At 70.5% G+C, this 56266-nt stretch carries 48 protein-coding genes (1 of these 48 running past the window's edge); 28 read left to right on the top strand and 20 right to left on the bottom strand.

The annotated features are described in order from the left end of the window. The first annotated feature begins 493 nt into the window (after positions 1-493). Positions 494-3211: an ATP-binding protein gene (locus tag CAP_RS44355; RefSeq protein WP_052374925.1), complete on the top strand. Its 2718-nt coding sequence runs from the start codon at positions 494-496 to the stop codon at positions 3209-3211. Between the two features lie 65 nt (positions 3212-3276). On the opposite strand, the gene CAP_RS12335 is transcribed toward CAP_RS44355, so the two are convergent. Further along, positions 3277-3522 carry a hypothetical protein gene (locus CAP_RS12335; protein WP_044240117.1) on the bottom strand — a complete coding sequence of 82 codons (246 nt, stop codon included), beginning with the start codon at positions 3520-3522 and terminating at the stop codon, positions 3277-3279. 153 nt (positions 3523-3675) lie between these two features. Between CAP_RS12335 and CAP_RS12330 the strand changes: the two genes are divergently transcribed. From CAP_RS12330 to CAP_RS12315, 4 genes are all read left to right on the top strand, one after another. After that, entirely contained in the window at positions 3676-5694 is a 2019-nt protein-coding gene (locus CAP_RS12330) for a SpoIVB peptidase S55 domain-containing protein (protein WP_231511366.1), read from the top strand. Positions 5695-5905: 211 nt separating this feature from the next. Continuing rightward, complete coding sequence (locus CAP_RS12325; RefSeq protein WP_044240114.1) at positions 5906-7990, top strand: hypothetical protein; 2085 nt, start codon at positions 5906-5908, stop codon at positions 7988-7990. A gap of 306 nt (positions 7991-8296) precedes the next feature. Then, complete coding sequence (locus tag CAP_RS12320; RefSeq protein WP_052374922.1) at positions 8297-9172, top strand: hypothetical protein; 876 nt, start codon at positions 8297-8299, stop codon at positions 9170-9172. A gap of 86 nt (positions 9173-9258) precedes the next feature. Further along, positions 9259-10446 (top strand): metallophosphoesterase, encoded by a 1188-nt coding sequence (locus CAP_RS12315; protein ID WP_044240112.1) that lies wholly within the window; start codon positions 9259-9261, stop codon positions 10444-10446. Between the two features lie 118 nt (positions 10447-10564). On the opposite strand, the gene CAP_RS12310 is transcribed toward CAP_RS12315, so the two are convergent. Further along, a complete protein-coding gene (locus CAP_RS12310) occupies positions 10565-11140 on the bottom strand; it encodes a hypothetical protein (protein ID WP_231511364.1) in 576 nt (191 codons plus the stop codon). A 263-nt stretch (positions 11141-11403) separates the two neighbouring features. On the opposite strand from CAP_RS12310, the gene CAP_RS12305 reads away from it, so the two are divergent. Further along, a complete protein-coding gene (locus CAP_RS12305) occupies positions 11404-12798 on the top strand; it encodes an OmpP1/FadL family transporter (RefSeq protein ID WP_081864810.1) in 1395 nt (464 codons plus the stop codon). Positions 12799-12976: 178 nt separating this feature from the next. On the opposite strand, the gene CAP_RS44350 is transcribed toward CAP_RS12305, so the two are convergent. Next, on the bottom strand, positions 12977-13774 hold the full coding sequence (locus CAP_RS44350; RefSeq protein ID WP_052374920.1) for a response regulator transcription factor: 798 nt from the start codon (positions 13772-13774) through the stop codon (positions 12977-12979). Positions 13775-13833: 59 nt separating this feature from the next. Between CAP_RS44350 and CAP_RS12295 the strand changes: the two genes are divergently transcribed. Genes CAP_RS12295 through CAP_RS12285 form a run of 3 tightly spaced genes read left to right on the top strand, consistent with a single transcriptional unit; the run spans position 13834 to position 16183 of the window. Beyond that, positions 13834-14883, top strand: coding sequence for a DsbA family protein (locus tag CAP_RS12295; protein WP_044240104.1), 1050 nt, complete (start codon positions 13834-13836; stop codon positions 14881-14883). Next, positions 14880-15629: a 3'-5' exonuclease gene (locus tag CAP_RS12290; protein WP_052374917.1), complete on the top strand. Its 750-nt coding sequence runs from the start codon at positions 14880-14882 to the stop codon at positions 15627-15629. The genes CAP_RS12295 and CAP_RS12290 overlap by 4 nt, the downstream gene beginning before the upstream one ends. Positions 15630-15634: 5 nt before the next feature. Beyond that, a complete protein-coding gene (locus tag CAP_RS12285; protein WP_044240102.1) occupies positions 15635-16183 on the top strand; it encodes a hypothetical protein in 549 nt (182 codons plus the stop codon). A 112-nt stretch (positions 16184-16295) separates the two neighbouring features. Here the strand turns inward: CAP_RS12285 and folK are convergent, their stop codons facing one another. After that, positions 16296-16787, bottom strand: a complete 492-nt coding sequence (gene folK / locus CAP_RS12280; RefSeq protein WP_044240098.1) for a 2-amino-4-hydroxy-6-hydroxymethyldihydropteridine diphosphokinase — start codon at positions 16785-16787, stop codon at positions 16296-16298. Positions 16788-16825: 38 nt separating this feature from the next. Between folK and CAP_RS12275 the strand changes: the two genes are divergently transcribed. Further along, positions 16826-17359 (top strand): alpha/beta fold hydrolase, encoded by a 534-nt coding sequence (locus CAP_RS12275; RefSeq protein ID WP_370865974.1) that lies wholly within the window; start codon positions 16826-16828, stop codon positions 17357-17359. A gap of 44 nt (positions 17360-17403) precedes the next feature. On the opposite strand, the gene CAP_RS12270 is transcribed toward CAP_RS12275, so the two are convergent. Together CAP_RS12270 and gshB are read right to left on the bottom strand one after the other, a co-directional pair. Continuing rightward, positions 17404-17727, bottom strand: a complete 324-nt coding sequence (locus tag CAP_RS12270) for a hypothetical protein (protein ID WP_044240096.1) — start codon at positions 17725-17727, stop codon at positions 17404-17406. A gap of 90 nt (positions 17728-17817) precedes the next feature. Continuing rightward, positions 17818-18783, bottom strand: a complete 966-nt coding sequence (gshB, locus tag CAP_RS12265) for a glutathione synthase (RefSeq protein WP_044240095.1) — start codon at positions 18781-18783, stop codon at positions 17818-17820. Positions 18784-18862: 79 nt separating this feature from the next. Between gshB and ggt the strand changes: the two genes are divergently transcribed. Further along, positions 18863-20626: a gamma-glutamyltransferase gene (gene ggt / locus CAP_RS12260; RefSeq protein ID WP_044240092.1), complete on the top strand. Its 1764-nt coding sequence runs from the start codon at positions 18863-18865 to the stop codon at positions 20624-20626. 28 nt (positions 20627-20654) lie between these two features. Here ggt and CAP_RS12255 read toward each other — a convergent pair whose 3' ends face one another. From CAP_RS12255 to CAP_RS12245, 3 genes are read right to left on the bottom strand one after another with little or no spacing between them, the layout of a single operon-like run. After that, on the bottom strand, positions 20655-21530 hold the full coding sequence (locus tag CAP_RS12255) for an anti-sigma factor family protein (RefSeq protein WP_044240088.1): 876 nt from the start codon (positions 21528-21530) through the stop codon (positions 20655-20657). Next, a complete protein-coding gene (locus CAP_RS12250) occupies positions 21527-22222 on the bottom strand; it encodes a sigma-70 family RNA polymerase sigma factor (RefSeq protein WP_081864808.1) in 696 nt (231 codons plus the stop codon). The genes CAP_RS12255 and CAP_RS12250 overlap by 4 nt, the downstream gene beginning before the upstream one ends. A gap of 33 nt (positions 22223-22255) precedes the next feature. Next, the gene (locus tag CAP_RS12245; RefSeq protein WP_044240087.1) at positions 22256-22927 is read right to left on the bottom strand and encodes a polyhydroxyalkanoate synthesis regulator DNA-binding domain-containing protein; all 672 of its coding nucleotides are present in this window, start codon (positions 22925-22927) and stop codon (positions 22256-22258) included. 77 nt (positions 22928-23004) lie between these two features. Between CAP_RS12245 and CAP_RS12240 the strand changes: the two genes are divergently transcribed. The 4 genes from CAP_RS12240 (at position 23005) to CAP_RS12225 (ending at position 29162) form a co-directional block, all read left to right on the top strand. After that, on the top strand, positions 23005-23868 hold the full coding sequence (locus CAP_RS12240) for an ABC transporter ATP-binding protein (RefSeq protein WP_269324207.1): 864 nt from the start codon (positions 23005-23007) through the stop codon (positions 23866-23868). A gap of 163 nt (positions 23869-24031) precedes the next feature. Then, a complete protein-coding gene (locus CAP_RS12235; protein ID WP_063748677.1) occupies positions 24032-26107 on the top strand; it encodes an NADH-quinone oxidoreductase subunit H in 2076 nt (691 codons plus the stop codon). Positions 26108-26157: 50 nt separating this feature from the next. After that, positions 26158-28002 carry a type III secretion system chaperone family protein gene (locus tag CAP_RS12230; protein ID WP_156040721.1) on the top strand — a complete coding sequence of 615 codons (1845 nt, stop codon included), beginning with the start codon at positions 26158-26160 and terminating at the stop codon, positions 28000-28002. Beyond that, positions 28002-29162 carry a serine protease gene (locus CAP_RS12225; RefSeq protein WP_044240078.1) on the top strand — a complete coding sequence of 387 codons (1161 nt, stop codon included), beginning with the start codon at positions 28002-28004 and terminating at the stop codon, positions 29160-29162. The genes CAP_RS12230 and CAP_RS12225 overlap by 1 nt, the downstream gene beginning before the upstream one ends. A gap of 133 nt (positions 29163-29295) precedes the next feature. On the opposite strand, the gene CAP_RS12220 is transcribed toward CAP_RS12225, so the two are convergent. Next, entirely contained in the window at positions 29296-30627 is a 1332-nt protein-coding gene (locus CAP_RS12220) for a PQQ-dependent sugar dehydrogenase (RefSeq protein WP_156040720.1), read from the bottom strand. A gap of 419 nt (positions 30628-31046) precedes the next feature. Between CAP_RS12220 and CAP_RS12215 the strand changes: the two genes are divergently transcribed. Together CAP_RS12215 and CAP_RS12210 are read left to right on the top strand one after the other, a co-directional pair. Then, entirely contained in the window at positions 31047-33497 is a 2451-nt protein-coding gene (locus tag CAP_RS12215) for a 3-hydroxyacyl-CoA dehydrogenase/enoyl-CoA hydratase family protein (protein ID WP_044240074.1), read from the top strand. Positions 33498-33506: 9 nt separating this feature from the next. Continuing rightward, the gene (locus CAP_RS12210) at positions 33507-34673 is read left to right on the top strand and encodes a thiolase family protein (protein ID WP_044240071.1); all 1167 of its coding nucleotides are present in this window, start codon (positions 33507-33509) and stop codon (positions 34671-34673) included. Between the two features lie 657 nt (positions 34674-35330). On the opposite strand, the gene CAP_RS12205 is transcribed toward CAP_RS12210, so the two are convergent. Continuing rightward, the gene (locus CAP_RS12205; protein ID WP_044240068.1) at positions 35331-35879 is read right to left on the bottom strand and encodes a glycine cleavage system transcriptional repressor; all 549 of its coding nucleotides are present in this window, start codon (positions 35877-35879) and stop codon (positions 35331-35333) included. A 130-nt stretch (positions 35880-36009) separates the two neighbouring features. Here CAP_RS12205 and CAP_RS12200 point away from each other — a divergent pair, with 130 nt between their 5' ends. After that, a complete protein-coding gene (locus CAP_RS12200) occupies positions 36010-36267 on the top strand; it encodes a BolA/IbaG family iron-sulfur metabolism protein (RefSeq protein WP_044240065.1) in 258 nt (85 codons plus the stop codon). A 44-nt stretch (positions 36268-36311) separates the two neighbouring features. Here CAP_RS12200 and CAP_RS12195 read toward each other — a convergent pair whose 3' ends face one another. Next, complete coding sequence (locus CAP_RS12195; RefSeq protein WP_044240063.1) at positions 36312-36974, bottom strand: hypothetical protein; 663 nt, start codon at positions 36972-36974, stop codon at positions 36312-36314. A gap of 727 nt (positions 36975-37701) precedes the next feature. On the opposite strand from CAP_RS12195, the gene CAP_RS12190 reads away from it, so the two are divergent. Beyond that, positions 37702-39327 carry a response regulator gene (locus CAP_RS12190; protein ID WP_052374910.1) on the top strand — a complete coding sequence of 542 codons (1626 nt, stop codon included), beginning with the start codon at positions 37702-37704 and terminating at the stop codon, positions 39325-39327. 265 nt (positions 39328-39592) lie between these two features. After that, on the top strand, positions 39593-40504 hold the full coding sequence (locus CAP_RS12185) for a PAS domain-containing protein (RefSeq protein ID WP_044240060.1): 912 nt from the start codon (positions 39593-39595) through the stop codon (positions 40502-40504). Between the two features lie 470 nt (positions 40505-40974). Here the strand turns inward: CAP_RS12185 and CAP_RS12180 are convergent, their stop codons facing one another. The 6 genes from CAP_RS12180 to CAP_RS12160 form a co-directional block, all read right to left on the bottom strand. Beyond that, positions 40975-41946 carry an RNA polymerase sigma factor gene (locus tag CAP_RS12180; protein ID WP_044240058.1) on the bottom strand — a complete coding sequence of 324 codons (972 nt, stop codon included), beginning with the start codon at positions 41944-41946 and terminating at the stop codon, positions 40975-40977. Positions 41947-42045: 99 nt separating this feature from the next. Beyond that, a complete protein-coding gene (locus CAP_RS12175) occupies positions 42046-43032 on the bottom strand; it encodes a formylglycine-generating enzyme family protein (RefSeq protein WP_156040719.1) in 987 nt (328 codons plus the stop codon). Positions 43033-43308: 276 nt separating this feature from the next. Further along, complete coding sequence (locus CAP_RS44345; protein WP_052374906.1) at positions 43309-44880, bottom strand: hypothetical protein; 1572 nt, start codon at positions 44878-44880, stop codon at positions 43309-43311. A 212-nt stretch (positions 44881-45092) separates the two neighbouring features. After that, positions 45093-45290, bottom strand: a complete 198-nt coding sequence (locus CAP_RS12165; protein WP_044240055.1) for a hypothetical protein — start codon at positions 45288-45290, stop codon at positions 45093-45095. Between the two features lie 291 nt (positions 45291-45581). Continuing rightward, on the bottom strand, positions 45582-45755 hold the full coding sequence (locus CAP_RS50275) for a PDDEXK family nuclease (RefSeq protein WP_156040718.1): 174 nt from the start codon (positions 45753-45755) through the stop codon (positions 45582-45584). Next, positions 45752-46573: a class I SAM-dependent methyltransferase gene (locus CAP_RS12160; protein WP_044240054.1), complete on the bottom strand. Its 822-nt coding sequence runs from the start codon at positions 46571-46573 to the stop codon at positions 45752-45754. Before CAP_RS12160 ends, CAP_RS50275 begins: the two co-directional genes overlap by 4 nt. 178 nt (positions 46574-46751) lie before the next feature. Between CAP_RS12160 and CAP_RS54945 the strand changes: the two genes are divergently transcribed. The 3 genes from CAP_RS54945 to CAP_RS12150 are packed head-to-tail and all read left to right on the top strand — an operon-like array spanning position 46752 to position 48244. Beyond that, positions 46752-46877: a hypothetical protein gene (locus CAP_RS54945; protein WP_269324199.1), complete on the top strand. Its 126-nt coding sequence runs from the start codon at positions 46752-46754 to the stop codon at positions 46875-46877. A gap of 3 nt (positions 46878-46880) precedes the next feature. Continuing rightward, entirely contained in the window at positions 46881-47621 is a 741-nt protein-coding gene (locus CAP_RS12155) for a phosphorylase family protein (protein WP_052374903.1), read from the top strand. Next, the gene (locus tag CAP_RS12150) at positions 47618-48244 is read left to right on the top strand and encodes a hypothetical protein (RefSeq protein ID WP_044240052.1); all 627 of its coding nucleotides are present in this window, start codon (positions 47618-47620) and stop codon (positions 48242-48244) included. The genes CAP_RS12155 and CAP_RS12150 overlap by 4 nt, the downstream gene beginning before the upstream one ends. Before the next feature lie 52 nt (positions 48245-48296). Here CAP_RS12150 and CAP_RS12145 read toward each other — a convergent pair whose 3' ends face one another. Next, positions 48297-49106: an SDR family NAD(P)-dependent oxidoreductase gene (locus CAP_RS12145; protein ID WP_231511362.1), complete on the bottom strand. Its 810-nt coding sequence runs from the start codon at positions 49104-49106 to the stop codon at positions 48297-48299. Between the two features lie 137 nt (positions 49107-49243). Here CAP_RS12145 and CAP_RS44340 point away from each other — a divergent pair, with 137 nt between their 5' ends. From CAP_RS44340 to CAP_RS12120, 5 genes are all read left to right on the top strand, one after another. Further along, on the top strand, positions 49244-51313 hold the full coding sequence (locus tag CAP_RS44340; protein ID WP_081864814.1) for an OmpA family protein: 2070 nt from the start codon (positions 49244-49246) through the stop codon (positions 51311-51313). A 139-nt stretch (positions 51314-51452) separates the two neighbouring features. Further along, positions 51453-51935, top strand: a complete 483-nt coding sequence (locus CAP_RS12135) for a hypothetical protein (RefSeq protein ID WP_044240050.1) — start codon at positions 51453-51455, stop codon at positions 51933-51935. 47 nt (positions 51936-51982) lie between these two features. Beyond that, entirely contained in the window at positions 51983-53011 is a 1029-nt protein-coding gene (locus tag CAP_RS12130) for a hypothetical protein (RefSeq protein ID WP_231511360.1), read from the top strand. A gap of 196 nt (positions 53012-53207) precedes the next feature. After that, the gene (locus tag CAP_RS12125) at positions 53208-53675 is read left to right on the top strand and encodes a VOC family protein (RefSeq protein WP_044240045.1); all 468 of its coding nucleotides are present in this window, start codon (positions 53208-53210) and stop codon (positions 53673-53675) included. Positions 53676-53715: 40 nt separating this feature from the next. Continuing rightward, entirely contained in the window at positions 53716-54549 is an 834-nt protein-coding gene (locus CAP_RS12120; RefSeq protein ID WP_052374900.1) for a class I SAM-dependent methyltransferase, read from the top strand. Positions 54550-54557: 8 nt separating this feature from the next. On the opposite strand, the gene CAP_RS12115 is transcribed toward CAP_RS12120, so the two are convergent. Further along, positions 54558-56266 carry the 3' portion of a prolyl oligopeptidase family serine peptidase gene (locus CAP_RS12115; protein ID WP_081864806.1) on the bottom strand. 580 nt of this gene lie beyond the right edge of the window, so the window shows 1709 of its 2289 coding nt (coding positions 581-2289); its start codon lies off the right edge, out of view; it ends in the stop codon at positions 54558-54560.

The following is a 56266-nucleotide window of genomic DNA, read 5'->3' as shown; positions in this document are numbered from 1 at the left end:
CTCGTGTCAGCAGTCATCCTTCTCGTGCACGTGGTCACCCCTTCTCGTGCACGTGGTCATCCCTTCTCGTGCACGTGGTCACCCCTTCTCGTGCACGTGGTCACCCCTTCTCGTGCACGTGGTCACCCCTTCGCTCCCACCCAGCGTTCCTCGCGCACCTGGGACACAACGTCTCTGTGAGGGCGACCGCATCCCGTACACCCTGGGGCGCCTGCCCTCGGGGGCTTTTCGCGGAGCACGGGACGGACATGCTCTGGCGCAGGGTCCGGGCAGCCGGCCATGCATCGAGACCGGACGGCAGCGGCGGTCGATTCGAGGCGGAACGGCCGGGAGCGGTCGGTAACGGGGACCGGTAGCGAAACTCACGTGTGCGCGGCGCGATGGCCAGTGTCGCTCTGTGCTATGCCGGAATACCGTCCAGGGTGGCCGCGAGAAGGCTCGCCGCGGGTCGGGGGGACGCTCACGCTGCTCTGGTGACGATGACGTGCGCACGATGACGGGGAGTCCGGAAGAGCAGCCGCCAGCCACGTCCCTGGGGTCGCCGTCGCGGCGGCTCGGGGCGCTCGGAGACAGCCCGGCGAGGCTACAGGTCACCTGGGCGGCGGCCCTCTTCGGGCTCACGGTCGGGGTGCTGATGACGTACGTGCCGTACGAGTTCGGCGCCCAGATCTTCCAGGCCATCTACCCGCATATCCGCCTCCTCGGCGCGATGTTCCTCGGCGGCGGGGTGCTGCTCGGCGTGGCGGCGCTCTACCCGGAATGGCCGCGCGTCGTGGACTGGTTCGGCAGGGCGGTCTTCCTGACAGCGCTCGTCACCTACTGGTGGTCGGCGAGCGTCAGCCGCGGAGTCGCCAGCGGGACGGTGCTCTACCCGCTGATGATGCTCGGGGTCGTCCTGGAGGGGAGCCAGGCGATGCGGCAGCGCGGGCTGTTCGCGCTGTTCGCGACGCTGGTGGCGCTGGCGTTCGGGTCGCTGATGGCGTTCGTGCCCGGGACCTTCGCAGGGCCGCTGTTCCTCCCGCTGCGGCCGGTGATGGTGCCGCTCGGGGTGATGTTCCTGGCCACCGCGGTGGGGCTGGCGGTGGTCCGCAGTGCCCCGGCGCGGCGAGGGTTGTTCACCCTGCTCGGAGGGGGCTTCGCGGTCGTGGGGCTCACCCTGGTCTACGGGCGCTCCTGGTCGGGGGTGGCGCTGTACGCGGTGCTGGCACCGGCGTGCTTCGCGGCTGGTTGGGTGCCGGAGATGCCGCGCCTCACGAGCGTGCGCTGGCGGCTGCTCCGGGGGATGGTGGTGGCCGGGGTGCTGCCGCTCTTGACGCTCGGCGCGTTCGCCTCCACCGCGGCCCACGACGCGCTGGAGCAGGAGGTGTGGAACCACGTGCAGATGGCCGCCGACGACGAGGCGGAGTGGCTGCGGCAGCGCCTGGGGGACGAGCGCGACGCGGACCTCCTCGCGGGGGAGCGCTACCAGCGGTCGCGCGGCGCGTCGGCGGCGTACCGGGTGCTGGTGGTGGACATGGAGCAGCACCGGCTGCTCCAGGACTCGCACGGGGACGACGAGGGAGGGCCTCCGCACCTCTCGCCCTCGATCGAGGCGGTGATGCGGGAGGTGTACGTGTCGGAGCGCCCCCAGGACGAGGGGGAGGTGCTGGAGTCGTTCGACAGCGAGAACCGGCGCATCCTGGCGGCCGTCACCCGGGTGCGCGGGTGGCCGTGGGTGGTGGTGGTGAGCGCCGACGTGGGATCGACGTACGCGCCGATCACCCGGCTGAGCGCGGCGGTGGTGATCTTCCTCGGCATGGTGGTGATGCTGGTGCTGCTCCTGTCGGGGTGGGTGGCGCGCTCGCTGACGCGGCCGCTCTCCACGCTGCGCGGGGCGGCTCTGGGGCTGGCCGGGGGAGACCTGGACCGGCGGGTGAGCGTGAGCGGGCCCGACGAGATCGCGGACCTGAGCCGCGCGTTCAACGACATGGCCGACCGGATCGCGCGGGCACAGCGCGACCTGTCGACGCTGAAAGACGCGCTCGCGCTGCGGCTGTCGGAGGTGCAGGAGGCGAGCCGGTTGAAGGACGAGTTCCTCGGGGTGGTGTCGCACGAGCTGCGCACGCCCCTCAACGCGATCCTGGGGTGGTCACGGATCCTGCGGTCGGGGTCGATGCCGAACACCTCGCGGGAGCGGGCGCTGGAGACCATCGAGCGGAACGCGACGCTGCAGGCGAAGCTCGTGGAGGACCTCTTGGACGCCTCGCGGATCGTGAGCGGGAAGCTCCAGCTCGACATGGGTCAGGTGGATCTCGAGCGGGTGATCCATGCCGCGGTGGACTCGGTGACGCTGGCGGCAGAGGCGAAGGGGGTGACGCTCACCGCGGAGGCCACGGGGCCGGCCCCGGTGCGGGGGGACGCGGCGCGGCTACAGCAGGTGGTGTGGAACCTCCTGTCGAACGCGATCAAGTTCACGCCGCGCGCAGGAGAGGTGACGCTGCGGCTGGAAGAGGGGATCGGGGAGACCTACCAGCTCGTGGTGACCGACACGGGGCAAGGGATCACGGCGGACTTCCTGCCCCACGTGTTCGAGCGGTTCCGGCAGGCCGACGCCACGGTGACGCGCAAGCACGGGGGGCTCGGGCTGGGGCTGGCGATCGTGCGGCAGCTCGTGGAGGCGCACGGGGGGACGGTGCGCGTGGAGAGCGAGGGCGAGGGGAAGGGGGCGCGGTTCACGGTGGAGCTGCCCCAGGCGGGGAGCTGGCTGGAGCGGGCGTCGCTGACGTCGATCCCCGGGTCACCGGAGGGGGCACCGGAGGGGGCATCGCTGCGGCCCTCGCTCACAGGCGCGCGGGTGCTGGTGGTGGACGACGAGGTGGACGCGGGGGACCTGGTGCAGTCGGTGCTGTCATCGGCGGGGGCCGAGGTGCGGGTCGCGCAGAGCGCGGAGAAGGCGCTGGAGGTGTTCTCGGGGTGGAAGCCGGACCTGGTGGTGTCCGACATCGGGATGCCCGACGTGGACGGCTACGCGCTGATGCGCCAGGTGCGGGCGATGCCCCGGAAAGCAGGCGGGGGCGTGCCGGCGCTGGCGCTGACGGCCTTCGCCCACGAGGAGGACCGGCTGAAGGCGCTGGCCGCGGGCTACCAGATGCACCTGGCGAAGCCGGTGGACCCAGGCGAGCTGGCCGCGGTGGCAGCAGGCTTGATCCGCACGGCGACCACGCGCGCGTGAAGGTGCCGAGCGAACAGCAGCGGGAACCGGTCCGAGCAGCGCGCGCCTCGACCGGGCGGTGAGGCTCAGAACAGGTAACTGGCGATGAGGGCGAGGCTGTAGAGGACGATGGCGACGAGCCAGAGGATGCTCGTGCGGCGGTAGCCCTCGCGGAAGCCGTAGATGGGCGCAAGGGGCGGGACGAAGAGGGCGAGGACGCCGCGCCAGCGGGGGTGGTTGTGAAGGGTGAGCCGGCCTGCCAGCGCGACGTGGGTGGTCACGAAGAGGGCGAAGGCGACCAGGAGAACTGCGAGGAGGAGGATGTCCCTCACGTGCTGCACCGTAGCGGCCGGCGTGGCCCGGCGGAATGGGGAGCGGCCTTATCCCACATCCGGATGGTCCGCGCCTCCTCCTGGCTTGGGTGGATGCGGCGGGGCAGCGGCGGGGCTCTGTCCAGAGGTGAAAAGCACGCTACTCTCCCGCTCGTGTCGGCGATCTTCAAGTCACTCCGTGCGCTGTCTGCCGTTCGTCGTTTCGGGCAGCGCCTGATGGATGGGGTGCCCGCCCATCGGGTGGTGCCTCTGAGCCTGCTGGCAGGAGCCGTGTGCAGCGTGGCGGTGGGGGCGAGGGTGGCAGAGGCGGTGCCAGATCCGTCGGACGTGATGCCGCTCTCGGAGGTGAAGCCCGGGATGAAGGGCTACGGGCTCTCGGTGTTCTCGGGGACGACGCCAGAGAAGTTCGACGTGGAGGTGATCTCGACGCTGCGGAACTTCCGGCCGCGGCAGGATCTGGTGCTGGTGAAGACGCCGAACCACCCGCGGCTCACGGCGGCGCGGACGGTGGCGGGGATGAGCGGGAGCCCGATCTACCTGAACGGGAAGATGATCGGCGCGTACGCGTACGGGTGGCTGTTCGGGGTGGAGCCGATCGTGGGGGTGACGCCGATCCGGGCGATGCTCGACGAGCTTGCGCGCCCCGTGCCCAAGGCGCTGATGCCGGGCGGGGGCGCGCCGCTGCCGGTGGGGAAGCGGACGGCAGACGCGGGGCGCGGGGTGGGTGAGGGGCGCGGGGTGGGTGAGGGGCGCGGGGGGAGCGAGGCCGACGAGGCGCGGCGGGAGCGGCTGGCGCGGCGGTTCGTGGGGCCCTCGGAGGCGTACGATCTCGGGGCGCACGCGGCGGCAGTGGCGGCGCGCGTGGGGTCGGCGATCGCGCCGCCGGAGAACATGGGGCTCGCGCGGGCGTCGACGCCGATCATGCTGGGTGGCTTCGGGGGGACGGCGCTGAAGATGGCGCACGATCTGCTCGGGCCGCTGGGGCTGGAGCCGCTGCAGGCGGGCGGGGGGTCGTCGACGACGCCCGAGCCCGACGCGCCGACGAAGTTCGTGGACGGCGGCGCGATCGGGGTGGAGATGGTGCGGGGGGACGTGTCGGCGATGGGGATCGGGACGGTGACGCGGGTGTCGGGCGACCGGCTGCTCGCGTTCGGTCACCCCATGCTGAACGGGGGGATCACCAGCCTGCCCACGGCAGTGGCGAAGGTGCACTGGATCCTGGCGAGCCAGAACCGGAGCTTCAAGATCGGGGAGGCGGCGCGGTCGCTGGGGACGCTGGTGAACGACCGGCAGGCGGCCATCGTGGTGGACACGACGCGCAAAGCGCCGGTCTTCCCGCTGGCACTCCAGATCGAGGGGATGGCCGGGGCGCCGCACCCGGCGTGGAACATGGAGATCGCCCACGATCAGTTCATGGCGCCGGCGTTCGTGGCGATGGCGATCGGCAACGCGCTGGAGGCGACGGCGGCGGAGCGGCAGGACCTGACCTGGCGGGCGGTGAGCCGGCTGAAGATCGGGCGGTACGGGACGATCAGCCTGGCGGACTTCGGGGCCGGCAACGGGACGCCGCTCAGCTCCGACGATTTCTCGCGGAGCCGGCTGGTGCGGGCAGTGGGCTCGCTCCTCAACAACCCCTGGGAAGAGGTGTCGGTGGAGCGGATCGACACGCAGGTGAAGATCACCTTCGGGCGCGAGGTGTCGCAGCTCCGGGGGGCAAAGGTGCTGCAGCCGGAGCTCGACGTGGGGCAGAAGGCGCAGATCCGGCTGGACTTGCAGCCCTACCAGGGGGCGGTGGAGTCGCGGGTGATCGAGGTGCCCATCCCGGCAGAGCTGGCAGGGCGCGACGTGGAGATCGAGCTGGAGCCCGGCTACGACGTGGAGCGGCCGCTGGCGACGCCGGCAAGCCTGGCGGAGCTGGTGGCGGTGCTGCCGAACCAGTACTACGACGCGGAGAGCGTGGTGGCGACGGTGCGGCTGCGCGAGAACGGTGCGGCATTCCGGGGGCAGGTGGCCTCGCGGCTGCCGCCCGGCGCGTTCGATACGCTGCGGCCCGCGTCGGAGTCGAACGCGCCAGAGACCTTCGGGGCAGAGGCGCACACGGTGATCCCCATGAAACGCTTCGTCGTCGGCAAGGATACGGTGACCGTGAAAGTGCGGCCCGTGCTGCGCTGAGTACTGCGTACCCTGGATCAGGGGCCTGTCGGCCCCTACGCTCCCGATGGTCGCTACCCCTGTTGCTTCGTGGATCCTCGAGCAAAGACCCCGAACCGAGCGCGGACCTCAAGATCCCTGATCGCTTTCCGAGACCGGCTCTCAAGATCCCTGATCGCTTTGCGAGACTGCTTTTTCCTTCTCCGAGCTGCCTGACCAACGACCACCATCCATGACCAAGATGCGCTCTTCTTTCCGCTCCTTCGTTCGCCGCAGCGCCGCGGCCGTGATCGTCGTCGCCGCGGGGCTCGCCGCGACGCACGCCGCCGCGGTCGGGACCCGGACCTTCACGCTGGACTCGCTGGAGGACCTGAAGGGAGGCGACCTGACCGGGGTCGCCGTGGACTCGAACGGGAACGTGTTCGCAGGGCTGAACCTGGGCAAGACGCCGATCGCGGACGCGACGAGCGTGTGGAGCGCGGTGGTGCTCCCCGACGGGGCGGCGCTGCTCGGGACGGGCTCGGAGGGCAAGATCTACCGGGTGGCGGGGGGGAAGGTGTCGGTCGCGGCGACGACCGATCAGATGGCGGTGAGCGCGATGGCGGTGGCCTGGAACGGCGACGTGATCGCGGGGACGTTCCCGGAGGGGAAGCTGTTCCGGCTGGCCGGGGGCACCGCGGGGAAAGGCGCCGGCGAGAAGGCGAAGGTGTTCGCGGAGCTGCCGGGGACCGAGGACGTGTGGGGCCTCGCCTACGACGAGAAGGCGAAGGTGCTCTACGCGGCGACGGGGCCGGAGGGGAAGCTCTACCGGGTGGACGCGCAGGGCAAGGCGCAGGTGTACTTCGACAGCGAGGAGCCGCACCTCGTGAGCGTGGCCGTGGGCGAGGACGGGGCGGTGTACACGGGGTCGAACGGCAAGGGGCTGCTGTACAAGCTGACCGGGCCGGGGCGGGCGACGGTGCTGCACGACTTCGACGCCGACGACGTGAAGGCGATCGTGGTGGCGCCGGCGGCGAAGGGGGGCGCGATCTACGCCATCGCCAACAAGTACAGCGAGCCGTTCGCGTCGCCGAAGCGGAACAAGTCGGGGCCGCCGTCGCCACAGCCGGCGCGGACGCCGAAGCCAGGCAAGGGGACGCTGACGCGCTTCAGCCGGGATGGCGTGGCGGAGAAGCTGCTCAGCGACGACGATACGCACTACGTGTCGCTCGGGCTCGGCGAGGACGGGGCGCCGTACGTGGGGACGGGGGCCGAGGGGCGGCTGTACACGGTGAGCGAGAACCGGGTGGAGCGGCTGGTGGCCGACACGGAAGAGCGGCAGGTGGGCGCGTTCGTGCTGGCAGGGAAGCAGCGGTTCGTGGCGACCACGGATCCGGCGGTGTTCCACGAGGTGCGGGGGGTGGGCGGCGCGGACGCGGTGTGGACGAGCAAGGTGCTCGACGCGGGGCTGCGGGCGAGCTTCGGGCGGCTGACGTGGCGGTCCGGCGGGGCGCTGCAGTTCGAGACGCGGAGCGGGAACACGGAGACGCCAGACACGAGCTGGAGCACCTGGTCGCCCGCGCTCGCAGCGCCCGGTGACGTGAAGAGCCCTCCGGGGCGGTTCGTGCAGGTGCGGGCGCGCTGGAACAAGGAGCCGCAGGCGGTGCTGCGGGAGGTGTCGCTGTCCTTCGTGACCGACAACGCGCGGACGGTGATCACCTCGGTGGGCGTGAAGAACCAGACGCGGGCGACGAAGCCGGGGGTGCAGGCGTCCGGGGGTGAGGCGCCGAAGCCTTCGAGTTCGGTGCAGATCACCTGGCAGGTGGACAATCCGGACCAGGACGAGATGCGCTACCGGCTCTGGTACCGGATGGAGGGGCAGACGCCCTGGCGGAGCCTGTTGAAGCCCGGGGAGAAGGTGAGCCGCACGGAGTACACGTGGGATACGACCGCGATGCCGGAGGGGGAGTACCGGATCCTGGTCGAGGCGACGGACGAGATGGCGAACCCGCCGGACAGGGCGCAGAAGCACACCCTGGAGTCGGGGGTGGTGCTGGTCGACAACACGCCGCCGGTGTTCCGGTCGCTGGCGCTGCAAGGGCGGCGGCTGCGGGGCGAGGTGGTGGACGGGCTGGGGCCCGTGGCGCGCATCGAGGTGTCGATCGCGGGTTCGGAGGAGTGGCGGCCGCTGTTCCCGAGCGACGGGATCTTCGACGAGGCGGCAGAGGCATTCGACGCCGACATCACGGCGGTCGTGCCGGCCGGGTCGCACCTGGTGGCAGTGAGGGCCTACGACAGCTCGGGAAACGTGGTCACCCGCGACGTGGACGCGCGCTGAAGGGCTGACGAGAAGGGCGCTACGCGGCGCGGCAGGACGCGGCAGGACGCGGCAGGACGCGGCAGGACGCGGCAGGACGCGGCAGGACGCGGCAGGACGCGGCAGGGGGCGAGGGGGGCGGACCTCACCCCGCACGGCAGCGTCTGTGCCCTGCGCGGCCACGCTGGCCATGACGTGAATGTCGTGGCGTCGCCCGGATTGCCCGCTGCAACGGCGGAGAACGCGAGGTTCGGGCGTGGCATGGGAAGTGGATGATCCCGGATCGAGATGCTAGATTCCGGGAGCTTCTCTTCTGTTCGCCAGACCATGAAACCGCTCCGCTCCATCCTTGTCGGGGTCTCCGTCGTCGTGGCGGCGGCCATGCCTGCCGCCTGCGGGGCGCTGGAGCTCGACTTCGGCCACGAGACGAGCGGGGATGCCGGGTTCGAGGGCGTGGGCGGCGCCGGTGGCTCCGGCGGCGAGGGCGGGAGCGTCAATCTGGGCACCGGGGAAACTTCGCCCGATCCGTATCAGCGCTTCGCCCACCTCTGCGGAGGGGAGTGCAAGCCCGGCGATCCGGAGGCGTGCGCGTCGTCCGATGACGGCGGCGAGGGCGGCAGCGGCGGTGCTGGCGGCAGCGATCCGGACACTGGCACGTCGGTCACGGCTTGCCAGCTCGTGCCAGGCGACGCCAGCAGGGCGGAAGGGGCGTGCGGGGCGACGGGCGCGTTCGCCGCAGGAGAGCCGTGCGAGTCGGCCGCGGACTGCGCTCCGGGGCTCGGCTGCGCCGCGACCGGGGGAATGGCCGGCACCTGCCGGGAGTACTGCTGCGGGAACGTGGAGGCGTGCGCGTCCGGCACCTTCTGCGCGGAGCAGACGATGCAAGAGGACACAGCGGTGCCCATCCCGGTCTGCGTGCCGGCGACGGGGTGCACGCTGCTCACCGAGAGCTGCGGGCCCGGGCAGACGTGCACCATCGTGCGCGCCGACGGGACGACGAGCTGCGTGCCGATCGGTGCGGGCGGGGTGGGAGACGAGTGTCCGTGCGGCGACGGCTTCGTGTGCTCGATGCTCACGAACCAGTGCAAGAAGCTGTGCCGGCTCGGGGAGAGCGCGGCGGACTGCGGCGCGAACGCGACGTGCCAGGGCGGCAGCATGGGCTTTCCGACCGGCTACGGGGTCTGCATCGGCGGGGACTACTGACGCGCGGTTTGTGAAGAAGCGTTGCGGGCGCCGCCAGGCGAGGAGCGGCGGGCGACGGCGCGCAGGCGACGTGGCATGGTAGGGCCGTGCAGCGCTCGCTCCTGTCGTTCGCGGTGTTCTTGCTGGTGTTCTCGCTGGTGGTGGGCGGGATCCATTACTACCTGTGGTTCCGCCTGGTGCGCTCGGCCGAGCTCGCGCAGCCGTGGCGAAGGGTGCTGGGCTGGGCGCTCGTGGGGTTCGCGCTGAGCGTGCCGGTGGGGCTCCTGGTGAGCGCGCGGGCGCCGCGGCCCGTGGGGCGGGTGGTGGCGGCAGTGGCCTACGGGTGGGTGGGGCTCGCGGTGCTGCTGTTCTTCGTGCTGGTGTCGATGGAGGTGGTGCGGCTCGGCGCGCGTGCGGTGACGGCGCTGCAGCACCGGCCGTTCGACGAGGCGCGGCGGGTGTTCCTGTCGCGGGTGCTGGCCGGCGCGGCCGGGGTGCTCGGGGTGGGGCTGGCAGGGGTCGGGCTCGCGAGCGCGCTGGGGATGGTGGCGGTGAAGCCGGTGCAGGTGCGGCTGCGCAAGCTGCCCGGGGCCATGTCGGGGTTCCGGATCGTGCAGCTCACGGACATCCACGTGGGGCCGACGATCGGCCGGGAGTGGCTGGAGGGGATCGTGGACCAGGTGAACGCGCTGTCGCCGGACCTGGTGGCGATCACGGGAGACCTGGTGGACGGGACGGTGATCGCGCTGCGGGAGCACGTGGCGCCCCTCGGGCGGCTCAAGGCGAAGCACGGGGTGTTCTTCGTGACCGGGAACCACGAGTACTACTCGGGGGCCGACGAGTGGATCGAGGAGCTGACGCGGCTCGGGGTGCGGGTGCTGCGCAACGAGCGGGTGTCGATCGGCGAGGGCGAGGCGAGCTTCGATCTGGCAGGCGTGGACGACTGGAAGGCAGGGTCGTTCCGGGGCCACGGGCCCGACCTGAAGCGGGCCCTGGAGGGGCGTGACCCGGCGCGGGAAGTGGTGCTGCTGGCCCACCAGCCGAAGCAGGTGGTGCAGGCAGCGGCGATGGGGGTGGGGCTGCAGCTCAGCGGGCACACCCACGGGGGGCAGATCTTCCCGTGGGGCTACTTCGTGCGGCTGGACCAGCCCCACGTGCAGGGGCTGGAGCAGCACGGGGAGACGCAGATCTACGTGAGCCGAGGGACGGGGTACTGGGGGCCGCCGATGCGGGTGGGCGCGCCGCCGGAGATCACGCTGGTGGAGCTGGTCGGGGGCGACGCCGCCAGGGCCTGAGCCATGCGGTCGGGGGCATTGTCCGCTTCCCGAGGCGACGGGCGTCAGGCCCGAAGCGCGGGCCGGGGGCGCTGACGCTCGGGCCATGGCGCCGCGAGGGTCACGCGCCAGCGCTCACTCACTCCTCGGCGAGGGGAGCGGTCTCGCCGGCGCAGTTGATGACGGCCTCGGGGTACGCGGCAGGGTCGTCGATCTTCTGCAGGGTGAAGTCCGAACCGTCGACGTTGACCACGGCGGTGCCGGTGACCTTGCCGCACGCGAGCGCGTCCGCGCAGAGGGTGCCGGTGAGGGTGACCTTGGCCTTGATCTGGGAGCCGGTGATGGCGTTGGCCTCGGCGGGGACGGTGAGCTCGGGCAGCTCCGCGACGAAGGCGCCGTCGGCGCCCACCTCGTAAGGTCCAACCGTGGTCACGTCGCCGACGAGGGTCGTGCGGTCGGCGGCGGCGAGGGCCTGGAGGGTCATCGAGAGGCCGAGGCCATCGCCCATGGCCGTGGTGGTGACACCGGCGATGAAGACCACGGGCTTCTTCGGGTTGAGGTTCACGGAGAGCGTGAGCAGGTGGTCGCCGTCGATGGCGCCCGCCTCGGGCGGGGCGCAGGTCCCAGGCTCGGTGCTGGTGGTGGTGGTGCCGTGGATGCTGGCGTAGCGCTCGGTGAATGCGTCAAAGTCCCCCTGCGGATCGGCACATCCCATCGCTGCGACACTGCAAGCGATGAGGCCAGACCACAGAAGCAGGGCAGAGCGACAGAAAACCATTTGACACCATCCGGGATGTGACAGTTCACTCGGCTTGGCCGGGGACGCCCCGCGGCCGGGGATGCCTCGACCTTACCACAGGCTCCCGCGCTGCTGTTCAGACGAGAAGCGATTCCTCCGCGCCTTTTGAGCGACCGACTGAGCGACCGACTGAGCGACTGAGCGACCCCTCGACGAGGACTGAGAGGACTGACCCCCCCATGGCTCTGCTCCGTACCCGATCCCCCCTCGCCCGCAGCACCGTGCGCGCGGTTCCCTTCGCCTTCGCCCTGCTCGGCGCCGCGCTCTGGGCGGAGCCCGCGCTCGCCTCGGGGTTCTCCACGGCCCGTTTCGGCGGCGAGCACGGCAATCCGGTCACGCCGAACGCAACGTCGATCTATTACAACCCGGCGAGCCTCGGGGAGACGGAGGGCATCCACATCTTCCTCGACGGGAGCCTGGCGCTGCGCAGCGTGGGCTGGGAGCACACGGCTGCCGCGTCGGACGACGTGTCGGTGCCGGGGGCGAACACCGGCTCGAACGGCCTGTTCAACGTTATCGCGGCGCCCATGGTGGGGGCGTCGGCGAAGTTCGGGGACTTCGCGCTGGGCGCCGGGTTCTACGTGCCGTTCGGGGGCTCGGCGACCTGGAACAAGAACACCGATTTCGAGGGCGACCGCGAGAACGCCGGTCCCTACGACGGGGTGCAGCGCTGGCACACCATCTCGGGCGCGATCCAGTCGATGTATTTCACGCTCGCGGCGGCCTACAAGCTCCCGTTCGGGTTGAGCATCGGCGTCTCGGGGAACCTGATCAGCTCCAGCGTGACCACGCTGCGGGCGCGCGCGGCCGACGGGTCGAACTCGGTGTCGCTCGAAGGGCGCTCGCTCGCCGACGTGAGCGGGCTGCAAGCGAGCTTCGGGGCCGGGCTGATGTACGAGGCGCTGCCCGACACGCTGTGGTTCGGGGCGTCGTACCAGGCGCGGCCCAACATCACCGGCGACGTGGAGCTCACCGGGACGCTGACGAACAACTTCGCCGGGACGGTGGGTGAGTCGCCGATCTCGTTTTACCAGGGGATGCCGGACGTGATCCGGCTCGGCGGGCGCTTCAAGCCGGCCAAGGATCTGGAGCTGCGGCTCTTCGGCGACTTCACGCGGTGGAGCGCGATGAAGAATCAGTGTGTCGCGGACGAGGGGACGCCCTGCGAGGTGAACGAGGACGGCTCGGCCGCAGAGGGGTCGAGCCCGATCGTGAACCTGCCCCGCGACTGGAACGACGCCTTCGGGATCCGCGCTGGCCTGAGCTACTGGCCGACGGAGGCCGCAGAGCTGTTCGCCGGGCTCGGGTACGACTCGAACGCGGTCCCCGACGAGACGCTGGAGCCGACGCTCAGCGACGCACACGACGTGTCGGTGGCCCTCGGCGGGAGGTTCGCGATCGGCAAGCACGTGAACCTGGCGGCGTCGTACACGCACTTCTTCTACGTGCAGCGGGACACGACGGGGCTCAGCACCCTGGCAGGGCTCGAGGCTCCCTCGAAGTCGCCCGACGCAGGCGGCATCTACAAGCAGACCCTCGGCGTGATCAACGTCAACGTCGACGTCGCGTTCTAGAGTGCCGAACAAAACCGGACCGAGCTGGCCAAAGGGACGCGAGCCCGCCAAGGCGTGAGGGCGAAAGCGTGCTGGAGCACGACTCCCCTCGAACCGCTCGCGCCGGAGAAGACGTGGTGCTGCATGGGCACGACGTCGCGCCGGCTGCGACGATGGCCCGCTGGACGGTGGCCGAGCCTCAGGGCCGGCGGACGCGGCGGAGGAGGCTGAAGATGCGGGCGCCGAGCTCGGGGGCGCGGAAGGGTTTGACGACGTAGTCGTCGGCGCCGCTCGCGAAGGCTTCGACCATGTCCTGGGAGCCGGCGTTGGCCGTCAGGAAGAGGACGGGGGTGTCGGCGAGGTCGGGCTCGCGGCGGAGCTGGCGGCAGAAGTCGAGGCCGCTCATGCGGGGAAGGTTCCAGTCGAGGACCACGAGGTCGAAGTGCTCCTCGCGGACACGGGCAAACGCGTCCTCGGCGCTGGAGACGCTGGAGACCGTGAGGGCGACGGCTTCGAGCATGACGGTGACCAGCTCGCGGATGTCAGGGTCGTCATCGACGATGAGGACGCGGGCATTCTGGGGAGGGCGTGCGCTGGGTCGCAGGAGGGCTCCCGAGGGGGCCGGGGGGGCGCTGGAGGCGTGGGTGGGGATAGGGGAGAGAGAGCCAGGGGCGGGGGTGAGCTGGTCTCGGTGAAGCTCTTCCAGGTCGACCTGAGAGCTGGGGCGCGGGGCTTCGGTGCGGGAAAAATGGGCAAGGCGGAGCCAGTCGCGAGGCTCGAAGCTGAGGCGCGCCCCCTCGGGAGAGAGCGTGGCCCTGGCGGCCGCCGAGGTGGCCCGGCGCGCGCGGCCGAGCTCGAACACGGCGAGCACCCACTCGCCATCCTCGACGGACACGCCCGAGGGGACCCCCAGATCCAGCTCCGCGTCGAGCTGGGCTCCCTGGAGGACCTGCTCGAACTGCTCCAGATCGGGGAAGCGGTAAAGGACGCTTCTCACGCCGCCACGCTACACCGCCGCTAGCGCCCTGCAAGGGGTCCGACTAAGCTCGCGCCGCGATGTATCCCCAGCGATGGTTGCCCCTGATCGGCGCGCTGGCGCTCTTCGGGGCGGGTTGCCAGCCCAAGTCGGAGCCCAGCGAGAACAAGCCCGCAATCAGCCCCGAGGTCTCCCTCCCCGGCGTGGATACGTCGGCGCTCACCCCGCGCGAGCGGCGGGAGTGGGCGGGCCAGGTGTCCGAGCTGCTCGCGCCCTGCGCCGATACGCCGGTGAGCATCGCGCAGTGCGTGAAGGAGCAGCGGGCCTGCAAGGCGTGCCTGCCCGCCGCGCAGTACCTGCTCGGGCACGTGAAGGCCGGGCGCGCCAAGTCGGAGCGGGAGCAGGCGTTCCACTCCCGCTTCGACGCGAACAAGACGAAGACGCTGGTGCTCGATGGATCGCCGTTCAAAGGGCCGCCCGAGGCGCCGGTCACCATCGTGGAGTGGGCCGACTTCGAGTGCAGCGCGTGCCGGGTGATGGCCCCGGTCCTCGACCAGCTCGCGGAGCGTTTCCCGGGCCAGGTGAAGTTCGTCTACAAGTACTACCCGCTGATGTCGCATCCCCACGGGGAGATCGCGGCGCGGGCCGGCATCGCGGCGCAGAACCAGGACAAGTTCTGGGAGATGCACCACCAGATGTTCGAGCACCAGGACCGGCTGGAGCAGACGGATCTCGAGCAGTATGCGCGGACGATCGGGGTCGATCTGCCGAGGTTCAAGAAGGACCTCACCGCCGAGGAGACGACGCAGCGGATCGAGAAGGACAAGAAGCAGGCCGATGAGCTGGGTCTCACGGGAACCCCGATGGTGTTCATCAATGGGCGCGAGGTGGAGACGCAGTACATCAACAACCTCTACGAGGACCTGGAGGACTGGGTGAAGCTCGACCTGCAGCTCGCCGGGATCGCGATACCGCCGCCTCCCGCAAAGGCGGCGCCGAAGCCGGAGAACGGCGCGGCGCCCACGGCGAGCGTGGCAGCATCGGCAGCTCCGGCGACGTCGGCGGCTCCAGCGGCAGGCGCGGCGAGCGCTTCGAGCAAGCCCGCGGCGGGCGGGGCGAAGGCACCGTGAAGGTCTCGGATCCCTGCGGCTGCTTCCCGACAGGGCGTCACTACCCGGGGATCGCCCACCTCCTCAAGATCCGCGCGGTCGGCGTCGCGACCGAGATGGATGCGTCGGCGCCGTGGGTCGATCACCCCATCGCGTTCATCGACGTGGAGACGACGGGCAGGGATCCGCAGAACGACCGGATCATCGAGCTCGGCATCGTCATCGGGCGGGGCGGCATGCTGCGCAAGGAGGAGCAGTTCAACTGGCTCATCCACCCGGGGCGCCCCATCCCGGCCGAGAGCTCGGCGATCCACGGGATCACCGACGCAGACGTGGCCGGCAAGCCGGCCTTCGCGGAGGTGGCGCACGAGATCCTGGGGGCGCTGCGCGGCGCGATCCCTGCCGCGTACAACGCGGGGTTCGACAGGTCGTTCGTGCTCGCGGAGCTGGAGCGCGCCGCGGTGCGCCCGGCAGAGCCGCCGCCAGCGATGCGGCGCGAGGTGGACTGGATCGATCCGCTGGCCTTCGCGCGCGAGGTGTACAAGTCGCAGGAGAGCCGGGCCCTCGGCGACATGGCGGCGCTCCTCGGGATCTCGCTGGAGAATGCGCACCGCGCGACCGACGACGCCGCGGCGGCGCTGCAGGTGCTCTACGCGCTCGCCAAGGACGCACGGGTGCCGCGCGCGTACGGGAGCTTGATCCAGGAGCAGCGACGCCTCATCCGTCAGCAGGACGAGGCCCGCAAGTTCTGGCGTCGTCCGAGCTGACGGGCATGGCGGAGGCGCCGAAGCGCAGGCTGCCGATCGTGGGCAGTGAGGTGCAAGGGCGCGGGCGCGGGGGTGAGCGCGGGGGCGGAGAGCCACCGGAAGACGCGGGCGCCGGTGGAGCGCGGGGGGGCGAGGGCGAGGGCGAGGCGCGGCCCGCGTGGCAGTGGGCGGTGTTCGGGATGGTGGCCACGTTCGGGGCCTGGATGCCGCTCGCGGTCGGGACGCAGGCGCTGCTGCAGCAGGTGGTGCTGGGCGTGGCAGGCGGCGAGGTGCCCGCCGGAACGCAGGCAGCCATGGTGGGGCTGAACGCGCTGGCGTTCGGGGTCGCGGCGGCTGCGGGTGGGGCGCTCGTGGGGCGCTTCGGGGCGCCCGCGGGGTTGCGCGAGGCCTCGGCGGGCGGCGCGCTGGCGGGAGGGCTGGCGTGGGCGCTGGCGCTGACGCAGGGGGCCGGCGCGGGCGTGCTGGTGTGGGCGATCCTGCTGGTGGTGATGGCAAGCCTGGGAGGCGGCGCGGGTCGGCTGGGGGGCTGGCTCGGGAGGCGCTGGCGGCGCTGACGGCGCTGACGGCGCTAACGGCGCTAACGGCGCTAACGGCGCTAACGGCGCTAACGGCCACAGGGCTGAGGCTGAGCCACGACGGGGGCGCGCAGCAGCGGTCCGCTCTTCATCAGGGCACGCGCTCGATGGCGGCGCGGGCGGCCGGGAGGTCGGCGTAGGGAGCGCCGGTGTGAGGGTCGCGGGCGTCGGGGGCGACGTCGAGGAGAGGGCGGAGGGCGAAGGGGCGCTCCCGCAGACGCGGGTGCGGGACGGTGAGCGAAGGGGTGTCGTGGGTCTCGCCCTCGATCCAGAGCAGGTCGATGTCGAGGGTGCGAGGTCCCCAGCGGATGGGATCAGGGCGGACACGGCCATGGGCGTGCTCGATGGCGAGGGTGCGCGCGAGGATCTCGGGGGGCGAGAGGGCGGTGGTCAGGAGCAGCGCGGTGTTGAGGTAGCGTGGCTGGGGAGGGCCGCCGGCGGGTGGGGTTTCGTAGCGCGCGGCTTCGGCGAGGAGGTGAAGGTCAGGGTCGGCGCGGAGGGCGGCAATGGCAGCGCGGAGGGTGGCGGCGCGGTCGCCGAGGTTCGAACCCAGGCCGAGGACGATGCGTCGGGCGCGCTCCATGGTACGGCCATACCATGCATGTTCGCTCTCGCGTCCGGGTGCTGGCCGGGTGGCTCGCCACGGCAAGCGCCGTGGCTTCAGGGTGGGCGGCAGGGGCGTCGGGGTGCGCGTCAGCGACGACACCGGTTGCAGGTCCTGATCCGGCCGTCGTCGCGCCGCCAGCCGGGGCTCCCTCCACGACGGCCACGAAGGCGGCGGCGCCCGTGGCGCTCGATCCGGAGCTGACGTCCTACGAGTACCCGTTCCCGGTGCAGTTGTTCTCGCTGACGTCCCAGCGGCAGGCGCTGCGCATGGCCTACGAGGCGTACCAGTTCAGTTTCCAGGCGCTCGTGGCGAACACGCGCGCGCTCCTGGAGTCGCTGGGCGTCGCGCGGGTCTCGGTGGTGGGGCACTCGATGGGGGGTATGCTCGCGGCGCGCTGGGCGCTGGACCTGCCGGCGCAGACCGAGCGGCGCGCGCTGGTGAACCCCATCGGGCTGGAGGACTGGAAGACGGTGGTGCCCTACCGATCGATCGACCCGCGAAGTGAGCTGGTGTCGACGGGCGCTGCCAGCGACCCCTCGACTTCCTGACCCTTGAGGCTCGAACGCCGCTCCCCGCCGGGAGGAGCGACGGATCAGTCCACGGGATCGGTGGCGCGCCGCCCGCCATCCCGCCGACGCCCCTCGGGACGGGGCGGGAAGGCCCGGCGGTCCTCGGCGTGCCTGCGCGGGAGGGGAGACCGCCGTTCGAGGCCGGCGTAACCCTGACGCCCGGCAGGCGCGGCGCCCACGAACAGCGCACGCATCTCCTCGAACGTCTCCGGCATCGCCGCCATCACCGTGGCGGCATGCGCGCGGCACAGGAGCAGCGTTCGCAGCTCCACGATCACCCGCAAGAGGCCCGTGCCAGCCCGTTCCTCACCCCCGCAGACCGCGCAGCGCGTGCTTGACTCGCCCATGCGCACGACCCATCGCGCACCTCGGTCCGCCGGGCCAACTTGTTGGTGGTCCACCGGCTGGCCGCATGGGTCAGAGGCACGCGGTGGCGCTCACGAACGCACCGCCCGCACGCGCTCCTCGGCCCAGGCCACCACCTTCGCCGCGTGGTCCACGCCAGTGAAACGGTTGAGCTCCTGGATGCCCGTGGGGCTCGTCACGTTGACCTCGGTGAGCCGACCTCCGATGACGTCGAGGCCCACGAAGAAAAGACCGTCGGCGCGAAGCTTGGGGGTGATGGCCTGGACCATGGCCAGCTCCCGCTCGGTGAGCTCCGTCGGCACCACGCTGCCCCCCACGTGGATGTTGGAGCGCAGATCGTCGCTGCGGGGCACCCGCAGGATGCTGCCGAGCGGCTCGCCGTCGAGCAGGAGGATGCGCTTGTCGCCCTCCACCACCGAGGGCAGGTACTCCTGGGCCATGGCGAGGCGTCGCCCCTCGAAGGTGAGCATGTCCACGATGGCCCTGCCGTTCTTGTCTCCAGGCGTCAGGCGCAGCACGCCCATGCCGCCTGCGCCATCGAGCGGCTTCACCACGGCACTGCCAAACTCACGCGCGAAGGCGTGAATCTCCTCCGGATCGGCGGTGACGATGGTCCGCGGGGTCCACTCGGGGAAGTTCAGCGCGTAGAGCTTCTCGTTCGCGTCCCGCAGCCCGCGCGGGTCGTTGAGGATGAGCGGGCACTTGCGGGCGTTCTCCAGCACCAGCGTCGCGTAGAGGTAGCTCCTGTCGAAGGGCGGATCCTTGCGGATGAAGATCGCGTCGGCGTCGGAGAGGCGCACGCGCTCGCGCTCGGGGCTCCCCTCTCCGCTGGACACGAACGAGATGTACGGCGGAGCGTCGTGGACGGCCACGCGTCGGACGCGCGCGTAGGCCTCACCACCGGCGATGGACAGGTCACCGTGCATGCAGTGGTAGCTCTCGTGACCACGCGCCTGTGCTGCCCGGATGAAGGCGAACGTCGTGTCCTTCTGATGGTGGACGGTGATCAGCGGATCCATCACGAACACGAAGCGCATGGGGCCATCCTCTCGGGTGAGTCGGTCGCGGGCTCATGGGGGTTGCGTCCCCAGGAGCGAGCGACGCATCCTAGCTCACGTGAACCTCTCCCGCGCCTTCTCTCCTCTGGCCGTCACCGCTGCCCTCGGTCTGCTCCTCGCAGCCTTCCCGGTAGGCTGCGGCAGCACACCGGCACCCGAGGCAGAGGTTGGCCCTCCCGCTGCGCCTCCCGCGCCCGTCGCGCCCACCGCTTCCGCGGCGCCTCCCGAGCCAGCGCCGGCACCGCCTCCCGCGCACCACCGCTTCGCCGCCGCCACCGAGAACGCCTCGGCGACCCGGGTGGTGATGGACGTTCTTGAGAAGGGCGGCAGCGCTGTCGACGGCGCCATCGCCGGCCTGCTCGCCATCGGGGTCACGCAGCCCGTGTCGAGCGGCATCGGCGGCGGCGGGTTCGCCCTCGTCTGGGACGCGAAGGCGCGCAAGAGCACCATCCTCGACTTCCGCGAGACGGCCCCCGCGGGGCTCAACCCTGCCGACTACGTGACCCGGCCCGCGCCGGAGAAGAAGCGCGGCGTCATGGTCGGCGTGCCCGGCGAGGTCGCGGGCATCGCGGAGATGCACGCCCGCTGGGGCAAGCTCGCCTTCGCCGACGTGGTGCGCGGCGCGGCGGACCTCGCGGACAGCGGCTTCCCCCTCAGCGCCCACCTCTCGCGCGCCCTCAAGTGGAGTGAGAAATGGGTCCTCGCCACGCCCCGCTACTCGCTCTTCCACCCCGCAGGCGCGCTGGCGAACCCTGGCGACCAGATCAAGAACCCTGCCCTCGCCGCGACCTTGCGCCGCATCGGCGCCGAGGGGAAGGCCGCCTTCTACCAGGGCAAGATCGCCGCCGACGTGCTCGCCACCGCGCGCGCCGGGGGCAGCCGCATGGTCGCCGCCGACATCGACGCCTACAAGGTCATCGAGCGCGAGCCGCTCTCCACCACCTGGGAGGGCTACCAGGTGCAGACCATGCCGCCCCCCTCCTCCGGCGGCATCATGCTGCTCGAGGCGATGCACATGCACAGCAAGGCGGACCTCACCGCGCTCGGCTACGGCAGCGGCGCCTACCTGCACCTCATGGCCGAGACCATGCGCGGCGCCATCGCCGACCGTGTGCACTACGTCGGCGATCCCGCCTTCATGACGATGGATCCCGCGAAGCTCGTGGCCCCGGCGCGCATGAAGGCGCGCCGGGCGCGCATCAAGATGGAGGAGACGATGCCCATCGAGGCCATCCCGGTGACCGAGGCTGGCACGAGCCACCTCGTGGTCATCGACGGTGAGGGCAACGTCGTCAGCACCACGAGCACCGTCAACAACATGTTCGGCGCGCAGCTCGTCACCGAGGGCGGCTTCGTCCTCAACGACGAGCTGAACGACTTCATCCCCGAGCGGGTGGCCAAGCGGTTCGGCCTCAAGGCCGGCGCCAGCGCGCCCCGCGGCAAAGCCCGCCCCGTGTCGAGCATGACGCCCACCCTCGTGTTCCGCGACGGTCAGCCGGTGCTCGCGATCGGCGGCTCCGGCGGCATGCGCATCGCCACCGGCGTCACGCAGGTGACGCTCGCGAACCTCGTCTTCGGCCGTCCCATCGATCAGGCCATCGCCGATGGCCGCATGGAAGCCCCCCCGATGGGCGGCCTCTGGCTCGACCCGAGCACCTCGCCCGACGTGGTTCTGGACCTCCAGAAGCGCGGCGAGACCGTGGACACCACGAAGCCCAACTTCAGCGCCATCCAGGGCCTCACCGTGGATTACGCCGGCGGCGGGCGCGTCATCCGCGCTGCTGCGGACCCTCGCAAGGGCGGCACGGGCGAGGTGAAGTGAGGAGCTGACGGACGCGCAGGAGCGCGCGTCACTGCATGGCGGCGAGGACGAGCTGCGTGCTCTCCTCGTCGCTCAGATCGGTGGCGAGCGCGTAGCCCACCCCGCTGCGCTCGGCGGCGACCACCGAGTACCCGCTGATGTGCCCCACGTAGACGGGCCGCTCGCGGACCATGCGCGGCCGCAGGATCGGCGCCTTTTGCACGGGCACCGCCTGGGAGTTGAACAGGTACACCGTCACCCGGTGCCCACCCCGGACCGTGTACTGCAGGAGAGCCGCGCGGCGCTCCCGCATCGTGTGCACCCTGGCGCCCTTGAAGTCGACGGGGAACGCCTGCGCCTGGAACTGCGGCCGCCTCACCGGCACACCCACGAACGGATCGAACCGCGGCAGGTCTTCCGGGTTGGTCGTCTCGGGGGGCAGCGGCTGCGCGTGCTGCGCGACCAGATCGTCGAGCAGCGACTCCATGGTCGCGGCGGCCAGGGTGCCCTGCTGCACTGGCTCGCGCGGCGCCTCGGCGACGGTGCCCGCGGTCGCGCGGTGGTTCTGGTAGCCAGCCACCGCGAAGGCCACGCTCGCTGCCGCGGCGAACCCCGCCACGTAGCGCTTCTGGATCAGCGACGGCTGTGTCTCCGCGACCGCGTCCTTCGCATCCTTGCGCGCGCGCTCGCTCGCCATGCCGGTCATCAGCTTCACGCGCAGCGCCTCCGGACACCGCTTCGACGTCGTCCGTCGCAGGCTCATCCTCGACGCGCGCATCAACGCCACCCGCTCGAAGCACGGCGCGCACTGGCGCATGTGGGCCTCGAGATCCACGGCGTGTGCGGCGTCGAGCTCGCCATCGACGTAGGCCGTCAGTGCGAGATCGAGTCGGGCGCAGTCATCCATCTGTCGTGCGGCGCTCATGCTACTCCCAGCTTGCGCTTCCTGTACGCGCCCAAATCAGCAGGCGCCTCGCTCGACTTCTTCCCGTCTTCTTCGCTCACGATGCCGAGGAGCACGGCTTGCTCGCGCAAGGTCTTCTGCAGCATCTTGCGGCCGCGGTGGAGCCTCGACATCACCGTCCCGATCGGGCAGCCCATCGCCTCCGCGATCTCCTTGTAGGATAGCTCCTCGATGTCCGACAGGATCACGGCCAGGCGGAACTCGTCTGGAAGCTCGTCGAGCGCGCGCTGCACCTCCGCTTCGATGAGCGGAGACAGCGCCTGCGTCTCGGGGTCCCGCATCGCGCGCATCGTCGTCGCGCCGACCCAGCCATCCGTCAGCGGCTCCGCGTCCGGCCCCTCGAAGAGATCGCGCTCCAGGCCGCCCCGGCGGTAGCGGTTGATGAAGGTGTTCGTGAGGATCCGCAGGAGCCAGGCCTTGAGGTTGGTGCCTGGCTCGAACTGGCGACGGGCACGCATCGCCTTGACGATGGTGTCCTGGACCAGGTCTTCCGCCTCCGTGGAGCTTTTCGTCATCCGGCAGCTCACGCTGTAGAGCGTGTCCAGATGGCCGAGAAGCTCCACCTCGAAGGCGTCGGGGCGGCTGGCCTCGCCTCCCGCCAGGGAGAGGTCCTGAGCGATGGAGGCGGGTTTCTTGCTGAAGAAAAACGGCATGGGGTTAACGCCGCAACCGGGGACTGAGCAGGGTTATTCCTGCTTCGAGGCTGCTTCGTCTTCTTTAACCCTGCCTGAGGAACCTTCCAGATCCTGGATACGCTTTTCCAGGGCATCTACCTTGCTGGAGAGCTGTTTCACGCCCTCTTCCAGGTCACGGAACAGTCCGACAACCGGGAGGATCGTGCGGATGCGCTCGTCCACGGCGTGTTGCCACTGATCGAGCGTCTGTTTCGAGCTCTCCACGATGCCGCTGAGCCGGCTCTTTCCGCCGGCCTTGTCGGCGTCCGCGGCGGAGGTGGCCACGGGTGCCGGGGGCTCCGGGGACGCCTCGACCTGCTGCTGCGCTTCGCCCTCTTCCTCCAGGCCTCCCCCTGGAATCAGCCTGCCGATCGGCCCATCGCGCAAGGTGGACAGGAAGCGCTCCCCTCGCTCCTGGATCAGATCCCGGAGCGTGCCGAGTGGCACCGAGCGAGGTTGCGCCTTGAGATCCTCGGAGATGATCAGGGCAAGCGTGACCTCGGTCTTGTCTTCCTTGGTCGCGTTGTCGATGATCTGGACCTCTTCGCCCGCGCGCACCATCTCCCCGATCTGCTGGAGGGTGACGTAGCGGCTGTCCTTCGTGTCGTAGAGCTTACGGTTGGAATAGCGCTTGATGATGCGTCGCGGCATCTCGCCCGCGGGTGTCTCCTTCACCGTTTCCATCTCCTCTGCGCCTCTACCGTTCTGCCTGCGCGATTGGACCATTGCAGTCATGGCCGCGCAAGTGCTGAGGTTCCCATGTGACCCAGAACCTTACGCGGCGAGCGGCTTCTTTGCCGCACGATCACGTTGGGGACGGTCCCGACGCGCCCGAGAGCCCGGCCATCGAGCTTCGGAGCGTCTCTGCCCGTTACCCGAGCGGGAGGCTCGCTCTCGCAGAAATCGACCTGACCGTGCGCGCGGGCGAGCTTTGGGCCGTCCTCGGGCCGAACGGAGCTGGAAAATCGACCCTGGTCCGGGTCATCTCGGGCTCCCTCCAGCCCTCGGCCGGACAGGTCTTCCTCTGTGGGGAACCCATGGCATCGCGGGACCGGCGTCAGATCGCGCGCCAGCTCGCCGTGGTCCCCCAGGCGGCGCTCCCTCCTTCCGGCTTCTCGGTCCGGGAGATCGTCCTCATGGGACGGTCGCCTCACCAGGGCGCCTGGATGCGCGTCTCCGAGCAGGACGACCAGGCCGTGCAGCGCGCCCTCGATGCCTGCGGCCTCATGTCTCTCTCGGATCGCCCGGTGGCCGAGCTGTCCGGCGGCGAACAGCGCCGGGTATCCATCGCCCGCGCCCTCGCCCAGGAGGGCGACGTGCTGATCCTCGACGAGCCCGGCGCCCACCTCGACGTCCGTCACTCCATCGAGCTTTACGAGGTGATCCGCCGCGAGGTCGCCGAGCGCCGGCTCGCGTGCGTCGCCGTCCTCCACGACCTCAACGCCGCCGCCCAGTACGCGGACCGGATCGCGCTCCTCAAGGGGGGGCGGCTCCTCGCACGCGGCACCATCGAGGAGGTGATGACCTACCAGAAACTCAAGAGCGCCTTCGAGGCCGAGCTGTACGTCGGCGTCAACGAGCTCGACAACACCCGCTACTTCCTCCCCGTCCGTCCATCCCGCTGAAGCAGCGCCTGGAAACGCCGCGGCGCGCCTCTGCTTTCCGCCCGCCCATACGCCTCCCCGTCCGCCGCCCCACCCTGCCTTCTCCAAGAATTCGCCCCGCCGGGAGACTGCCCCTTATAAGCGCGCCATGCGCCAGGCTCCCCTCTGGAGAGCTCACCTGCCCATGACCACGCGCTGCGCGTTCGCCTTCGCCTTCGCCTTCGCGCGTCTCGCCCTCGTCCTCGCGGCGTTGCTCGGCGTGGTGGGTTGCTCGGGCGACCTCGCCCCCGACCTCCTCAACGTCGTCGACGTCGTCCCCCGCCTCGTCGACGCTGGCGACCGCGTCGAGATCCTCGGTACCAACCTGCCGACCGGCGAGCGGCGCGAAGCCACCGTCGTGTTCGAAGGCGAGCTGCGACGCCCGGGCCAGGCTCCCCTCACCGGCCAGCGGGTCGAGATCGACCGCGCCCAGCTCGCCAGCGACCGCGTGGTCGTCCCCTTCACCGAGGACCTGCAGCGGCGCTTCTGCGGGCAAGGTGACGAGGCAGTCCACACCACCTTCGCCGGCAGCGTCACCGTGCGCGTCGCCTCCGTCGGCCCTGGCGCCCTGGAGGTCAAGGGCACCGTGGAGGCCGTGACGCTCGACTTCGTGCCTCCCCCGCCCCGCCGCGCCATCGCCGAGGCCCGCGCCCGCGAGGGCGCGCGTGCCCTCGTCTTCCTGGGGATCACCGCTTCCTCCGACACCCCGCCGGCGGGAGGCATCGCCGTGACCGAGGTGCGCCCGAACAGCCCCGCGAGCGGCGCCGGCATCGAGCCCGGCGACCGCATCGTCAGCTTCGAGGGCGTGCAGCTCCTCACCGCCGACGATCTCATCCCGAGCGGTCAGGATCGCCTCCCGGAGATCACCACCCAGCGCGGCGACGGACCGCTCACCCGCCGGACCATCGCCGTCGATGGCTTCAAGCCGAGCGGCTCCAGCGACCTGCTCGGTGCCGGCATCCTCCTCGGCACCCTGGCCGGCATCCTCCTCGTGTTCGTCAGCCCCACCGCGCGCCTCCTCGCCTGGCTCGAGCGCCGCATCACCGCGCGCCTGCGCGCCGGCACCACCACCCCCGCGGGCGTGAAGCAGTTCCCCGACGCCCTCGTCGCAGCGGTCCGCGCCCTCTTCCGCGACGACCTCCCGCCCGGCAAGGACGACGGCGGCGGCTTCCGCCTCGCCCCTTACCTCGTGCTCATCGGCGTCTCGGCCACCTTCGCGGTGATGCCCTTCGGTCAGTACCTGCTCGCGACGGACCTCGACATCGGCGTCCTCTTCGTCATCGCGCTGACCGCGCTCGTGATGATCGGCCTCCTCACTGGCGGCGGCGCCGCGAAGCGCTGGACCCCCATCGCTGGCCTCCGCTCCGCCCTGCAGATCCTCAGCTACCAGCTCCCCGCCGCGGTCGCAGTGTGCTGCGTGGTGATGATGACCGGCTCGCTCCGCATCGAGGACATCCTCGACGCCCAGGCCGGCACCGGTGGCTCCCCCGTCGAGACGGGCGGCTGGCCCTGGTACTGGTTCGTCTTCCGCAGCCCGGTGACCTTCGCCCTCTTCGCCCTCTACTTCACCGCCACCCTCGCCGAGGGCAGCCGCGTCCAGGCCACCATGCCCGAGGCCGAAGGCCCCGTGGCCAACGCGCCTGCTGCACAGCCATCGCAGCGTGCGCCGCGCGCGCATCACGCGCCTCACCCGCCTCACCCGCCGCAGAGCCCCGCGCCCACGCCAGCTACCGTGAACGCGCTGCAGGCGCCGCAAGCGCCCCTGGGCATGCGCCAGACCCTCTTCATCTTCGCCGAATGGGCCAACGTTCTCATCATGTGCGGCGTCGCCAGCGCCCTCTTCCTCGGCGGCTGGCAGATCCCCGGCGTCGCTGCCGCGAGCCTGGAAGCGAAGCTCGGCCTGCAGATCCTCGGCGCGCTCCTCTTCCTCCTCAAGAGCTGGCTGCTCATCCTCGGTGTGGTGTGGCTGCGCTGGGTGCTCCCCAGGGTCCGCGTCGATCAGATGACCACCCTCTGCTGGAGGCTGTTCGTGCCACTCACGCTCGCAGCCGCGCTCCTCACGGGTCTCTGGATGGTCGTCCAGCTTCCGCAAGCGGCCCAGATGGTGACCAGCGTGGTCACCTTCGCGCTCGCGAGCTTCGTCCTCGTCCACCTCATCCGCCGGGTCAACGAGAGCGTGCGCGCGACACGCACGCCGCTCCACCTGAACCCCTTCCTGTGACCCCAAAGGCCGTGCCCATCCCCTCCCCCCCCTGAGGTATGATGGGCACCGTGGCGATACCGTCGAACCCCGTGCCCGAGTTCTGCGCCGCGTGCGGCTTCCCGCTGCGCGGCCCGCGGTGCGAGGCATGCGGGGTCCATCGCACCGCCCCGGGCAGGCGCACTGGCCTCACGCCCGACAGCGAGCCTCAGCCCCCCGACGCCGAACTCGAAGCCTGGCGCGCCCGGGACCCGATCCGCTTCGTCGGACACTGCATCGCCTCCGAGGTGGGAACGACCGTCCCCACCACGTCCGCGCAGGAGGGCATCGGCTGGATCTTCAGCCTGCAGGCGACGACCCTCTTCGTCAGCTTCGACCCCGGCGCCGAGCGCACCAGCATCGACGTCCCGCTCACGCGCGTCATCGAGCGGCAGCGGGTCCCGCTCCTCCGCGCCGCCCTGGAGCTCTGCGACCAGCTCCTGCCCGCGCGGCTCTGCCTGCGCGACGACCTGCTCGTCCTCCGGCGCACGGCCCACCTCCCCACCCTCACCGCCAGCGCCCTGCGCCTCGCGCTCCGGACCACCGCCGCCGCCGCGGAGCGCGTCGCCACGCTCCTCGTGTCCTGGTTCGACGTGCGCCCCACCTTCAGCGACGAGCAGCGCGCGAACCTGAGCTGGGCGCTCGTCGGCCGCTCCCGCCCCCTCAAGAGCTTCTCCATCCCGCCCCCCGGGCGCTCGCTCCCGCCTCCCTTCGCCCCGCAAGGCACACCCCAGGTGCTGCCGCCCCCGCCGCCTCTCTCCGGGCGCCTCGCCGCCGCCGAGGCGCTGTGGGCAGCGCCGAGGGCCCCCGAGCCTGCACCCGGCGCCAGCGCCCGCCCTGTCCACCGTGAAACCCCGCACCGCGAACCCGCGAGCCGCGAACCCGCGAGCCGTGAAGCTGCGAGCCGCGACGCCGACGAGCTGCCCGACATCCTCTCCCCCTTCTTCGTCGTCACCAGCAGCACCTCCACCCCGCTGCCCGGCCTCGCCGCGCCGCCGTCGACCATCACCCCGCCCCCGGTCCCCACGCCTCCCACCTACGTCCGCCGCGCGACGCCGCTGCCGGTTCCCCCGAGCAGCCCCTCGGATCTTCGCGCACTCTACGGCGGCATGGGCGGCACGCTCGGCGGGCTCCCCGGTGAATCCCGCGCCTCCGAGGTGCCGGCGCCGCTCGTCGAGCGCGGCAGCACGCGCCGTCCGGGCATCGGTGAAGTCTCTTCTCCCCCCGTCTCCGTCCCGTTCTCCATGCGGCCCCCCGCGGCCTCCAGCGAGGGCGAGCCCGACGCGCGCCGCGAACGCCCTGCCTCCGACCGCTTCTGCCAGATCCTGCGCGACGCCCAGGCCCACGCCACCACGGTGAGCATCCAGGACAAGCCCGGCGTCATGCTCATCCTCATCCGCTCCACCGTCTTCCGCGCCATCCTGGAGCACGGCGACACGCTCCCCCACACGGTCGCCCACCTCTACCGCGCCACCGCCGCCGTCACCCGCGACCTCGCCCAGGCTGAGAATGCGGGCCGCCGCGTCAACCCCGCCGCGATCGCCGAGCCCGCCCTCTATGCCATGGAGCGCCTCGTCAGCGCCCGCGGCCAGGTCCCCGACGAGAAGCCGCTGCAAATCGAGCCCCTCACCAGCGCGACGCACGCCCGCGAGCACCTCTCCCGCTTCCTGCGCGAGATCGAGGCCGCCCCGAGCGACCCCGCGCTCCGCCACTTCCTCGCCCTCGGCGCCCTCTCCGAGCTGCTCGTGCGCGCCAAGCTGCCCGCCAAGACGGACCAGCGCCTGCGCGAGATCGTGGCCTACGCCCACCGCGACGGCGTGAAGGGCGCCACCATCGACCTGATGATGACCGCGCTGAACAGGATCGTCTCCCAGTGATGAACCGCCTCGCCGCCTCCAATGAGGACGAGTTCAACGCCACCCACGACCGCATCGCCCGCGTGCGCCCGGCCATCGTGACCCTGCACGCGGGCTCGCTCACCGCGGCCGGCTGGATGGCCTTGCCCAACGGGCTGGTGCTCAGCAGCCGACGCGCCATCGGCTACCCCACCGACGTCTCCATCGTGCCCCAGGAGGGAATGCCCCTGCCAGGCCGGGTCATCGCCGTCGACGTGGCGCGCGACGTGGCCATGGTGCTCCCCCTGGAGTTCCCCGGCATCGTCGCTCCCCTGCAAATCCGCCCCGCGCCCGCCGTCCGCCTCACCGAGCCGGTGAGCGTGGTGAGCCCTGCGCCAGGCTCCGACCTGCGCATCGTCCCGGCCCGCGTCTGCCAGCTCCACACCGGCACGGGCCCGAAGCCCTCCCTCTTCGAGATCGACATCCACGCGCCCCTCGGCGCCGTGGTGCTCGACGCCGAGGGGCGCGTGGTGGGCATGGTCGCCACCTCGACGCTCGGCCCTCTCGCCGCAACCTCGACCTTCACCACGGTGCTCCCCGTCCCCGCGTTCTCCGCCCTGCTCGGCGCCATGGACCGGCCCAACCTGGAGCTGCGCGACCGCACCCCGCTCTACCGCTGCCCCACCTGCGAGGAGCCCTACGACATCGCCGCCGAGCGCTGCGTCGCCTGCGGGCGCGTCCTCCCCCACGCCTTCGCCTCCACCCCGGAGCGCGCCGACGCGGAGCGCCTGGTGCGCGACGGCCTCGCCGCCATCGGCGTGGTCGCCAACCGGGCCCGGGTGAGCCCGACCTCGTGGCGCTTCCCCCTGCGCCCCTTCTCGACCGCCGAGGCCACCCACCTGGAGCTCACCCTCGACGACGCGAGCAGCACCCTGACGATTCGCTCCCCCGTGGTCACCCTCCCCACCGCGAACCACGAGCCGTTCTACCGGTTCCTGCTGACCATGAACGACCAGACCACGGGCGATCTGGCCGTTTCCATCGCCGGAGACCTGGTGTCCATCGGCTGCGCCGAGCGTCTCGACGGCTGCGGCGCCTCCGCCCTGGCCGCCCGCATCGAGGAGATCGCGCGGGTGTCCGACGAGTACCGCCGCACCCTCGCCGACACCTTCGAGGCGGGCCCCAAGTACTACGTACCTTGAATCAGGGGCCTTCGGCCCCTGCGCTCCCGATGGTCGCTACCCCGGTGGCTTCGATCGAGCGCCGAGCCACAGGGCCAGGAACCGGATCCGACGCGGGCCCCGAGTAACGAGGGGCCCGCGCGCAGAGGGACGGCTACTGCTGCGCGTCGATCCGGTAGAGGCCACCGGCGAGATCGAGCACGTACAGGTTGCCGACGTTGTCCTCGCCGAAGGACGTCATGTACTGGAGCGTCCCGTCCGAGTTGAGGTTGTCGGTGAGTTCCTCTTCGAGCGCCACGGTGTCGCCGCCGCCCCAGCGGAAGCTCCTGATCCGCAGCGAGCACGAGTCGCCGTAGATGTACCGGCCGTTCATGTTGGGGATGCCCGTCCCGCGGTACACGTAGCCGCCCACGATCGAGCAATCCCCGGAGTTGTGGTTGTGGGCCACGACGGCGCACGTACCGGTCGTGCACTCGGTCCCCTGGTCCGCGATGGGCCAGCCGTAGTTCCGGTGCCCGGTGTTCGGGGGCTCGATGTTGACCTCCTCCCAGTTGCCGCCGACGTCGGAGATGTAGAGGTCCTGCGTGCAGCGGTCGATGCTGAAGCGCCACGAGTTGCGCAGGCCGTAATTCCACACGAGCGGGTGCCCACCGGGCAGGTTGCCGGGCGGCGCGGTGTCCACGTCGTCCACGTCGAGGCGCAGGAGCTTGCCGTGGATGTCGTCGATGTCCTGCGACGTCGACGAGTCGCCGCGATCGCCCGAGGAGACGAAGAGGTAGCCGTCCTCCGCGAAGGCCATCATCGCCCCGTAGTGCTGCCCGACCGCGCCGGGGAAGTTGAGGATCGTCTGCACGACCCCGGGGCTCGCCACGTTCGGATCGTTCGCCGAGCGCGCGAACTCCGAGACGACGCTGGCGTCGCTGTCGGAGTAGAACAGGAAGAAGCGCCCGTTGGTCGCGTAGTCGGGGTGGAACACCATCGACAGCAGCCCGAACTCGTCCACCTGGCCCGGCTGATCGGTGAGCGCCGAGATGTCGATGAAGGGCGCGCCCTGCAGGACGCCGTTCACGATCACCCGCACCCGCCCCTCCTGCTCCACCACGAACAGGCGCTCGTTGTCCCCCGGGGCCGCCGTCACGAAGACGGGCCGATCCAGGTTCGTCGAGATGGGCGTGAGCTGCAGGTCCGGCACCGGCCCCTGGGCCTCCAGGCCGCAGTCCACCTGGGAGCTGCCGCCGCCGACACCGCCCCCACCGCCGCCGCTGTTCGAGGACGTTGAGCCGCCGTCACCGCCCGTGTTGCCGTTGCCGCCCGTGCTGGGGCCTGCGCCGCCCTGGCTGCTGGTCGTCGACGTGGGGGTCCCGCTCGTCTCGGAGCTGCCGCCGTCGTCCCCACCACAGGCCTGGGCGCTGAGCGCCGCACCCGCCGCACCGAGGAAAGCAAGAACCCAGACCGAAGAAGAATTTCGCGTTGAGAAAAGGGCCATCGGATCAAAGTACTGCAGCGCGGCGGAGGCGCAAAGGAAGAGCACCTCCCTTCACGCCCCTCCCGATCGCCGAGGACGGCCTTCGGGTCGCGCGCTGTCCCATTCTGCCCCGCCGCACCTTTATGCGCCGGCGCGCGCATCCTTTGCGCGTTTGCGTGCGTGCGACGCGCGGCTCCTCCGCGATGCGTACGGTCCTCCGCGATGCGTACGGTCCTCCGCGACGCGACGCTCCTCCGCGACGCAAGGCTTCTCCGCGACGCAAGACTCCTCCGCGACGCGAGGCTCCTCCGCGACGCGTACCATCCGCCGCGCTGCCCGCTCACGTTGCCCGCTTTCTGCCGCCTCGCGTCACCGTGCTTGCCAGCGGCGCGCCGATCGTGCCAAGGGTGCGAGCACCCTCAATTCTCTGGAGGAATTGCATGACCAAGCCAATCCGCCGCGCGGGCGTCATCGGCGCGGGCGTCATGGGCAGCGGCATCGCCGCCCACCTCGCGAACGCTGGCGTCGAGGTGGTGCTCCTCGACATCGTCCCCCCGAACCTCAAGGACTCCGAGCGGACCGATCCGGCCGCCCGCAGCCGCTTCGCCACTGGTGGCCTCGAAAAGGCCCTCAAGGCCAGGCCTGCCGCCTTCTTCCACCCCTCCTTCGCCAGGTCGATCCGCACCGGCAACACCGAGGACGACCTCGGCCTGCTCGCAGGGTGTGACCTCATCATCGAGGCCATCATCGAGCAGCTCGAACCGAAGCGCGCCCTCTTCGCCAAGCTCGAAGAGGTGGCCCGCCCCGACGCGATCATCGCCTCCAACACCTCCGGCCTGCGCATCGAGGGGATGATGGAGGGCCGCTCGGAGTCGTTCCGCAAGCGCTTCCTCGTCATGCACTTCTTCAACCCTGTCCGGTACATGAAGCTCCTCGAGCTGGTCGCCGGCCCCGACACCGACCCCGACACCGTGGAGCGGGTGCGCCGCTTCGGCGAGGACGTGCTCGGCAAGGGCATCGTCTTCGGCAAGGACACCCCGAACTTCATCGCCAACCGCATCGGCGCCCACGCGATGATGACCACCATCCACCTGATGCTCGAAGAGGGCCTCTCCCCCGAGGACGTCGACGCCATCACCGGCGTCGCCATGGCCCACCCGAAGAGCGCCAGCTTCCGCACCGCGGACGTGGTCGGCCTCGACACCTTCGCCCACGTCGCCGACAACTGCTTCAACTCGCTCAAGGACGACGAGGACCGCAAGGTCTTCGAGGTCCCCGCCTACATTCGCACCATGGTCGAGAAGAAGCTCCTCGGCGACAAGACCCGCGGCGGCTTCTACCGCAAGGGCAAGGGCGGCGACATCGAGACCCTCGACCCGAAGACCCTTGAGTACCGCGCCCGCGGCGGCGACCCCGAGGTCCGCAAGGCCATCAAGGGTATCGAGCAGATCGAGGATCCCGCCGCCCGCGTCCGCGCCCTCGTCGCCGACCAGGGCAAGGCCGGCCGCTTCGCCTGGAAGGTGCTCTCCCGCTCCCTCGCGTACTCCGCCCGCCGCCTCGGCGAGATCGCCGGTGACGTCGCCGCGATCGATGACGGCGTGCGCTGGGGCTACAACTGGGACCTCGGCCCCTTCCAGACCTGGGACGCCCTCGGGTTCACCGAGACCGTGGCCCGGATGGAGAAGGACGGCATCGCCCTGCCCGAAACCATCACCCGCATGCGCGACCAGGGCGCCAAGGGCTTCTACGACGCCGCCGCCCAGAAGAAGCCGACGAACTACGACGACTTCGTCGCGAAGAACGCCGGCACCCGCGCGACCTACAGCGCCGAGGGCGCCATGTACGACGTGCTCGCCGGCAAGCCGAGCGCCCGCGCCATCGACCCCCGCACCGTCCCGCTCGCGTGGGTCCGCCGCGGCGAGAAGGCCGTGCTCTCCAACGACGGCGCCGAGGCCTGGGACCTCGGCGACGGCGTCCTCGGCGTCACCTTCAAGAGCAAGGCGAACAGCATCGACGCCGACGTCATCACCCTCCTCGGCCAGGCGGCCGACAAGGCCGAAGCCGACTTCCGCGCGCTGCTCGTCTTCAACCAGGGCGACCACTTCTGCGTCGGCGCGAACCTCTTCATGATCGCCATGGCCGCCACCAACAAGGACTGGGAGAACATCCGCCTCACGGTGAAGGCCTACCAGGACGCGACCCAGCGCCTGAAGTACGCGAGCGTCCCGGTGGTCGTGGCCCCCTTCGGCATGACCCTCGGCGGCGGCCTGGAGCTGTCCTTCGCGGGCGCCTCCGTGCAGGCGGCGGCCGAGACCTACGCGGGCCTCGTCGAGGTCGGCGTCGGCCTCATCCCCGGGGGCGCGGGCACCCTCAACATGCTCTGGCGCGCCCTCGAAGGCATCCCCGAAGGCGCCCAGGTGAACACCCTGGAGCTGACCACCCAGGTCTTCAAGAACATCGCCCTCGCCAAGGTCGCGACCAGCGCCGACGAAGCCAAGGCCCTCGGTTACTTCCGCAAGACCGACGGCGTGACCTTCGACCGCGCCCGCCACCTCGCCGAAGCCAAGGGCCGCGCCATCGGCCTCGCCGAGAGCGGCTACCACGCCCCGGCTCCCCGCGCGTACAAGCTCGCGGGCGAGAGCGGCATCGCCACCCTCAGCATGATGGTCGACACCCTGGTCGCCGGCGGTTACGCCAGCGAGCACGACGCCACCATCGCCCGCAAGCTCGCCACCGTTCTCTGCGGCGGCAAGGGCGGCGCCGCGCGCGAGGTCACCGAGTCCGAGATCCTCGAGCTGGAGCGCGAGGCCTTCGTCAGCCTCTGCGGCGAGGAGAAGAGCCTGGAGCGCATCAAGCACATGCTGATGACCAACAAACCCCTGCGGAACTAGGAGATCGCCATGACCGATATCGTGATCGCAGATGCCGTCCGCAGCGCGGTCGGCCGTTCTCACAAGGGCTCCCTCGCCCAGAAGCGCCCCGACGAGCTCGCGGGCGAGGTCATCGCGGCCCTCATCGCCCGCGTCCCGCAGGTGAAGCCGGCCGACATCGAGGACGTGGTCCTCGGCTGCGCCATGCCCGAGGGCGAGCAGGGCCTGAACGTGGCGCGCGTCGCCGGCCTTCTCGGCGGCCTCCCCGAGGAGGTCCCCGCGATGACCATCAACCGCTTCTGCTCCAGCGGCCTGCAGGCCCTCGCCCTCGCCGCGGGCAGCATCGCCACCGGCTCCGTCGACATCGCCATCGCCGGCGGTCTGGAGTCGATGTCCATGGTCCCCATGACCGGCAACAAGCTCAGCGCCTCCCCCGAGGCGATGGAGCGCTGCGCCTCGGTCTACACCCCGATGGGCATCACCGCCGAGAACGTGGCCAACCGCTTCAAGGTGAGCCGCGAGGACCAGGACGCTTTCGCCCTCCGCAGCCACCAGAAGGCCGCCGAGGCCCGCAAGGCAGGCCGCTTCGAGGGGGAGCTGGTCACCGTGAAGGGCGTGCGCTTCGACAAGGGCGAGCACGTGTCCTTCGACTTCCGCACCGATGAGCTGATCCGCGCCGAGACGACCGCCGAGGGCCTTGCCGGCCTGAAGCCCGCCTTCTCCGCCAAGGGCAGCGTCACCGCCGGGAACAGCTCGCCGCTCTCCGACGGCGCCGCCGCCGCCCTCCTCCTGAGCCGCGCCAAGGCGGAGTCCCTGGGCATCAAGCCCCTCGGCTACTTCCGGACCTTCGTCGCGACCGGCGTCGACCCCGCCATCATGGGCATCGGCCCCATCCCGGCCGTGCGCAAGCTCCTCGCCAAGACGGGCCTGAGCATCGCCGACATCGATCTCTTCGAGATCAACGAGGCCTTCGCCTCCCAGGCCGTCTACGTGCAGCGCACCCTGGAGATCCCCGACGAGAAGCTGAACGTGAACGGCGGCGCCATCGCCCTCGGTCACCCCCTCGGCTGCACGGGCGCCAAGCTCGTCGCGACGGCCCTCCACGAGCTGCGTCGCCGCGGCGGCCGCTACGCCATCGTGTCGATGTGCATCGGCGGCGGCATGGGCGCAGCCGGCCTCCTCGAAGCCGCCTCCTGACCTTCCTCCTCCCGTCCCTCCGAGCGCCTTCTCCTTCAGCCTCTGCCTCCCCTTCGATCGTCGAAGCACCTCCCCGGACGGCATCCTGCCTGCCCCCAGGGCCCCACGGTGCGTGGGCGTGGGGGGGGTGGTGGGGCGTGCGCGCGCCTGGGTCCTCCCGTGCGAATCGCTCCTCGTAGAAATCTCGAGGTGACAGGAGGCGGGGAGGCAAGACCCTGGCGGAGGGGTGACCTGAAGGCCGGCGCTCGGCGCACGGGGCCCCCCCAGGCGCGCGCACGCCCCACCACCCCCCCCACGCCCACGCACTGCCCGACGCTGGTGGATCCCCCGGCAGAGGGATTGGAGAGACCCCGCGCCTTCTCTGGTGTGCGCGCTTCGCCCGAAACCGAGAGCGACCGCCCTCGTCCTCACTCTTCCACCCCGGAGCGAAGTCCTACTCCCAGAGCCCAAGGCAGCGAGAGCGAGGAGGAGGCGTGGGCGTGCGCGCGTGGGGGGGCCCCGTGCGCCGAGCGCCGGCCCTCAGGTCACCCATCCGCCAGGGTCTTGCCTCCCCCCTCCCAGGTCACATCGAGATTTCTACGAGGAGCGATTCGCACGGGGGGACCCACGCGCGCACGCCCACGCCTCCTCCTCGCTCTCGCCCCCGGGAGCCGCTGGTCAGCCTTTGACGAGCGACCTCACATCGATCTCGAGGTTCTCCTCCTCCGCCACCTGGTCCATCGCCTTCCGCACCTTCCCCACCGTGACCCCGGCAGGCACGTCGATCCGCGCCTCCATCCGGAAGAGCTGTGAGCCTGTCACGGGCGCCTCGTAGCTCGTGGCCTCCAGCGACACGATGTTCACGCCTGTCGCCGAGAGCGCCCGCGACACTGCCCGCACGATGCCCTCATGGTCCAGCGCCTCGGCCGTCACCACGCACGGAATGGCGGCTGCCCTGCGGTGCTCTTCGGGGCTCTTCGTGCGCCGCGCCAGCACCTGGAGCCCGGTCTGCTTCTCCATGTCGACCGTGCTCTTCTCCAGTGCCGCCACTTCCTCGGGGGATCCCGACACCAGGAGCAGCACCCCGAATTCTCCGCCGAGCACCACCATCCGGCTGTCTTCGACGTTGCCCCCGTGCTCCGTCACGTAGTGGGTCACCTCGGCGACGAGGCCGGGTCGATCGGGCCCGAGACACGAGAGCACCAGGAAGGCTTCAGTCGCTGTCATATGGGCGCCCAGTCTACGCGAACTCCTGCCTCTGTGGGCCAGGGGCCCTCACGGTGGATGCGTGGGACGCGCGGCGGGGCGTGCCCCTCGCGCTGGCCTCGGCCCATCCTTTCGCCTATAAACGGCCCCCATGTCTGTCCACCTCACCTCCTTCCAGGGCTCGATTCTCGACGCCGTCAAGAAAGCCATCGAGAGCAAGGTCGAGGGCTCGACGGCCGAGGTCACCGGCGGCGGGGGCCACTACAACATCGTCGTCACCTCGCCGGTCTTTGCGGGCAAGAGCATGCTGGAGAGTCAGCGGCTGGTGTACAGCGCCATCGCGCACCTCATGGCGGGCAACGATGCTCCCGTGCATGCCGTCGACAGCCTGAAGACGCGCGTTCCCTAGAGCGACGCCGCGACGCAGCGACGCAGCGACGCGGCGGGGGCGCTTCAGGGCGTCGCCGTGACGCGCCGGAGCGTCACCACGGCGACGCCCACCATCCATCCGAGGAGGCCGGTGGCGGCCACCTTCTGCAGCGCTGGCAGGGCCAGGAGCGTCGGGCCGCCCAGCACCACGCCCCGCGCGTAGAGGGCGGCGTCCACGAGCGCCGCGGCCACCGTGGCGGTGCCGAGCACCTGGAGCCTCGGGCGCGCGCGCAGGCCCCTCACCGAGAGCCACCCTGCCACGAGTGCCGGCACGCTGGCCACGAGCACGGCGGCGGCGTGGAGCTTGCCGAACACCAGGGAGGGCAGGAGCGGCACGGCGACGAGGCCTGCGAGGGACACCATCCCTGCGGCGCGCACCCACTGCCCGAGCTTTGCCTCCTCGGGGAAGAGCCGCGGCATCAGCCACCAGAAGGGCAGGAAGGCGCCCACGAGGAGCAGCATACCTGCCTGGGCCGGGCGTGCCCCGCGGTTGGGCACGCCGTTGAGCGCCACGGGCTGGGTCAAGTCGCAGACGAAATTGCGAAAGAAGTCGTGGCCATGGGCCTGCGCGTCCATCCACGTACCGCCGGGGTAAAGCACCATCGAGGCGGCGAGCAGCACCCCGGCGCCGAGCGCGCACCCGAGGAGCATCACCGCCAGCCGACGGTCCTGGGGTTCGCCGCGCATCCGCGCGACATCGTAGCCCAGGCCCGTCTGGAGGCACCTCGGCTGGCAGAGGGCAGGGCGCCTTGACGCAGGCCCGGCGCTCGCGTCAGGGCAGGCGCGGGCGCTTCTCGGGGCGGGCGCTCGCGGTTCATCACCGGGGCTCCATCCGGCCGTTCACAGCGGGGTCCCCAGCGGTGGAGAGCCTTATCTCGCTTCAATGACCTCGCTTCGATTCCCGATCTCAACGGAATCGTCCAGGCAGTCGCCCTGGATCTATCAACCAATGCCTCCAGGGAGTTCATGGCAATATGCCACGGTCGTGCACATGGCTGCCGCGCGTGCCGTCCAGGATGCGTGTCCAATCCCTGATCAAGGCTTTCTTCGCGACTATGAGACACGTGAAGCCATCATAGCTGACAGTCGGGCAGTGTGAGGCAATCACTGCAACCCGCATGGCAACGTTCGTTCAATGTCTCGCCATTTCCCTACGACAGCATCAGACCATTCCCCATCGTCCGCTCGTGGTACTCCCTATGAGGTCTCGAAATTGTCCCACATAGGTTGTGATCACTGTGATCACACCGGGCAATTTCTGCTCCGGTGCGTGAACATCCCACTTCCGCAGGGGGATACGGACCGCGAGAGCGCGGTCGTTACGCGACGACGGACAGTCCCACGGAGACCCGGCGCGAACCGGGAATGGGTGTGCACTGGGCCTTCGGGCCCCTTCCTCGCCGAATGAGGCCCCATGAACGACCGCTCGCGAGCGCTCATCCTCAACATCGACGATACCGACGCGAGTCGCTATCTCATCTCCCGCATCCTCAACAGCCATGGGTATGCGGTCATCGAGGCTTTGAACGGACTGGACGGGATCAGCCTCGCGGAGGAGCGGCAGCCTGACCTGATCATCACCGACGTGAAGCTGCCCGATCTGGACGGCTTCGAGGTCTGCCGGGCGCTCCGGTCGAACCCCGAGACGAAGGGCATCCCCATCGTGATGACCTCGGCGATGTTCACCACGAGCGGCAAGAAGGGGCTGGGGATCGAGAGCGGCGCGAACGCCTACGTCACCCAGCCGTTCGAACCGCTGGAGATGCTGGCGCTCATCCAGTCGCTCCTGCGCATCCGGCTCCACGAGCGGGAGGCACAGGAGCGCGCCGAGCAGCTCCTCGCGGCCGATCGGCGCAAGGACGAGTTCCTGGCGATGCTCGGGCACGAGCTGCGCAACCCGCTCTCGGCGGTCCTCACAGGGGCGCAGCTCCTTTCGCTGTGTGTCCCGCCCGGGGAGCGCGCCAGCAAGATCGCCGGCACCATCGAGCGGCAGGCACGCCACCTGACCCGCCTCGTCGACGATCTGCTCGACGTGTCGCGGATCACCCAGGGCAAGATCGAGCTGCTCAAGGAGCGCATCGACCTCGCCAAGAGCATCGATCAAGCCGCCCAGACCATGCGGCCGATGATCCTGAAGAACAGGCAGGAGCTGACGGTGATGGTCTCGGGGCGCCCGCTCTGGATGCACGGCGACGCGACGCGCATCGAGCAGGTCCTGTGCAACCTGATCACCAACGCCTCCAAGTACACGCCAGCAGGCGGGAAGATCGTGGTGACCGCCAGGCTGGACGAGGGCCAGGGCAAACCGAGGGCCGTGGTGTCCGTGCGGGATACGGGCATCGGCATCGCGCCGGAGCACCTCGCCAGCATCTTCGATCTCTTCTTCCAGGTGGACGGGGAGAACCTGGCGCGATCAGCCGGGGGTCTCGGCATCGGACTCACCATGGTCAGCCGCCTCGTCGCCCTGCATCAGGGCTCCGTCCGTGCCCTGAGCGATGGCCCCGGTACAGGCTCCGAGCTGGTCGTGGAGCTGCCGCTCCTCTCCGCGGACAATCTCCACGCGGGGCCTGTGGACGGTGCAGCGGCCCCCACGAACGGACACCACGTCCGTCGCCGGCGCGTGATGCTCGTCGACGACAACGTGGATGCGTGCACGCTGATGCAGGCCGCGCTGCAGATCGCCGGCCACCAGGTCGACATGGCGCACGATGGCGAGTCAGGGCTGCGCGCGATCCACGCGGGCAGCTACGACGCGGCCGTCATCGACATCGGCTTGCCGCTGCTCGATGGCTTCGCGCTGGCCCGCGCCGTCCGGAGCACGCCCCTGAGGACGCGCCCTTACCTCATTGCCCTGACCGGCTACGGCCGCCCCGAGGATCGCGAGCGCGCCCTCTGCGCCGGGTTCGACGAGCACCTGTCCAAGCCGGCCGACATCGATCGCCTCCAGTCAATGCTCCGGGCGGTCCCCCTCCAGGAACACCACCCGCACCCCCCGGCCCACACCGACGGCGCGGCAGACCGGCCGAGCTCCTGCCCGTAGGCCTGAGCGCGGCGTCGCTCACCGGCGTCGCCGTCACCAAGGCCTCCCCAGGCACCAGCGCGCGGCAGGAGACGTCAGCGCACGCACCGCGCTCACGCGTCGGTGAGGCCGCCGGTTGGGGCATCGTGCCCCCGCCACGTCGAGACACGTCAGCACCAGCACCTGAACACCCACGGGAGTGTCATCGCGGGTGCTGAACAGCGGCGTCGCAGCATGCAGATTTTGCGGCACGCCCCTGGATGAAGGTCCGCTAAAAAATCACTTCATGGCGCCTCTCGTCTCGTTCCTGAGCCAAGCGCACTGGGGGAACGCGGAGTTCCTCCAGCACGCGATCGACATCCTCCCGGATCCCATCTTCGTGAAGGACCGTCGGCACCGCTGGATGGCGATCAACCGGAGCTTCAGCGCGCTGCTCGGACAAGCCCCCGAGGCGATCATCGGCAAGAGCGACCCGGACTACCACCCCAAGGAGCAGGTGGAGGTCTTCTGGGAGCATGACGACCTGGTGTTCGACTCCGGCGAGCCCGACGAGAACGAGGAGGTCGTCACCGCCGGAGACGGCTCGCTGAGGACCCTCTGGACCCGCAAGTTCCCGATGAAGGCCGACACGGGCGAGGTGCTCGGGCTGTGCGGAATCATCACCGACGTGACCGTGATGAAGCAGCGGCTCCGCGAGGCGGAGCTGATCCAGGCGGAGCACATACGGCAGCAGTCCACGATCACGGCGCAGGCGGAGCTGCTCGACCGCATGGCGATGCCGGTGCTCCAGATCTGGCAAGGCGTCCTGCTCATGCCCATCGTCGGGGAGCTCAACCGCCAGCGCGCGACCCTGGCGCTCCAGAACCTGCTCGACGCGGTGGTGCGGAGCCAGTCGCATCACCTGCTCCTCGACCTCACGGGCATGCCCCTCGTCGACACCTCCGTGGCGCGGTACATCCTGCACGCCGTGAAGGCGGTGGAGCTGCTCGGCTGCACCTGCGTGCTGGTGGGCATCGGCCCGGAGATCGCGAGGACGCTCGTGCACCTCGACGTCGATCTCGGCAAGGTGGTCACGAAGGGCACGCTCCAGAGCGGCCTCGCCCACGTGCTCGGGCGCCTTCTCGGAGGGCAGCGCGCCGGCGCGGGCGCGAGGCGTGCTCAGGGAGCGTCGGCGCAGCAGCGGAAGCCGATGCTGTAGACCCGGAACGTAGCTCCAGGCAGCGCCCTGCAAAGGGCTGGTGCGCTCGTTCCATGCTCAGCAGCCCGGATGATGCGCCAGAGAGCATGCCACGTACTGCTGGTCGCGGGGCTCGCCGCGGGGCTCCCTGGCTGCTTCGCGGAAGACTGCCTGGACACACTGACGTGTGCGGAGGTGCCTGCGCCAGCCGCACCGGCGTGCGATGCGACCGCGGGCGCCGCGAGCCCTGCGTGCGGCGGGGTCTTCGTGAGCAGCAGCCTCGGGGACGATGCAAACCCGGGCACGCAGGAGGCGCCGGTACGCACGCTGGACAAGGCGCTGTCGCTCGCGGAGAGCGCAGGGAGCGCGGAGAGCCCAGGGAGCGCGGAGAGTGCGGGGAGCGGGGGGCGCAGAGCGCGGCGGGTGCTGGCGTGTGCGGAGGCGTTCGAGGAGCAGGTGGTGGTGGCGTCGGGCCTGGAGCTGTGGGGCGGCTACGACTGCACCGCAGGCTGGGCGTACGTGGGGGAGCGCAAGAAGACGGTGCTCACTGCGGGGAGCGGCGAGGTCCCGCTGCGGGTGGTGGAGGGGAGCGGGCGCGCGCCAGGGCGCGGCGGCACCGAGGCAAGAGGGGGCGAAAGCGTCGTGGTGGGAGAGATGACCGACACGACAGCCGTGGCCGGTTTCAGCGCAGGAGGAGGCGACGGTGCGGGCGCGCTGAGCGTGCACGCCGTGACGATCAGAGCGGCGGTCCTGCCGAGGCTGGCCCAGACCGAGGCCGCAGAGCGGGCGCCGGCGCACGCGGCACGGTGGCGTGCTGCGCGAGGCGTCGGCGTGGCGTCGTGGAGGAAAGGCAGGAGGAGGATCGGGAGGCCATCGCGGCCGCGGGTGCGCTCGGAGGCGCGCCACCGTCGGAACCAGCCTCGGCACGCGCGGAGGGCATCGTTGAAGCGGCTCCAGGCGCTGTTCAGGTTGAGGCCTTGGTGGCGCGCCACCTCGGGCATGGAGAGCTCGTCCAGGGCGTGCCGGATCAGGATCTCGCGCTGCTCTGGAGGGAGGGCAGCGAGCATGCGTTCGAGCAGGCGGCGGCGGTCCTCGTCGGCGAGGAGATCCTCGGACGAGCGGGCTTCCTCCGTGACGTCAGGCATCTCGCCGTGGTCGCGCAGCTCCTCATGGCGGTGCAGCGGGCGCCGCCAGTAGTTGCGCGCGTGGTTCCTGGCGATGGCGTATAGCCAGGGCGCCACCGGGCCACGGGTGGCGTCGTAGGTGCTCCAGGCGAGGCAGGCGGCGAAGATGACATCCTGGAGAAGATCGTCCCGGTCAGCGGGAGGGATGCGGTAGCGAACGAAGCAGCGCAGGACATCGGCGCGGTGCCGGGTGAGGAGGGTGCGCGCGCGCTGATCGTCCGTGGTGGAGAGGGAAGGCGCGTCCGAGGGGGCGCTGGCAGTGCCGGAGGGGAGCCGCATGAGAGGCCAGGGTGGGTGGAAGGGACAGTCCTCTCCACCCGTTCACCGGGTCACGCGCGTTCTGTTGGAAAATCGATCGCGAGGGATGGGGAAGGGCGCTCAGACCGCGTCGGCGCAGCAGCGGAAGCCGACCTCGTACCCGTAGTCGCCCTCGTCGTGGAAGGTGACCGTGGGCCGGCAGCGGGCGCGCACCGGGCCCCACCAGCCGCCCTTGATGCCGGAGCGGTGGGGGCTGCGCTCGTCGGGGCGCACCACCCACTCGTTGACGTTGCCGATCAGGTCGTAGACGCCGTGGTCGGAGCGGCACGAGGCCATGGAACCGGCGGGGAGCCGCTGGTCGATGGCGTCGAAGGCAGTGCGGCAGGCGTCGTCCTGCTGGCAGGCATCCCAGGGCGAGAAGACGAAGGTGCGGGGCCGGTAGGGGCGGTCGAAGTTGCACTGTGTGGCGTCGCGGGCGTGGCCGTAGACGTAGGGGCGCATCTCCTCGCCCTCGCAGGCGAAGTTGAACTCGGCCTCGGTGCAGAGGCGCTTGCCGGTCGAGGCACACAGGCCCCGCGCTTCCTCCCAGGAGGTGAGCACCCGGGGCTTCTCCCCGCGGCGGTTCGGCCACTCGTAGCGGTCCATGCAGAAGTTCATGGGCCTCCTGCGGTCCTCGAAGCAGGTGACCGGCTCGGCGTAGCGCAGGCACTGGCCGCGCTCGCGTCCGGGAGGCGCGCCCTTGATCTCCTGGTGCTCCAGGCAGCGCTGCTCGGGCGTGAGGCAGGCACTCCCGGCGACGAGGGCCATGCCCGCGGGGCAAGCCGGGTCGCCGGGCTCCTGGGGCGACGCGGTCTGCGCAGGCAGGGCTGGCGCGTCGGAAGACGGCGGCGCGGCCGAGGGCGAGGCGTGAGACGGCGGCGCGTCAGAGGGCAGCGCGGCCGAGGGCAGCGCGGCCGAGGGTGGGGCGTCTGAAGGTGGTGGCCCGGCTGGGAGGGGTTCTGGAGGCTCGGTGGCTGCGGGATCGCTGTCGGCGACCGCGGCGGCGCTGGGGGCGCCCTCGCCTACGGGCGCGCAAGCGCGGGCCGAGAGGGCGAGCAGGAGGGGCACGATGCAACGGTAAGGGCGAAGTCGAGGGCTGGACATGCGCGTTCGCTGGCGCCGTCGCGAGGACGCGGGTCCGCGGGTCCCGACAAGGGACGCGAAGGGACCGCAAGGAACAGGTGGCGCATGACCTGCTCAGCGAGGCGGAGCGTAGTGTGGGCCCTCGGGCAGGGGCAAAGAAGCAGCAGCGCGCGCGGGCGTGGCTCCGTGGACGCACCGCGCGCACCGCGTCACGCGCACCGCGCACCGCGCACCGCGCGCGCCACGCACCGGGTCAGCGCTTCACTGCTCGATGAAGATGCGCGGGGTCGCGTCGAGGTCGAGGGCAATCTTGCCGTCGGTCGGGGACAGCGGCTCGGTCGTCTGGGTCTGGCTGAAGTCCCAGCGGTGCGCGGCGAAGCTCCGGGAGGTTTCAAGGGCGTAGGTGGCCGTCGCGGTCTCGGCATTGCCGTCGGCGCGGGCCCAGAGCACCACGGCTTGCCGCATGTCGGGGAGGCGGAAGGCGGCGCCGCCGACGGAGGCGGGAAGGGCGAGCGCTTCGGAGGCGACCCGGTCGTGGCGCGCGTCGGCGAGGAGGGTGCCGAGGGTGCGGTAGGCCCAGCCGGTCTCGGTCAGCTCGGCCTGGTCGGGCGAGGAGAGCTGGCCGAGGTGGCGGTAGAGGCCCATCAGGCCGTAGGGGTCGGTGGTGCTGTCGTCGGCGGCGCCGTCGCCGAGGACGAACCAGTCGACGCCCTCGATGCCCGCGGCCTGGGCAGAGGTCATGACCTTGAGCAGGTAGTTGCGCGCGTAGGCGGCGCCGCCCGGGTTCTGGCCGATGGCGAGGCGAGGCGCGCCGGTCTCGGTGACGATCCAGCCCTTGCCGCTGACGCCCGCCGAGGACAGCTCGGTGGCGAGCTCGTCGTGCAGGCCGAGGAAGCCGCTGACGCCGCTGTCCGAGCTGCCCGGGGTGTAGAGCGGGTAGTAGTGGAAGCTCACCACGTCGAAGTAGGCGGCGCCGGTCTCGGGGTAGGCGTCGGAGACCGCGCCGCCCTGGGGGTCGTCGGTGTAGCGCAGGACGGCGGAGAGGAAGCTCGGGTAGCCGATGCCGCCGAGCGCCACCTGGGCCTCGGGATCGGCGAGGTGCGCGGCTTCGTACGTGACGCGCAGCATGCGCACGTAATCGAAGATGGAGCCGCCGAAGCGGACCAGTTGCTCCTTGGTCGGGGGCTCGGTCCACCAGGTCTGTGTGGCCTGCCAGTCGGAGACCCAGTCGGGCTCGTTCCAGACCTCCCAGGTGCGCACCCAGGGCTTGTAGGTGCTGACGGTGGCGTGCACGTACGCGCCCCAGGGGTTGCCGGGGTTGATGGAGCCGTCGGGGAGGGTGATGGGCTCGTAGAGGTCGCGGGGAATGTAGTGTTCGAGCTCCCAGTCCGGGGTGCCGCTCGGCGCGGTGGAGTGCTCGGCGGTGGGGCCGATGAGGAAGGCGGCGTGGCGGCTCATGCCGAGATCGGCGTAAGCCTCCATGTCGCCCACCTCGATGTCGACGCCCCAGGTGTCGAGGTGGGTCTCCGAGAGCTTGAGGCGCGAGCCGTTCGCGCCGGCATCACGCGCCAGCTCGGCGAAGATGGCGTCGTTCCAGCCGCTGTTGGGGTAGCCGAAGTTGACGCCGTACCGGAAGGGCTGGCCAAGGTCGCCGGAGCCTCCGCCCTCGCCCCCCTGGCCTCCTCCCGCGCCATCGCCGCCGGTGCCGGAGGATGCACCAGCGCCGTTCGCGCCCGCGCCCTCGGTGCTGCCGCTGCCGTCACCTCCACAGGCTGCCGCGAGAGGCAGGAGCGCAGCCGCGGCGAGGACGAGAGAAGCAGCGCGTCGATGCATGGCGAGACCTCCGGTGAGCGCGTCAGGGAACGCGCGAGGCGGAGTCTATCCGAGCGGCTGCACCGTGGGTTGGGCCACGCTGGAGGCGCGATGCGTTCGTGCGGGAGAGGTGCCGACGCTGGAGGAGAAATGCGCGTCTGCTGCAGCGAGGGACGCGGGCGCCGGGGACAGTGACAGGGGGTGACAGGACCCCGAGCGCGCGTCGGAGGGGCTTACTGGCCCTGCTGAATGGGAGGCCGGACGTGGCCCGTGGGGCTGGGGTTGTAGACCAGCTTCGGGGTGAAGGGAGAGATGGAGAAGAGGATCGTGAACACCACGAGGAGGGTCACCACGCCAAGCCCGACGAGCTTGAACGTGGGCCAATCATTCGTATCTTCCTCGCCCTTCGGGCTCACGACCTTCGCGCTCATCACATCCTCCGTGGTGCCACCCGGCAACAGGCGGCAGGCGTCACATCTGACAAGGATCCGCGCCGACGTCAATGTCGTGGCGGCGGAACCTTCCGGGCGGGAGGTTGGCGGGAGGTGGCGGAGGTGACGTGGGGGCGCGAAAGCGAACAGGACGGGGTGGGGGTGGCCGGGGTGGCCAGGTGGCCGGGGTGGCCGGGAGAGGCCGCGGAAGGCATGCAGGGGCCGCTCGGGAGGGCGGGTGGTCTTGGGGGGCGTCAGGCGGCGTCAGGCGGCGTCAGGCGGCGAACACGTTCAGGTAGATAAGACGGTGACCAGGTTGGCCACGAGGAGGTTGTGCGCCTCGGAGGCGCCTGCCATGGCGAACACCTCACCCCGGAAGAACGCGTGCTTCTCCGGCGCGTTGTGCTCCCAGGCGAGGTACTCGTCCACGGTGCAGGCGCGCCTCGCCGCAGCGTCGGTGCTCATGGCGTCGACGCTACCACCGCGGAGGGGCCGGGCATGCGGCCCAGGGCCACGAAGACGCGGTGGGGGATGGAGAGCGGGTCGCCCGGGAAGCGGTCGCGGAGGAGCGCTGCGTGCTCCGCGTCGAAGCGCGCCACCTCGTCGGGCGGGAGAGAAGCGCCCACACCCTGGCTGGCGCGGATGCGGCCTCGCCAGCCCTCGTGCGTGTAGAGGACCGGGTGGTCGTAGGAGAAGGTCTCGACCTGGAGGAAGCCGCCTTCGTCCAGGTCCTGCGCCCAGCGAGGGTAGATGCCGGCGGCGTGGCCGAAGCGGACATGAGGTTTCTGCTGGGTGGGGTTGAAGTGCTCGATGAGCGCCTCGGTGGCCTCGACGACGTTGCCAGGCAGGGGGAGCCAGTCGAAGGTGGCGAGCACCAGGGCGCCGCCGGGGCGAAGCACGCGCCGGGCCCCGACGAGGGCCGCGGGGCGGTCGAACCAGTGCCAGCACTGTCCGGCGGTGACCACGTCGACGCTGCCGGCGGGGAGCGGGAGGGCCTCGACGCGGGCCTCGACGTACCTGACGGCGACGGCCGCCGCCTCGTCGAGCTGCGCGGCAGCGGCGAGGAGCGCAGGCGCGATGTCGACGCCGGTGACGCTGCAGCCGCGCCGCGCGAGGCCGCGGGCGAGATCGCCGGTGCCGGTGCCGAGGTCGAGGATCTCCTGGCCGAGGAGGCCGACGCCGTGGTCGGCGAGGCGCGCGTAGAGGGAGGGAGGAAAGCCCACGCGGTGGCGGGCGTAGTCCTGAGCGGTGCGGTCGAAATCGACGGGCGGAGGAGCCTTCATCAGGGCAGATTCCAAGGTGATATCGAACGATAACACGTAATCATAACAGGAGCCCGCGAAGGGCTGCGCGGCATGGCATGCCCCGTGGTGAACGTTGCTCGGAAATGCGAATGGTGCTCGTCGGGTGACGTCTCGTTCCGTGCAGTGCTGTGCGCGCTGCATGCTATGAGGCTGGTACATGCAGAGGCCTACCTGGCGCGCACAGATCCGTGGTGGTCGTCTGACGCTCGACGAGCCTGTCGACCTGCCTGATGGCGACGTGGAGCTGGGGATCATCGAGCGACAGGACGTGAGCTGCGACTAACTCTTGTTCGTCGTCACTCCGACTGAGGAGGAGCAACTCAAGGAAGCTGCCAAGGATCGCGGCCTGTTGCTCGAGGTCAGGCAGAGTCCCATCGGTGACTACTGCGACTTCGGGACCGTCGGCGTATCACGGCTACACCTCATCAAGATCGATGAAGGCATGCTTCGACACCGGGGCTCAGCAGCCCAGGCAATCCGCTGGATGGACTGGTCTGGTGCTCGGGGCGTCATCGCTGTCGGGATGGCATTCGGGGTGGATCGGAGCACACAGCGACACGGAGACGTCCTCGTGTCCACGCACCTCCTGCCTTACGATCCGCGCACCATCAAATCCAACAACGAGATCCCGCTGTCCGAGTACCCCAAGGTGCAAGCGCTTCCCGCGAGCAGAGGACTGCTCGGGATCCTCGACAGAGAGAGTGGCCGCGTGTCAGAGCGCGCCTTCACCGTGCATCGTGACGCGCTGCTCTCCGGCGCCGCCAAGATTCACTCCAGGACCTTTCGGGCTCATCTGCTCACCGCGCTGGGCTCACGAGGGAAGCCGATCATCGGCGGCGAGATGGAAGGCGCAGGGCTCCTGGGAGCAGCAGAACAGGCAGCCTGGCTTGTCGTGAAAGGCATCGTAGACTTCGCGGACGAGGAGAGAGACGACGAGTTCAAGAAGGTACGCGACGTGGCATGCAGAAACGCTTCGGGATTGGTGCTGGATGCGTTCTTGAACGACCAGGTGGAGAGGTCACGGTGAGCGCCATGAGCAACCTCGATGGGCTGTTCAAACCCAGTGAGGACGCGGAGCTGTCGCATGTCGCACGGCTCTGGCTTCAGCGCATCCGCCGAGGAGAGAAGGCACAGGTCGAGATCGAGCGGAAGCGTAGCGGCCTGTCTTATGGCCCAGCCATGTTGAAGATCATCCTCAACGGAAACAGAAGGGATGTGCAGCAGGAGGCGTGGGATACCCACCTGAGTCAGGTACTGGCATCGGCAAAGGTCAAGGCGGTGAGCGAGGAGAACGAGACCTTGCGCCTCGCGCTGATGCTTTCGGACTGGTTCGAGGATCCAGGAAGACGGTTTGGTGACGACTACTTCAACAGCGTGCTCGTGGCGTACCTGAAACAAGGACCTCTGGGCGAAGCTCCGAGTGTGCAGGACATCCTTCGCTACGTTCACGCGAATGCGCCCTACAAAGGAGGGCACCACTACGTCGAATGCCGCGACGAAGTGAACGCCATCTTCCAGAGAGCGGCACAATCGCTCCTCGCTACGGGGTACAAGCGCAACGAGGCTGAGCGCCTCCTCGTGCAAGCCGTAGCGACGTTCCTGGACGATCGCTTCAGCGTCACCAATCGCCGCATGCTCGGGCTGCTCTGAATCGAACGCAGCATCCTCAGCCCTGCGTGTGGGTACGCGCAGCCGGCAACCCCTAAGATCTGCCGTAAACGGGGATGGCGGCGCCGGAGATGTCGCGCGCGGCGTCGGAGAGGAGGAAGGCGATGACGCCTGCGAGGGAGGGGATGGAGACCCAGGCGCTCACGTCGGCGGTGGGCATGCCTTCGCGGTTCTGGGGGGTGTCGATGAGGTTGGGGAGGACGGCGTTGACGCGCACCCGCTGCGGCAGGACCTCGGCGGCGACGGCCTGGGCGAGGGCGACGACGGCGGCCTTGGTGGCGGTGTAGTCGGCCATGCCGGCGCCCAGCTCGGGTCGAAGGACGGGGCGGGCGCCGACCACCACCACGCTGCCGGCGCGGCGGGTAACCATGCCCGGGAGGAGGGCGCGGAGAGCGTTGCGGACGGTGTCGAGGTTCTGGTGGAGGAGGGTCCGGTAAGGGCCGTCGTCGCGCACTTCGTGGAGGGGGGTGCCGCCCTGCCAGCCGCCGGCGACGAGGGCGGCGCCCGCGGGAGGGCCGACGCGGGCTTCGATGTCGCGCAAGGTGGCGGTCCAGTCCCCGGGTGATGCCACGTCGGCGGTGATGCCTACGCAGGCGTCGCCCAGCTCGGCTTCGAGGGCGCGGAGGTGCGCGGCAGCGGTGGGCCTCGCCACGGCGGCAACGCGGTGACCGCGGGCGACGAGGAGCTTCGCGAGGCCCGCGCCGAGGGCGCCGGTGGCGCCCGTCACCACGATGGCGGTGCCTGCCTCCACGTCCTCCCTCGCGGCTCCTGCCGTGCTCCCCGCCATGACCTGCTGCGTGCTCTCCTTCGCGCTCGCCTCGGTGTCCGCCGTGGTCTCCGCCATGAGCACCACGCTACCGGCTCGCTGTGCCGGAGTAACGGGCTGTTTGACAGGAGAATTCAGCGGATGGTACGCCCGGCAGAGGGGTGCTCGGTGCGGCAGACCTGCGGCGACGCGAGCACCCCTCCACCGAGGATGCCATGACGCTGGTCCCTTCCCCTCGCTCGAACCGGAGCGCCTCCACTGAGCCCGAGCCGGGCGCGCTGCCGCGTGTCGGACGCACGGCGCGCACGACGCGACGCTTGCTGACCACCCTCGCCGCGGGGCTCGTCGGCCTCGGGGCGCTCGCGTCGCCCTCCGGAGAGGCGCTGGCGCAGACGGATCCGACGAGGGCCGGCGGGGAGACCGGCAACGGCGCCGGGATGGACCTGCACCTGTTCCGGCCCGCGCTCGACTCGAAGGGGTTCTTCTCGATCAACGGCGCGGACATCCTCGGCGCCAACGACATCAGCCTGGGCCTGGTGATCGACTACGGTCACAACGTCACCCCGCTCGCGTCGAACCCGGACGACACCGACGCGCTCCTCACGCACGCCTTCCAGGGCACGTTCCAGTTCAACTACGGCATCGCCAACTGGCTGGTCGTCGGCCTCTCGGCGCCCGTGGTGCTGAGCGGCGGCGGCGCCATCCAGGAGCTCGGGCCGACCGGGGCCACGTACGCCGACGACGACGCCGACGCGCAGGCGCTCGGGAACCTGGCGCTGCACGTGAAGGTGCGGCTCCTCCGGCCGAACTCGGACCCCATCGGCCTCGCGGTCATCCTGCAAGGCGGCTACGGCGTCGGCGGGTCTCCGGACCTGAGCGCGGAGCCCGGCTTCTGGTACTGGCCGCAGGTGGTGGCGGAGCGGCACTTCGGGTCGACCGGGATGTTCCGCATCGGCGCGAACGTGGGCTTCCGCGGGCACACCGGGGAGAACGCGGCCTACGGGCTGCGCGCGGACGGGTCCCCGCAGCTCGAGAACGGCACCCTCGAATACGGCAACCTGGTCACCGGCGGGCTCGGGGTGAGCCTGCGGGTGCTCGACCCGCTGGACCTCGTGGCCGAGACCTACGGGACGTACCTGGTCGGCGGCGACAGCGACAGCAAGCAGCGGATCAGCGCCGAGGCCGTGGGCGGCCTGAAGCTGTTCATCGAGCGCAACAGCTTCCTCATGCTGGGCGCGGGCGCGGGGTACATGCCCGGCTTCCAGTCGGCGGCGCTGCGCGGGACCATCGGGTTCGTGTTCGAGCCGTCGATCGGCGACCGCGACGGCGACGGGATCAAGGACGACGAAGACGATTGCCCGGACGAGCCGGAGGACTTCGACGGGTTCCAGGACACGAAGGGCGACTCGCCTCCCGGCAAGTACGGCTGCCCCGATCCGGACAACGACAACGACGGGATCCTCGACGTCGACGACCGCTGCCCGAACAACCCCGAGGACCGCGACGGCGACGAGGACGATGACGGCTGCCCCGAGGGCAACGACGGCGACCGCGACGGCGACGGGATCCTCGACTCGCGCGACAAGTGCCCTGACGATCCCGAGGACAAGGACGGGTTCCAGGACAAGGACGGGTGCCCCGATCCGGACAACGACAAGGACGGCATCCCGGACAAGGAAGACCAGTGCCCGAACGATCCCGAGGACAAGGACGGGTTCGAGGACGAGGATGGGTGCCCGGATCTGGACAACGACAAGGACGGCATCCCGGACGTGAAGGACCAGTGCCCGAACGAGCCGGAGACGTTCAACGGGAAGGAAGATCAGGACGGGTGCCCGGACAAGGGCGGCGTCATCGTCGAGGAGAACAACATCCTCATCCTGGAGAAGATCAACTTCGAGACGGGTAGCGCCAAGATCCTCCCCTCGTCGAACGAGATCCTCGACGCGGTGGCGACGACGCTGAAGGCACACCCGGAGTTCACGCTGATCGAGGTGCAGGGCCACGCCGACGAGCGCGGCAACGACCTGATCAACCTGCGGCTCACCGAGGCCCGCTCGAAGTCGGTCGTGGAGGCGCTCGTCGAGCGCGGAGTGAAACGGGAGGCCCTGCGAGCGATGGGCTACGGCGAGTTCTGCCCGCTGGAAGCCGCGCACAACGCCGACGCCTGGGAGAAGAACCGCCGCGTGGAGTTCAAGGTGGTGCGCAGCGACAAGGGCCCGACGGGCGTGGAGCTGGGCTGCCAGGCCGCCCGCGACAAGGGCGTCAAGCCGCCGCCGCCCTGAGCCTCGCTTGCCCTGGTGCGGGGGCCTCTCGGCCCCCGCGCCCCCTCCTTCTCACGCACCCACCTTCACCGCTCACTCACCCCGCAGAGCACGGAAAAGAGCCGGGCCGCTCCGGGGAGGCACCGGGTACGATGGAGCCATGAAGCGCTCTCTCCTGCTCTGCCTCGCCGCGGTGGCGCTCTCCTCCGCGGCAGGCTGCGTCGACACGGACGCGACGGTGTTCGTGGACCCGTCGATCAGCGAACCCCAGGTCCTGCTCACCAGCGCCGCGCTGGGCACGGCGCTCAGCGGGGACTTCGTGCTGTCGTTCCACCTGGGGCCGAGGGCGAGCGGTGCGAGCGAGGTGACCTTGCAAGGGTTCTCGCTCACGGACGAAAACCAGGAGACGACCTTCGTGGCGTCGCTGCCGGTGAACGCGGCGGCAACGTTTCCCCTGACAGTCGGGGTCGGAAAGGACGTGTCCGTGGACGTGAGCTTCTCCACGGAGCCAGACAGCGGGATCGACGCGAATGCGCTCTGCGGCGGCACGCTGGCCCGCATCGTGGGCTCGATCCAGGACTCGCTCCAGGATGGGGCGACGCCGGTGACCTCCGAGCCGTTCGGCGTGGGCTGCACGCTGTGAAGGCCTGCGCCGCTTGACGCGCTGACGTCCGGTGCCAGAGGCAGGCGATGCCTCGTCACCGCTGCCCGCTCTCCCCTCCCCGCCTGGTCCTCGGTCTCCTCGCCTGTGGCGCCGTCCTCGCGGTCAGCCCTGGAGCCTCCGCGCAGGAGGCCGGTGCCCAGGACACCGATACGCAGGAGACCGACACGCAGAGTGCCGTCGCGCAGGACGCCGTCGCGCAGGACGCGCCGCCGCCCCCACCTCCACCTGGCCTCCCCGAGCGCGCCGTGCAGGCGCCGTCCCCGTTCGTGGTGGCAGCGCCAGCCCCCGCTGCAGCACAGCCGTCGTGGTTCCGCTTCCGCGCGGTGGCGGAACTGGGGTTCCTGGCGATGCTCTCGCACAAGGTGCAGTTCGGGAGAGACGGGACCTACTTCGACTACGTCGCGCAGGGCGGGCAGGACACGCTCTTCCCCGTGGCGCGGTTCAGCGCCGAGGCGGAGCTGTTCCGGCACCACCAGGTCGTGTTCCTGTACCAGCCTCTGGAGCTGAGCACGGAGGTGGAGATCGGGCGCGACCTGCGCGTCGATGGGCTCACCTTCCCCGCAGGCACGCCGATGGCGCTCAGGTACGGGTTTCCGTTCTACCGCCTGAGCTACGCCTACGACCTGTTCCTGGATCCGAAGCAGGAGCTGTCGTTCGGGGTGTCGCTGCAGGTCCGCAACGCCACCATCGACTTCGCCTCGCAGGACGGGACCCTGTTTCGAAGCAACCGCGACGTGGGGCCGGTGCCGCTCCTGCGGAGCCGGGGCCGGGTGACGCTGAACAGCGGGCTGTTCCTGGGGTACGAGGTCGATGGGATCTACGCGCCCATCAGCGTGCTGAACGGGAGCGACAACGAGGTGACCGGGGCGCTCGTGGACCTGAGCGTGCGCGCGGGGCTGCCGCTCGTGGCGGGCACGGAGGCGTTCGTGAACCTGCGCTACCTGGGCGGGGGCGCGGTCGGGCAGAGCGACCCGGAGCCCCCGGGCGATGGGTACACCCGGAACTGGCTGCACTTCATGACGGTGTCGCTCGGCGCCGCGCTCGGGTCACCCTGAGGGAAAGCGCCGCGCGGGGCGACGCGCAGGGCACGAAAGGCGCGGAATCGAGGGGCCCGGTACATCGGGATTTTTTTCCAGGCCCGCTCCGCGCCCGTATCACTACTGTCTCCGGGTCAGTCGCGCGGGGGGCAGCCGGAGGGATGGACGCTCCACCTGAAGCGCGACGACGAGACCACGAAAGGAGCACTCGGCCATGACGACGCGCGTGAATCCCATTCCCGACGGCTACAAGTCGGCGATGCCCTACCTGTCGGTCGCCGGCGCTGCTGCCGCGATCGCGTTCTACAAGGAAGCGTTCGGCGCGGAGGAGACGCTGCGCCTCGAAGAGCCCAGCGGGAAAGTCGCCCACGCCGAGATGCGGATCGGCACGGCCTCGTTCTCGCTGGCCGACGAGTACCCGGAGATGAACATCCGGGGACCGAAGTCGATCGGCGGGACCGGGGTGATCATCCAGGTCTACGTGGAGGACGTGGACGCGCTGTTCAAGCGCGCCGAGGCCGCGGGGGCGACGGTGAAGCGGGCACCGACGGACGAATTCTACGGGGATCGCTCCGGCACGCTCGAAGACCCCTTCGGCCACGTATGGATGTTCCAGTCGCACAAGGAAGACGTGTCGCCCGAGGAGATGAAGCGGCGGTTCGCGGCGTTCTTCACAAAGTGAGCGCCTGGTCTGCGCAGGGCGGCTGGTGGTAGAACCGGGCATGCGCACCGCGACCCGGGAGGAGCCGATCGAGGGCCGCAAGCAGGCCGTGCAGGACCACTGGCAGCGCGAGACCTGCGGGACGCGCGGGGTGGACGGTGACGACCGGAGAGCGTTCTTCGATCGGATCGAGCAGGAGCGCTACACCTGGGAGCCGTACATCCCGGAGTTCGCGCAGTTCGAGCGGGGACGCGGGAAGAAGCTCCTCGAAGTGGGCGTCGGCGCCGGGACGGACTTCACCAACTGGGTGCGTCACGGGGCCGACGCGACGGGGGTCGACCTGACCGAGCGCGGCGTGGCGCTCACCCGGGAGCGGCTCGCGCTGGAGGGGCTCTCCGCGAACGTGCTGCGCGCAGACGCGGAGAACCTGCCCTTCGCGAACGATACGTTCGACCTCGTCTACTCGTACGGCGTGCTTCACCACAGCCCCCACACGGTCAGGGCAGTGTCGGAGGTGTACCGGGTGCTGAAGCCCGGGGGCACGGCGCTGGTGATGATCTACCACCTGCACTCGTGGGCGGTGTGGATGGTGTGGGCCGCGAACTGCGCGGCACGCGGCAAGCCCTGGAAGAGCCCACGCTGGGCCGCCTACCACCACCTGGAGAGCCCCGGGACGAAGACGTACACGCAGGAAGAGGCGCGGGTGCTGTTCTCGGACTTCTCGCAGGTGCAGCTCAGGTCCCAGCTCAGCTCCGGGGACCTCCTGTCCTTCAGGGCGGGCGAGAAATACCAGGGTGGGCTCCACAAGCTCGCCTGGAAGTACTACCCGCGCGGTCTCGTGCAGCTCACCGGCAACCGCTTCGGGCTGGCGCTGATGATCGAGGCCACCAAGTAGAGATGCGTTCAGGGTGAGGGCTGCGCGAGCGCGGGCTTCACGCCCATGGCGTGGAGGGCAAAGGACAGGGAGTCGGCGAACATCTCGACGCGGCTCTTCACCTGGTCGGCGCCGCCGTGGCCCGAGTGGCGCTCCACCCGGAGGAGCACGGGCTGAGCGCCCGTCGAGGCGGCCTGCAGCGCCGCCACCGTCTTCCACGCATGCAGGGGCGCCACGCGGTCGTCGGCGTCCGCGGAGAGCATGAGCACCGCGGGGTAGGCCGTGCCCGGCTTGACCCGGTGGTAGGGGGAGTAGCCGATCAGCGCGCGGAAGGTGGCCTCCTCCTGGGGAGAGCCGTACTCGGCGATCCAGGTCTTGCCGTCGCCGAAGAGGGGATAGCGGATCATGTCCAGCACCGGGACGGCGCAGAGCGCGACACGGAACAGCTCGGGGCGCTGGGTGAGCGCCGCGCCCACGAGGAGCCCGCCGTTCGAGCCTCCCTCGATGGCGAGCCGATCGGCGCGGGTGTAGCCGCCCTTGATCAGGTACTCGGCCGCAGCGATGAAGTCGTCGAAGACGTTCTGCTTCCTGGTGAGCATCCCGGCCTGGTGCCAGGCCTCGCCGTACTCGCCGCCGCCGCGGAGGTTGGGGATCGCGACGCCGCCGCCCGCGTCGAGCCACGCGACCACGTCGGTCTGGAAGGAGGGGGTGAGGCTGATGGTGAAGCCGCCATAGCCCGAGAGCATGAAGGGCGTGGAGCCATCGCGCGGTGCGCCGCGGCGGCGCGCCACGAACATCGAGACCTGGGTGCCGTCGCGGGAGGGGTAGCGGACCTGCTCCACCTCGTAGGCGGCAGGGTCCACGGGCGCCTTGATCGTGTACCAGGGCTTCGCTACGCCGCTCGCGATCGAGACTTCGAGGATGGTGCCCGGCGTGGTGAACGAGGTGAAGTAGACGTAGCCCACGTCGTCATCGGGCTCGCCCACGACGCCCCAGGTCGAGCCGATGCCCGGCAGGGCCACGGTCCCCTTCCCCTTCGGCTTGCCGTCGAGGGTGCGGATCTGGATCTCGCTGCGGGCGCTGCGGAGGTACTGGAGCGCGAGGTGCCCTCCGATGACCCGCACGTCTTCGAGCACGCCTTCCTTGTCCTCGGGGACGATCTCCTCCCACCCGGCACGCTCGGGCTTTGCAGGGTCCACGCGGAACACGCGGCCACGCGGGGCGCCCTCGGTGGTGCGCAGGTAGATGCGGTCCTTCCACACGAGGGCTGCCACGGTGCCGTCGTGGCCCTTGACCAGAGGCACCCAGGCGGCGTTCGGCTTGCGCATGTCGCGCAGGTGAAGCTCGGGCACGCTGGCGCCGCGGATCACCGAGACGAGCAGCCAGTGTCCATCGCGCGAGAGGTGGGCTTCGAGCTCGGTCTCGGGGTTGCCGGTGGCCGGGAAGATCACCTTGTCCTCCGCGGGGGCAGTGCCGAGCTTGTGGAACTTGACCTCGGAGCGGCCCGGCAGCTCCGCCGCGGGGATCTTGGGGTCCATGGGAAGGGCGACGTAGTAGAAGCCGTCGCCCTTGGGGGTCCACTGAGGGTTCGCGTACTTGGCGCCCGGGATGACGTCGACGTCGCTGACCTTGCCGGTGGCCACGTCCTTCACGTGGAGGACGCCAGCGTCGGCGTTGTTCGGGTGGACGACATAAGCCAGGGTCTTGCCGTCCAGGGAGACCTTCCAGAGGCCGAGCC

It is taken from the genome of Chondromyces apiculatus DSM 436 (genome assembly GCF_000601485.1).
In the GTDB taxonomy this organism is placed as follows: domain Bacteria; phylum Myxococcota_A; class Polyangia; order Polyangiales; family Polyangiaceae; genus Chondromyces; species Chondromyces apiculatus.
The sequence above is the reverse complement of the archived record's forward strand: the minus strand, read 5'-3'. Positions and strand labels throughout refer to the sequence as shown.

What these genes read in the sequence shown, in the direction of transcription:
- CAP_RS50275 (WP_156040718.1), bottom strand. Translation starts at nt 45,755, where the DNA reads ATGAGCACCGACGCTGCGGCGAGGCGCGCCTGCACCGTGGACGAGTAC.
- CAP_RS12220 (WP_156040720.1), bottom strand. Translation starts at nt 30,627, where the DNA reads ATGGCCCTTTTCTCAACGCGAAATTCTTCTTCGGTCTGGGTTCTTGCT.
- CAP_RS12145 (WP_231511362.1), bottom strand. Translation starts at nt 49,106, where the DNA reads ATGGCGGAGACCACGGCGGACACCGAGGCGAGCGCGAAGGAGAGCACG.
- CAP_RS12125 (WP_044240045.1), top strand. Translation starts at nt 53,208, where the DNA reads ATGACGACGCGCGTGAATCCCATTCCCGACGGCTACAAGTCGGCGATG.
- CAP_RS12285 (WP_044240102.1), top strand. Translation starts at nt 15,635, where the DNA reads ATGGCGGAGGCGCCGAAGCGCAGGCTGCCGATCGTGGGCAGTGAGGTG.
- CAP_RS12130 (WP_231511360.1), top strand. Translation starts at nt 51,983, where the DNA reads ATGCCTCGTCACCGCTGCCCGCTCTCCCCTCCCCGCCTGGTCCTCGGT.
- CAP_RS12215 (WP_044240074.1), top strand. Translation starts at nt 31,047, where the DNA reads ATGACCAAGCCAATCCGCCGCGCGGGCGTCATCGGCGCGGGCGTCATG.
- CAP_RS12185 (WP_044240060.1), top strand. Translation starts at nt 39,593, where the DNA reads ATGGCGCCTCTCGTCTCGTTCCTGAGCCAAGCGCACTGGGGGAACGCG.
- CAP_RS54945 (WP_269324199.1), top strand. Translation starts at nt 46,752, where the DNA reads ATGCAGAGGCCTACCTGGCGCGCACAGATCCGTGGTGGTCGTCTGACG.
- gshB (WP_044240095.1), bottom strand. Translation starts at nt 18,783, where the DNA reads ATGCGCTTCGTGTTCGTGATGGATCCGCTGATCACCGTCCACCATCAG.
- CAP_RS12255 (WP_044240088.1), bottom strand. Translation starts at nt 21,530, where the DNA reads ATGAGCGCCGCACGACAGATGGATGACTGCGCCCGACTCGATCTCGCA.
- CAP_RS12135 (WP_044240050.1), top strand. Translation starts at nt 51,453, where the DNA reads ATGAAGCGCTCTCTCCTGCTCTGCCTCGCCGCGGTGGCGCTCTCCTCC.
- CAP_RS12120 (WP_052374900.1), top strand. Translation starts at nt 53,716, where the DNA reads ATGCGCACCGCGACCCGGGAGGAGCCGATCGAGGGCCGCAAGCAGGCC.
- CAP_RS12205 (WP_044240068.1), bottom strand. Translation starts at nt 35,879, where the DNA reads ATGACAGCGACTGAAGCCTTCCTGGTGCTCTCGTGTCTCGGGCCCGAT.
- CAP_RS12190 (WP_052374910.1), top strand. Translation starts at nt 37,702, where the DNA reads ATGAACGACCGCTCGCGAGCGCTCATCCTCAACATCGACGATACCGAC.
- CAP_RS12305 (WP_081864810.1), top strand. Translation starts at nt 11,404, where the DNA reads ATGGCTCTGCTCCGTACCCGATCCCCCCTCGCCCGCAGCACCGTGCGC.
- CAP_RS12245 (WP_044240087.1), bottom strand. Translation starts at nt 22,927, where the DNA reads ATGGAAACGGTGAAGGAGACACCCGCGGGCGAGATGCCGCGACGCATC.
- CAP_RS12325 (WP_044240114.1), top strand. Translation starts at nt 5,906, where the DNA reads ATGACCAAGATGCGCTCTTCTTTCCGCTCCTTCGTTCGCCGCAGCGCC.
- CAP_RS12180 (WP_044240058.1), bottom strand. Translation starts at nt 41,946, where the DNA reads ATGCGGCTCCCCTCCGGCACTGCCAGCGCCCCCTCGGACGCGCCTTCC.
- CAP_RS12165 (WP_044240055.1), bottom strand. Translation starts at nt 45,290, where the DNA reads ATGAGCGCGAAGGTCGTGAGCCCGAAGGGCGAGGAAGATACGAATGAT.
- CAP_RS44345 (WP_052374906.1), bottom strand. Translation starts at nt 44,880, where the DNA reads ATGCATCGACGCGCTGCTTCTCTCGTCCTCGCCGCGGCTGCGCTCCTG.
- CAP_RS12195 (WP_044240063.1), bottom strand. Translation starts at nt 36,974, where the DNA reads ATGCGCGGCGAACCCCAGGACCGTCGGCTGGCGGTGATGCTCCTCGGG.
- CAP_RS12225 (WP_044240078.1), top strand. Translation starts at nt 28,002, where the DNA reads ATGAACCGCCTCGCCGCCTCCAATGAGGACGAGTTCAACGCCACCCAC.
- CAP_RS12200 (WP_044240065.1), top strand. Translation starts at nt 36,010, where the DNA reads ATGTCTGTCCACCTCACCTCCTTCCAGGGCTCGATTCTCGACGCCGTC.
- CAP_RS44355 (WP_052374925.1), top strand. Translation starts at nt 494, where the DNA reads ATGACGGGGAGTCCGGAAGAGCAGCCGCCAGCCACGTCCCTGGGGTCG.
- CAP_RS12210 (WP_044240071.1), top strand. Translation starts at nt 33,507, where the DNA reads ATGACCGATATCGTGATCGCAGATGCCGTCCGCAGCGCGGTCGGCCGT.
- folK (WP_044240098.1), bottom strand. Translation starts at nt 16,787, where the DNA reads ATGGAGCGCGCCCGACGCATCGTCCTCGGCCTGGGTTCGAACCTCGGC.
- CAP_RS12235 (WP_063748677.1), top strand. Translation starts at nt 24,032, where the DNA reads ATGACCACGCGCTGCGCGTTCGCCTTCGCCTTCGCCTTCGCGCGTCTC.
- CAP_RS12160 (WP_044240054.1), bottom strand. Translation starts at nt 46,573, where the DNA reads ATGAAGGCTCCTCCGCCCGTCGATTTCGACCGCACCGCTCAGGACTAC.
- CAP_RS44340 (WP_081864814.1), top strand. Translation starts at nt 49,244, where the DNA reads ATGACGCTGGTCCCTTCCCCTCGCTCGAACCGGAGCGCCTCCACTGAG.
- CAP_RS12295 (WP_044240104.1), top strand. Translation starts at nt 13,834, where the DNA reads ATGTATCCCCAGCGATGGTTGCCCCTGATCGGCGCGCTGGCGCTCTTC.
- CAP_RS12250 (WP_081864808.1), bottom strand. Translation starts at nt 22,222, where the DNA reads ATGCCGTTTTTCTTCAGCAAGAAACCCGCCTCCATCGCTCAGGACCTC.
- CAP_RS12320 (WP_052374922.1), top strand. Translation starts at nt 8,297, where the DNA reads ATGAAACCGCTCCGCTCCATCCTTGTCGGGGTCTCCGTCGTCGTGGCG.
- CAP_RS12310 (WP_231511364.1), bottom strand. Translation starts at nt 11,140, where the DNA reads ATGGGATGTGCCGATCCGCAGGGGGACTTTGACGCATTCACCGAGCGC.
- CAP_RS12270 (WP_044240096.1), bottom strand. Translation starts at nt 17,727, where the DNA reads ATGGGCGAGTCAAGCACGCGCTGCGCGGTCTGCGGGGGTGAGGAACGG.